At 71.5% G+C, this 56,415-nt stretch carries 51 protein-coding genes and 1 pseudogene (1 of these 52 only partly in view); 26 read left to right on the top strand and 26 right to left on the bottom strand.

Features of this window, described 5'->3' with window-relative positions:
- Window positions 1–103: the start of a zinc-dependent alcohol dehydrogenase family protein gene (locus tag ACFY6U_RS19625; RefSeq protein ID WP_390039814.1), read on the bottom strand. The gene continues 941 nt to the left of window position 1, outside the view; 103 of the gene's 1,044 nt are visible here — the first part of the coding sequence; the start codon lies at window positions 101–103; its stop codon lies off the left edge, out of view.
- Window positions 104–316: 213 nt separating this feature from the next.
- Entirely contained in the window at window positions 317–2,575 is a 2,259-nt protein-coding gene (locus ACFY6U_RS19620; RefSeq protein WP_390039812.1) for an MMPL family transporter, read from the bottom strand.
- 198 nt (window positions 2,576–2,773) lie between these two features.
- Here ACFY6U_RS19620 and ACFY6U_RS19615 point away from each other — a divergent pair, with 198 nt between their 5' ends.
- The 4 genes from ACFY6U_RS19615 (at window position 2,774) to ACFY6U_RS19600 (ending at window position 7,353) form a co-directional block, all read left to right on the top strand.
- Complete coding sequence (locus ACFY6U_RS19615; protein ID WP_390040426.1) at window positions 2,774–3,436, top strand: TetR family transcriptional regulator; 663 nt, start codon at window positions 2,774–2,776, stop codon at window positions 3,434–3,436.
- Window positions 3,437–3,642: 206 nt separating this feature from the next.
- Window positions 3,643–4,593: a PrsW family intramembrane metalloprotease gene (locus tag ACFY6U_RS19610; RefSeq protein ID WP_390039810.1), complete on the top strand. Its 951-nt coding sequence runs from the start codon at window positions 3,643–3,645 to the stop codon at window positions 4,591–4,593.
- Between the two features lie 73 nt (window positions 4,594–4,666).
- Window positions 4,667–4,906, top strand: a complete 240-nt coding sequence (locus ACFY6U_RS19605) for a heavy-metal-associated domain-containing protein (protein WP_365800941.1) — start codon at window positions 4,667–4,669, stop codon at window positions 4,904–4,906.
- A gap of 137 nt (window positions 4,907–5,043) precedes the next feature.
- On the top strand, window positions 5,044–7,353 hold the full coding sequence (locus ACFY6U_RS19600; RefSeq protein ID WP_390039808.1) for a heavy metal translocating P-type ATPase: 2,310 nt from the start codon (window positions 5,044–5,046) through the stop codon (window positions 7,351–7,353).
- A 555-nt stretch (window positions 7,354–7,908) separates the two neighbouring features.
- Here the strand turns inward: ACFY6U_RS19600 and ACFY6U_RS19595 are convergent.
- The 4 genes from ACFY6U_RS19595 to ACFY6U_RS19580 form a co-directional block, all read right to left on the bottom strand.
- Window positions 7,909–9,198, bottom strand: a complete 1,290-nt coding sequence (locus ACFY6U_RS19595; RefSeq protein WP_294002060.1) for a citrate synthase — start codon at window positions 9,196–9,198, stop codon at window positions 7,909–7,911.
- A 178-nt stretch (window positions 9,199–9,376) separates the two neighbouring features.
- Window positions 9,377–11,665 carry an ATP-dependent RecD-like DNA helicase gene (locus ACFY6U_RS19590; protein WP_390039806.1) on the bottom strand — a complete coding sequence of 763 codons (2,289 nt, stop codon included), beginning with the start codon at window positions 11,663–11,665 and terminating at the stop codon, window positions 9,377–9,379.
- A gap of 85 nt (window positions 11,666–11,750) precedes the next feature.
- On the bottom strand, window positions 11,751–11,936 hold the full coding sequence (locus tag ACFY6U_RS19585; RefSeq protein WP_390039804.1) for a DUF397 domain-containing protein: 186 nt from the start codon (window positions 11,934–11,936) through the stop codon (window positions 11,751–11,753).
- An 8-nt stretch (window positions 11,937–11,944) separates the two neighbouring features.
- Window positions 11,945–12,781 carry a helix-turn-helix domain-containing protein gene (locus ACFY6U_RS19580; RefSeq protein ID WP_390040424.1) on the bottom strand — a complete coding sequence of 279 codons (837 nt, stop codon included), beginning with the start codon at window positions 12,779–12,781 and terminating at the stop codon, window positions 11,945–11,947.
- A gap of 203 nt (window positions 12,782–12,984) precedes the next feature.
- Between ACFY6U_RS19580 and ACFY6U_RS19575 the strand changes: the two genes are divergently transcribed.
- The 5 genes from ACFY6U_RS19575 to ACFY6U_RS19555 all read left to right on the top strand — a co-directional run bounded on the left by ACFY6U_RS19575 (window position 12,985) and on the right by ACFY6U_RS19555 (window position 15,824).
- Window positions 12,985–13,389: an ATP-binding protein gene (locus ACFY6U_RS19575; protein WP_390039802.1), complete on the top strand. Its 405-nt coding sequence runs from the start codon at window positions 12,985–12,987 to the stop codon at window positions 13,387–13,389.
- Between the two features lie 70 nt (window positions 13,390–13,459).
- Window positions 13,460–13,783, top strand: a complete 324-nt coding sequence (locus ACFY6U_RS19570; protein ID WP_390040422.1) for a hypothetical protein — start codon at window positions 13,460–13,462, stop codon at window positions 13,781–13,783.
- Window positions 13,784–13,904: 121 nt separating this feature from the next.
- Window positions 13,905–14,321: a VOC family protein gene (locus ACFY6U_RS19565; RefSeq protein WP_390039800.1), complete on the top strand. Its 417-nt coding sequence runs from the start codon at window positions 13,905–13,907 to the stop codon at window positions 14,319–14,321.
- Window positions 14,322–14,636: 315 nt separating this feature from the next.
- Window positions 14,637–15,365, top strand: a complete 729-nt coding sequence (locus ACFY6U_RS19560; protein WP_390039798.1) for a VOC family protein — start codon at window positions 14,637–14,639, stop codon at window positions 15,363–15,365.
- An 81-nt stretch (window positions 15,366–15,446) separates the two neighbouring features.
- Entirely contained in the window at window positions 15,447–15,824 is a 378-nt protein-coding gene (locus tag ACFY6U_RS19555) for a nuclear transport factor 2 family protein (RefSeq protein ID WP_012895409.1), read from the top strand.
- Window positions 15,825–16,071: 247 nt separating this feature from the next.
- On the opposite strand, the pseudogene ACFY6U_RS19550 reads toward ACFY6U_RS19555, so the two are convergent.
- A pseudogene (locus ACFY6U_RS19550) lies at window positions 16,072–16,288 on the bottom strand (helix-turn-helix domain-containing protein); the annotation flags it as partial.
- A gap of 217 nt (window positions 16,289–16,505) precedes the next feature.
- On the opposite strand from ACFY6U_RS19550, the gene ACFY6U_RS19545 reads away from it, so the two are divergent.
- From ACFY6U_RS19545 to ACFY6U_RS19535, 3 genes are all read left to right on the top strand, one after another.
- Window positions 16,506–17,288, top strand: a complete 783-nt coding sequence (locus ACFY6U_RS19545; RefSeq protein WP_390039795.1) for a VOC family protein — start codon at window positions 16,506–16,508, stop codon at window positions 17,286–17,288.
- Between the two features lie 123 nt (window positions 17,289–17,411).
- Window positions 17,412–18,335: an MBL fold metallo-hydrolase gene (locus ACFY6U_RS19540; protein ID WP_390039793.1), complete on the top strand. Its 924-nt coding sequence runs from the start codon at window positions 17,412–17,414 to the stop codon at window positions 18,333–18,335.
- Window positions 18,336–18,440: 105 nt separating this feature from the next.
- On the top strand, window positions 18,441–19,214 hold the full coding sequence (locus ACFY6U_RS19535; protein ID WP_390039791.1) for a DUF5995 family protein: 774 nt from the start codon (window positions 18,441–18,443) through the stop codon (window positions 19,212–19,214).
- Here the strand turns inward: ACFY6U_RS19535 and ACFY6U_RS19530 are convergent, their stop codons facing one another.
- Complete coding sequence (locus ACFY6U_RS19530; RefSeq protein WP_390039789.1) at window positions 19,215–19,409, bottom strand: hypothetical protein; 195 nt, start codon at window positions 19,407–19,409, stop codon at window positions 19,215–19,217.
- 169 nt (window positions 19,410–19,578) lie between these two features.
- Between ACFY6U_RS19530 and ACFY6U_RS19525 the strand changes: the two genes are divergently transcribed.
- From ACFY6U_RS19525 to rbsD, 5 genes are all read left to right on the top strand, one after another.
- Window positions 19,579–20,640 (top strand): LacI family DNA-binding transcriptional regulator, encoded by a 1,062-nt coding sequence (locus ACFY6U_RS19525; RefSeq protein WP_390039787.1) that lies wholly within the window; start codon window positions 19,579–19,581, stop codon window positions 20,638–20,640.
- Window positions 20,637–22,181 (top strand): sugar ABC transporter ATP-binding protein, encoded by a 1,545-nt coding sequence (locus ACFY6U_RS19520; protein WP_390039785.1) that lies wholly within the window; start codon window positions 20,637–20,639, stop codon window positions 22,179–22,181. The genes ACFY6U_RS19525 and ACFY6U_RS19520 overlap by 4 nt, the downstream gene beginning before the upstream one ends.
- Window positions 22,171–24,117 (top strand): substrate-binding domain-containing protein, encoded by a 1,947-nt coding sequence (locus ACFY6U_RS19515; protein ID WP_390039783.1) that lies wholly within the window; start codon window positions 22,171–22,173, stop codon window positions 24,115–24,117. Before ACFY6U_RS19520 ends, ACFY6U_RS19515 begins: the two co-directional genes overlap by 11 nt.
- 73 nt (window positions 24,118–24,190) lie before the next feature.
- Window positions 24,191–25,093 (top strand): ribokinase, encoded by a 903-nt coding sequence (locus tag ACFY6U_RS19510; protein ID WP_390039781.1) that lies wholly within the window; start codon window positions 24,191–24,193, stop codon window positions 25,091–25,093.
- Window positions 25,090–25,479 carry a D-ribose pyranase gene (rbsD, locus tag ACFY6U_RS19505; protein WP_351494015.1) on the top strand — a complete coding sequence of 130 codons (390 nt, stop codon included), beginning with the start codon at window positions 25,090–25,092 and terminating at the stop codon, window positions 25,477–25,479. Before ACFY6U_RS19510 ends, rbsD begins: the two co-directional genes overlap by 4 nt.
- Window positions 25,480–25,493: 14 nt before the next feature.
- Here rbsD and ACFY6U_RS19500 read toward each other — a convergent pair whose 3' ends face one another.
- From ACFY6U_RS19500 to ACFY6U_RS19450, 11 genes are all read right to left on the bottom strand, one after another.
- On the bottom strand, window positions 25,494–26,384 hold the full coding sequence (locus ACFY6U_RS19500) for a hypothetical protein (protein WP_390039779.1): 891 nt from the start codon (window positions 26,382–26,384) through the stop codon (window positions 25,494–25,496).
- A 76-nt stretch (window positions 26,385–26,460) separates the two neighbouring features.
- The gene (locus ACFY6U_RS19495; RefSeq protein ID WP_390039777.1) at window positions 26,461–26,877 is read right to left on the bottom strand and encodes a hypothetical protein; all 417 of its coding nucleotides are present in this window, start codon (window positions 26,875–26,877) and stop codon (window positions 26,461–26,463) included.
- 147 nt (window positions 26,878–27,024) lie between these two features.
- Complete coding sequence (locus tag ACFY6U_RS19490) at window positions 27,025–28,035, bottom strand: helix-turn-helix domain-containing protein (protein WP_390039775.1); 1,011 nt, start codon at window positions 28,033–28,035, stop codon at window positions 27,025–27,027.
- Window positions 28,036–28,381: 346 nt separating this feature from the next.
- Window positions 28,382–28,954, bottom strand: coding sequence for a hypothetical protein (locus ACFY6U_RS19485; protein ID WP_390039773.1), 573 nt, complete (start codon window positions 28,952–28,954; stop codon window positions 28,382–28,384).
- A gap of 280 nt (window positions 28,955–29,234) precedes the next feature.
- The gene (locus tag ACFY6U_RS19480) at window positions 29,235–29,585 is read right to left on the bottom strand and encodes a hypothetical protein (RefSeq protein ID WP_390039771.1); all 351 of its coding nucleotides are present in this window, start codon (window positions 29,583–29,585) and stop codon (window positions 29,235–29,237) included.
- A gap of 235 nt (window positions 29,586–29,820) precedes the next feature.
- On the bottom strand, window positions 29,821–30,888 hold the full coding sequence (locus ACFY6U_RS19475) for a MerR family transcriptional regulator (RefSeq protein ID WP_390039769.1): 1,068 nt from the start codon (window positions 30,886–30,888) through the stop codon (window positions 29,821–29,823).
- Between the two features lie 163 nt (window positions 30,889–31,051).
- Window positions 31,052–31,444: a hypothetical protein gene (locus tag ACFY6U_RS19470; RefSeq protein WP_390039767.1), complete on the bottom strand. Its 393-nt coding sequence runs from the start codon at window positions 31,442–31,444 to the stop codon at window positions 31,052–31,054.
- Complete coding sequence (locus ACFY6U_RS19465; RefSeq protein WP_366888591.1) at window positions 31,441–31,722, bottom strand: Arc family DNA-binding protein; 282 nt, start codon at window positions 31,720–31,722, stop codon at window positions 31,441–31,443. The genes ACFY6U_RS19470 and ACFY6U_RS19465 overlap by 4 nt, the downstream gene beginning before the upstream one ends.
- Window positions 31,723–31,802: 80 nt before the next feature.
- Window positions 31,803–32,600: a sugar phosphate isomerase/epimerase family protein gene (locus ACFY6U_RS19460; protein WP_390040420.1), complete on the bottom strand. Its 798-nt coding sequence runs from the start codon at window positions 32,598–32,600 to the stop codon at window positions 31,803–31,805.
- A 32-nt stretch (window positions 32,601–32,632) separates the two neighbouring features.
- Complete coding sequence (locus tag ACFY6U_RS19455; RefSeq protein WP_390039765.1) at window positions 32,633–33,784, bottom strand: dihydrodipicolinate synthase family protein; 1,152 nt, start codon at window positions 33,782–33,784, stop codon at window positions 32,633–32,635.
- On the bottom strand, window positions 33,781–34,938 hold the full coding sequence (locus ACFY6U_RS19450) for a Gfo/Idh/MocA family protein (RefSeq protein ID WP_390039763.1): 1,158 nt from the start codon (window positions 34,936–34,938) through the stop codon (window positions 33,781–33,783). Before ACFY6U_RS19450 ends, ACFY6U_RS19455 begins: the two co-directional genes overlap by 4 nt.
- A gap of 251 nt (window positions 34,939–35,189) precedes the next feature.
- On the opposite strand from ACFY6U_RS19450, the gene ACFY6U_RS19445 reads away from it, so the two are divergent.
- Window positions 35,190–36,236: a LacI family DNA-binding transcriptional regulator gene (locus ACFY6U_RS19445; RefSeq protein ID WP_390039761.1), complete on the top strand. Its 1,047-nt coding sequence runs from the start codon at window positions 35,190–35,192 to the stop codon at window positions 36,234–36,236.
- A gap of 261 nt (window positions 36,237–36,497) precedes the next feature.
- Here ACFY6U_RS19445 and ACFY6U_RS19440 read toward each other — a convergent pair whose 3' ends face one another.
- Window positions 36,498–36,890 carry a hypothetical protein gene (locus ACFY6U_RS19440; protein ID WP_390039759.1) on the bottom strand — a complete coding sequence of 131 codons (393 nt, stop codon included), beginning with the start codon at window positions 36,888–36,890 and terminating at the stop codon, window positions 36,498–36,500.
- 372 nt (window positions 36,891–37,262) lie between these two features.
- On the opposite strand from ACFY6U_RS19440, the gene ACFY6U_RS19435 reads away from it, so the two are divergent.
- Window positions 37,263–38,198: a GNAT family N-acetyltransferase gene (locus ACFY6U_RS19435; RefSeq protein WP_390039757.1), complete on the top strand. Its 936-nt coding sequence runs from the start codon at window positions 37,263–37,265 to the stop codon at window positions 38,196–38,198.
- 17 nt (window positions 38,199–38,215) lie between these two features.
- Window positions 38,216–39,016, top strand: coding sequence for a sugar phosphate isomerase/epimerase family protein (locus tag ACFY6U_RS19430; RefSeq protein ID WP_390039755.1), 801 nt, complete (start codon window positions 38,216–38,218; stop codon window positions 39,014–39,016).
- Window positions 39,017–39,025: 9 nt separating this feature from the next.
- Here ACFY6U_RS19430 and aroA read toward each other — a convergent pair whose 3' ends face one another.
- Window positions 39,026–40,276, bottom strand: coding sequence for a 3-phosphoshikimate 1-carboxyvinyltransferase (gene aroA / locus ACFY6U_RS19425; RefSeq protein ID WP_390039753.1), 1,251 nt, complete (start codon window positions 40,274–40,276; stop codon window positions 39,026–39,028).
- Between the two features lie 450 nt (window positions 40,277–40,726).
- Between aroA and ACFY6U_RS19420 the strand changes: the two genes are divergently transcribed.
- Window positions 40,727–42,535: a glycoside hydrolase family 3 protein gene (locus tag ACFY6U_RS19420; RefSeq protein WP_390039751.1), complete on the top strand. Its 1,809-nt coding sequence runs from the start codon at window positions 40,727–40,729 to the stop codon at window positions 42,533–42,535.
- A gap of 102 nt (window positions 42,536–42,637) precedes the next feature.
- Window positions 42,638–43,255, top strand: a complete 618-nt coding sequence (locus ACFY6U_RS19415; RefSeq protein ID WP_390039749.1) for a hypothetical protein — start codon at window positions 42,638–42,640, stop codon at window positions 43,253–43,255.
- A gap of 191 nt (window positions 43,256–43,446) precedes the next feature.
- Here the strand turns inward: ACFY6U_RS19415 and ACFY6U_RS19410 are convergent, their stop codons facing one another.
- The 4 genes from ACFY6U_RS19410 to ACFY6U_RS19395 form a co-directional block, all read right to left on the bottom strand.
- Complete coding sequence (locus ACFY6U_RS19410) at window positions 43,447–43,839, bottom strand: hypothetical protein (RefSeq protein WP_390039747.1); 393 nt, start codon at window positions 43,837–43,839, stop codon at window positions 43,447–43,449.
- A 103-nt stretch (window positions 43,840–43,942) separates the two neighbouring features.
- A complete protein-coding gene (locus tag ACFY6U_RS19405; RefSeq protein ID WP_390039745.1) occupies window positions 43,943–47,692 on the bottom strand; it encodes an ABC transporter ATP-binding protein in 3,750 nt (1,249 codons plus the stop codon).
- A gap of 112 nt (window positions 47,693–47,804) precedes the next feature.
- The gene (locus tag ACFY6U_RS19400) at window positions 47,805–48,425 is read right to left on the bottom strand and encodes a hypothetical protein (RefSeq protein WP_390039743.1); all 621 of its coding nucleotides are present in this window, start codon (window positions 48,423–48,425) and stop codon (window positions 47,805–47,807) included.
- Between the two features lie 274 nt (window positions 48,426–48,699).
- Window positions 48,700–49,212, bottom strand: a complete 513-nt coding sequence (locus ACFY6U_RS19395; protein WP_390039741.1) for a hypothetical protein — start codon at window positions 49,210–49,212, stop codon at window positions 48,700–48,702.
- Between the two features lie 114 nt (window positions 49,213–49,326).
- Here ACFY6U_RS19395 and ACFY6U_RS19390 point away from each other — a divergent pair, with 114 nt between their 5' ends.
- A complete protein-coding gene (locus ACFY6U_RS19390; RefSeq protein WP_390039739.1) occupies window positions 49,327–50,172 on the top strand; it encodes a serine hydrolase in 846 nt (281 codons plus the stop codon).
- 110 nt (window positions 50,173–50,282) lie between these two features.
- The gene (locus ACFY6U_RS19385) at window positions 50,283–51,335 is read left to right on the top strand and encodes an esterase-like activity of phytase family protein (RefSeq protein WP_390039737.1); all 1,053 of its coding nucleotides are present in this window, start codon (window positions 50,283–50,285) and stop codon (window positions 51,333–51,335) included.
- Between the two features lie 66 nt (window positions 51,336–51,401).
- On the opposite strand, the gene ACFY6U_RS19380 is transcribed toward ACFY6U_RS19385, so the two are convergent.
- Window positions 51,402–52,676, bottom strand: a complete 1,275-nt coding sequence (locus ACFY6U_RS19380) for a hypothetical protein (RefSeq protein WP_390039735.1) — start codon at window positions 52,674–52,676, stop codon at window positions 51,402–51,404.
- Window positions 52,677–53,092: 416 nt separating this feature from the next.
- Between ACFY6U_RS19380 and ACFY6U_RS19375 the strand changes: the two genes are divergently transcribed.
- Both ACFY6U_RS19375 and ACFY6U_RS19370 read left to right on the top strand, forming a co-directional pair.
- Window positions 53,093–55,357 carry an ArnT family glycosyltransferase gene (locus ACFY6U_RS19375; RefSeq protein WP_390040418.1) on the top strand — a complete coding sequence of 755 codons (2,265 nt, stop codon included), beginning with the start codon at window positions 53,093–53,095 and terminating at the stop codon, window positions 55,355–55,357.
- 134 nt (window positions 55,358–55,491) lie between these two features.
- Window positions 55,492–56,298 (top strand): endonuclease, encoded by an 807-nt coding sequence (locus tag ACFY6U_RS19370; RefSeq protein ID WP_351493965.1) that lies wholly within the window; start codon window positions 55,492–55,494, stop codon window positions 56,296–56,298.
- The last annotated feature ends 117 nt before the right edge of the window (window positions 56,299–56,415 follow it).

Raw genomic sequence — 56,415 nt, 5'->3', positions numbered from 1 at the left:
TGGCCTCCACGCGCACGACCACTCCGTGGGGGGCCGGGTGGGGGTCGGGGACGTCCCGTACCTCGGCGGGGGTGGCGTAGTGGTCGAAGACGACGGCTCGCATCGCACGTGCTCCTTTCGGGGGCTGCGCGAAGGGTAAGCGCTCCGCTGGGAGTGCCGTGGTGGGCGTGTGCCGTGTGCCCACTGCGGCGCCGTCGTGGCCGGTCGCGCAGTTCCTCCCCCAGCCTTCGGCCGGGGGTGCCCCCAGCGCCCCATTGGGGCGCGTCTGGCTCAGGTGCGTCCGATCGGGGCCGCGTCCGGGCGGGGCGCGTTTGGCTCAGGTGCGTCCGATCGGGGCCGCGTCCGGGCGGGGCGCGTTTGGCTCGGGCGCGTTCGAACGGGGTGTGTCCGACGGGGGCTTCTGGGGTTCGCCCTCGCTCAGGCCGAACCGGTCGTGGAAGCGGCGCAGGGGGGCCGGGGCCCACCAGGTGGCCTTGCCCGTCAGGCGCATGATGGCCGGGACCAGGAGGCTGCGGACGACCATCGCGTCCATCAGGACCGCCAGGGCGATGCCCAGGCCGAGCATCTTGGTGTTGGTGACCCGGGAGGTGCCGATCGCCACCATCACCACCGCCAGGATGATCGCCGCCGCGGTGATCAGGCCTCCGGTGCGCTGCAGGCCGAGGCGGACCGCCCGCTCGTGGTCGCCGGTCCTGTCGTACTCCTCCTTGATGCGGGAGAGCAGAAACACTCCGTAGTCCATCGAGAGGCCGAAGGCCACGCAGAACATCAGGACCGGGAGCGTGGTCTCGATCGAGCCGGGGCTGGTGAAGCCCAGCAGGTTCGAGAGGTGGCCGTCCTGGAAGACCCAGACCACCGCGCCGAACATCGCCGTGAGGCTGAGCGCGTTGAGCAGGACCGCCTGTAGGGGGATCAGGACGCTGCCGGTGAGGAGGAAGACCAGCAGCAGGGTGACGATCGCTATGATCGCCGCCGCCCAGGGCAGGCGCTCTGCGATGGCGTGCTTGGAGTCGACCAGGACCGCCGCCGTGCCCGTCACCTTCGTGTCGAAGGGGGTGTGCAGCGCGCGCAGTTCGCGCACCAGGCGCTGGGCGCCGTCGTCCACCGACTCGCCCTTCGGCTGCACCGTGAAGTACGCCGCGTCGCCCTTGACCAGGGGGCCGGCTACCCCGGCCACCTCCGGCAGGGCCGCCACCCGCTGCTTGTACGCCGTGTACTGCGCCTGGCTCGCCCCGCCCTCGGCCAGGACTTCGAGGTCGCCGCCGGGGTTGCCCGGAAAGCCGTCCCGGATGTGCTGCTGGACGACGTGGGACTCGGCGCCGGCCGGGAGCTGGCGGTCGTCGGCGGTGCCGAACTTCACGCCCAGGAACGGCAGTCCGAGCACGATCAGGAAGGCCGTGGTGGCGATGGCGAAAAGCGGGGCGCGGCGCATCACCAGGGTGGCGGTACGGGCCCAGGCCGTGCCCTCGGCGCCCGAGGGCCGGGCTTCCCGGCCCCTGCGGAACAGCCGGCGCAGGTCCAGCGCGTTGACCCGGTCGCCCAGCAGGATCAGCGCCGCCGGGAGCAGGATCAGGGCCGCAGCCGCGGCCAGCAGGACCACCGCCATGCCGGCGTAGGCGAACGAGCGGAGGAAGTACTGGGGGAAGACGAGCATCGCCGCCAGGGAGACGGCCACCGTCAGGGCCGAGAACAGCACGGTGCGGCCCGCGGTGCGCAGTGTCGTGCCGACCGCCGTCAGCGGGTCGGCGCCCGTGGCCAGTTCCTCGCGGAAGCGGCGGACGATGAAGAGGGCGTAGTCGATGGCCAGGCCGAGGCCGAGGGCCGTGGTCAGGTTCATCGCGAAGACCGAGACGTCCGTGAAGGACGTGATGCCGCGCAGGACCGCGTTCGTGCCGAGGATGGCGACGATGCCGATGCCCAGCGGGAGCAGGGCCGCGATCGCGCTGCCGAAGACCATCACCAGCAGGACCAGGGTGACGGGCAGGGCGATCAGCTCGGCGCGGGCCAGGTCCTCCTTGATGATCGTCTGCATGTCGCTGCGGACCGCCACCATCCCGCCGACCTTGACCGTCACCGGTCCGTGCGCACCCCGGTAGTGCGGGGCGATGCGGTCCAGGGTGTCGGCCGCCGCCTTCTCGTCACCGGTGATGCGGGCCGCGATCAAGGCCTCGTGGCCGTCCTTTGCGCGCAGGGACGGCGACGTGGTCTGCCAGTACGAGCCGACGCCTATGACGCCCCTCTCGCCGGAAAGCCGGGTGGCGAGGGCCTTCGCCTCGGCCGCCACGGCCGGGCTGTCCACCGAGCCGCCCCGTGCGTCCACCAGGAGGAGCAGGTTGGGCTGGGAGTCCGGGAACTCGCGCTCCAGCGCCTTCGTCGCGTATGTCGACTCGGCGGCCGGGTCCTCCCAGCCGCCGCTGCCCAGCCGGTCGGCGACCCCGCTGCCGGCCAGCACGGCGAGCGCGGTGATCACCAGGGCGAGCAGCAGCGAGAGCCGGGGACGGGCGGTCACGAACCTGGTCCAGCCACCCGGGCGGGCCCCGCTCCCGGCCTCCGAGGGCTTGTTGACTTCGGTCATCCTGCGGTGTCCCCTTCACCGTGACCACTGCCTGCCGGTACGCATCCGCTTCGTGCACAGGGCAGCATGGGTCGGCCATTGCCTTTTAGACTGGCAAACACGAGCCGACGCTCGCGTTCCAACAGAATGCGAGCGACCGCTCGTGTTTGTCAATCGCGTTCGGAGAGCTGGGGATAACGCGTGCCCGACAAGCCCGACATGCCAGAGCAGCCCGGCGGCACGACCCCGGGCAAGGAGCAGCCGCGCCGGCGGCAGGCCCGCGGCGAGCGGCGCATCCAGCAGCTGCTCGAAGCCGCCGCCTCGGTCTTCTGCACCACGGGCTACACGGCCGCCAGCACCAACGCCATCGCCCGCGAGGCCGGCGTCTCCCCCGGCACGCTCTACCAGTTCTTCCCGAACAAGGAAGCGATCGCGATCGAGCTCGGCGACCGGCTGATGCACGACCTGCGGGACACCTACGGCGAGGCGCTCGCGCCGATCGACCCCGGCACCTCGCTGACGGACGCGGTCAGTGCCACCGTGGACCGCCTCACCGCCTTCAACACCGATCACCCCGTGTTCTTCGCGCTCATGCACGGCCCCGACGTGCCCGGCGGGATCACCGAGGCCCACGACGCGCTGCACACCAACCTGATCGGCCGCATCGAGGGCCTGCTCGCCTCGCTCCTGCCGCCGGACGCCGGCAAGGCCCACATCACGCGCACGGCGCACGTGAGCCTCGGCATCTACAAGGCGGGGCTGGAGCTGGTGCTCAGCCACGAGGGCGCCGAGCGCCAGGCCTACGTCCAGGAGATCAAGGACGTCCTCACCCGCTACCTGGAACCCCTGGTCGGCGACCGGCTCGGCCACCCCGCCGGCTGACCCGCCGACCGACCCGTCGGGCACCCCACGGCACACTCCCACCGCCGCACAGCACCGGACCGCCACCCCCTCGAACCCCCCAGACTGCGACGCGCGGCACATATGCCTAAAGTGCGGGTAAATCGCACCGATCTCGCACCGGTCTCGCGCCGATCCCGAGCCGACGAGCGCCACCCGCACCCGCAGGAGCACAAGGGGGACCCGCCGTGACCCACTCTCCGCCGCCCGGCCGCCCGCAGGCCCGGATCCCCGGTCCGCAGCAGCCGCCACCGCCGTACCCCCGTATCGGTGCCGGCCTGTGGAAGCGCTGCCTCGGCGGAGGGTTCGCCCTGTGGGCGCTGACTGCGGCGGTCACGTACGCGACGAGGAACACCACCCTGCTGCCGACCCTGATCCTGCTCGGCAGCTTTCTCGTCCCGGTCGTGTTCGTACTGTGGGCGTACGAGCGGCACGGCCGCGACCTCGGGGTCAGCGCGATCCTCGGCTGCTTCCTCACCGGCGGCACGCTCGGGGTGCTGGGCGCCTCGGCGATGGAGTCCTACCTCGTCCGCCCCTCGTGGGGGATGTTCGTCTGCGTCGGCCTGATCGAGGAGGCGGTGAAGCTCGGCGCGCTGGTGTTCGCGCTGCGCCGGCTGCCCGGGATCCGGGGCATGCGGGCCGGGCTGGTGCTCGGCGCCGCCGTCGGCTTCGGCTTCGCGGCCCTGGAGAGCGCCGGGTACGCGTTCAACGCGGCCGTCTCCACCGAGGGCATCGACCTGCGCGCCCTGATCGAGACGGAGATCCTGCGCGGAGTGCTGGCCCCCTTCGGGCACGGCCTGTGGACGGCGGCCGCCGGCGGCGTCCTGCTCTCCTTCCGCCGCCCGAACGGCCGCTTCCGCGTCACCGCCCCGCTCGTCTCCGCCTGCCTCGGGGTCGCGCTGCTGCACGCCCTGTGGGACTCCACGCACGGGATCGCGGTCTGGCTGGTGGCCCACCTGGCGGACCCCGGGCCGGCCCGGCAGCTGTTCGCCGAGGGGTACATCCCACGCCCCAGCGCGGCACAGGAGCACCTCTTCGCGGTGTTCTCCGTCGGCCTGCTGGTACTCGTCTCGCTGCTCGGCGTCGCCTGGGTGTTCTCCCTGGCACGCCGCGACACCTCTTGGAGAAATACCCCCTAGGGGTATAGTGTGACGACAGTGGGGTTCTCTCGTGGGCCCCATCGGCCCCACACGCCTCGACGAGGAGAACGACATGACCGCCCAGACCGACACCCCGGGCTCCGTGACCGCCGTCTACAAGGTGACCGGCATGAGCTGCGGACACTGTGAGGGTTCCGTCTCCGCCGAGATCTCCGGGCTGCCCGGCGTCAGCTCGGTGACGGCCGTCGCGGCCAGCGGCGAGGTCACGGTCGTCTCCGCGGCCCCGCTCGACGAGGAGGCGGTCCGCGCCGCCGTCGACGAGGCGGGCTTCGAGCTCGTCGGCCGCGTCTGAGAGCCCGAACGGCAAGCACCCCCAGCAGTACGAGCAGTACGAGCAGCACGTACGACGGAAACGTATCTCTCCGCCGGGCCGTGCCGACCAGCTGATACTGGCTCCGCGCGGTCCGGTCCGTTGTCTGGAGTCCGGACATGACGACCAGCACCACCACCAGCACCGCACAGACACCGATAGCCCCGCCGCGCCCGGCCGGCGAGTCCGAGGTCGAGCTGCTCATCGGCGGCATGACCTGCGCCTCCTGCGCCGCCCGCGTCGAGAAGAAGCTCAACCGCATGGACGGCGTCACCGCCACCGTGAACTACGCGACCGAGAAGGCGAAGGTCACATACCCCCAGGGGGTTCAGGTCGCCGACCTGATCGCCACGGTCGTGAAGACGGGGTACACCGCCGAGGAGCCCGCACCCCCGAAGCCCGAACAGGAGCAGGAGGCCGAGGCCGAGCGGGATCCCGAGCTAGCCGCCCTGCGCCGGCGCCTCCTGGTCTCCGCCCTGCTCGCCGCCCCGGTGGTGCTGCTCGCGATGGTCCCGGCGCTGCAGTTCGACAACTGGCAGTGGCTGTCGCTGACCCTCGCGGCCCCGGTCGTCGTCTGGGGCGGCCTGCAGTTCCACCGCGCCGCCTGGACCAACGCCCGGCACGGCGCCGCCACCATGGACACCCTGGTCTCGGTGGGCACACTGGCCGCGTTCGGCTGGTCGCTGTGGGCGCTGTTCTTCGGCGACGCGGGCATGCCGGGCATGCACGACGAGTTCCGGTTCACCGTCTCCCGGATGGACAGCGCGTCCACGATCTACCTGGAGGTCGCCTCCGGGGTCGTCGCGCTGATCCTGCTCGGCCGCTACCTGGAGGCACGCTCCAAGCGGCGCGCGGGCGCGGCCCTGCGGGCGCTGATGGAGCTGGGCGCCAGGGACGTGGCGGTGCTGCGGGACGGGCGTGAGGTACGGGTCCCGGTGGCGTCGCTGGCGGTCGGCGACCGGTTCGTCGTACGGCCCGGGGAGAAGGTCGCCACCGACGGGACCGTGGTCGAGGGGGCGTCCGCGGTGGACGCGTCGATGCTGACCGGCGAGTCCGTGCCGGTGGACGTGACCGTCGGCGACGCCGTCACGGGCGCGACCGTCAACGCGGGCGGGCGGCTGGTCGTCGCGGCGACCCGGGTCGGCGCCGACACGCAGCTCGCGCGGATGGCGCGGCTGGTGGAGGACGCGCAGAACGGCAAGGCCGAGGTGCAGCGGCTCGCCGACCGGATCTCCGCCGTCTTCGTCCCGGTCGTCATCCTGATCGCGCTCGGCACCTTCGGGGTCTGGCTGGGCGTCACCGGGGACACGGCCGCCGCGTTCACGGCCGCCGTCGCCGTCCTGATCATCGCCTGCCCGTGCGCCCTGGGCCTGGCCACGCCGACCGCGCTGATGGTCGGCACCGGGCGGGGTGCGCAGCTCGGCATCCTCATCAAGGGCCCGGAGGTCCTGGAGTCCACGCGCCGGGTCGACACCGTCGTCCTCGACAAGACCGGGACGGTGACCACCGGGCGCATGAGCCTCCAGGCGGTGTACGTCGCCGAGGACGGCGGGGAGGACGCGGACGAGGTGCTGCGGCTCGCGGGCGCCCTCGAACACGCCTCCGAGCATCCGGTCGCCAGGGCGATCGCCGCGGGGGCGGCCGAGCGAAGCGAGATGGGGGTCCCCCCGGCCGAAGGCTGGGGGAGGGTCGGGGCGCTGCCTGCGGTCGAGCACTTCGAGAACGTCCCCGGGCGGGGCGTACGTGGGCGCGTGGACGGCCGCGAGGTGGCCGTGGGGCGCCTCTTCGACGCCGTACCGGAGGAGTTGGCCCTGGCCCGCTCCCGGGCCGAACAGGAGGGCCGTACGGCGGTCCTGGTCGGCTGGGACGGGCGGGCGCGGGGTGTCCTCGCCGTCGCCGACGCGGTCAAGGAGACCAGCGCCGAGGCGGTCCGTGAGCTGCGCGCGCTCGGGCTGACGCCGGTGCTGCTGACCGGGGACAACCGGGCGGTGGCCGAATCGGTCGCGCAGGCGGTCGGGATCACCGAGGTCGTCGCCGAGGTGCTGCCCGAGGACAAGGTGGACGTCGTACGACGGCTGCAGCGCGAGGGGCGGACGGTCGCCATGGTCGGCGACGGCGTCAACGACGCGGCGGCGCTGGCCACCGCCGATCTGGGGCTGGCGATGGGCACCGGGACGGACGCGGCGATCGAGGCCGGAGACCTGACCCTGGTGCGCGGGGACCTGCGGGTGGCGGCGGACGCGATCCGGCTGTCCCGGCGGACCCTCGCCACCATCAAGGGCAACCTCGTGTGGGCCTTCGGCTACAACGTGGCCGCGCTCCCACTGGCCGCCGCCGGCCTCCTCAACCCCATGATCGCGGGGGCCGCGATGGCCTTCTCGTCGGTGTTCGTGGTGACCAACAGCCTGCGGCTGCGCACCTTCCGCTGAAGTTACCGGCGGTTCGACACGGTGGATGTCGGACTCCCCCTAGAGTCCAACGCGCACCTCACATAAGCTCTTCACAAGGCTCGCGCATCATCCTTACGCTTGAGCTCCGATCAACATATCGGGGCTCTTGCGCATCTATCGGACAGATGCAAGAGACGCAGATCACAGTGATGTGAACGTAACCATCGAAGGGGTTCGAAGGTCTAAGTTGGCGATGTCAGAGATGCGTCTTGGGGGGCGCTGACCTGGCATCTGGGGATGTCTTGGGGGACTTCCTCAGAGATGCGTTGCCGGGGCACGTACGACGGGAAGCTTTGAGCGGCCCTCCCGCGCCGTACGGGTCCCGGCAGATCGCACCGCATCACTGGATGCAGTACGGCGAGTTCTGCTCGTTGTGCTCAAAGCAGCGATTCAGGCGCTGCCGTACCGAGCGCCCGGCCGGATCCCGTGGGGGGAATCCGCACCGGGACACGGGAAGGCGCCCTGGTCGCCGGCCCGTGGGGGGACCGGCGCTCCAGGGCGCCTTCTGCTACGCCCGTACGCCCGCTAGCGCGTTCAGCGCTCCTCGACCGGCACGAAGTCGCGCTCGACGACGCCCGTGTAGATCTGGCGCGGGCGGCCGATGCGGGAGCCCGGCTCCTTGATCATTTCCTGCCACTGGGCGATCCAGCCGGGCAGCCGGCCGAGGGCGAACAGGACCGTGAACATCTCGGTCGGGAAGCCCATGGCGCGGTAGATCAGGCCGGTGTAGAAGTCCACGTTCGGGTAGAGGTTGCGCGAGACGAAGTAGTCGTCGGAGAGCGCGTGCTCCTCCAGCTTCAGCGCGATGTCCAGCAGCTCGTCGGACTTGCCGAGGGCCGAGAGGACGTCGTGCGCCGCGGACTTGATGATCTTGGCGCGCGGATCGAAGGACTTGTACACCCGGTGGCCGAAGCCCATCAGGCGGACGCCGTCCTCCTTGTTCTTCACCTTGGTGATGAAGGAGTCGACGTCGCCGCCGTTGGCCTGGATGCCCTCCAGCATCTCCAGCACGGACTGGTTGGCGCCACCGTGCAGCGGGCCCCACAGCGCGGAGATGCCGGCGGAGATCGACGCGAACATGTTCGCCTGCGACGAGCCGACCAGACGGACCGTCGACGTCGAACAGTTCTGCTCGTGGTCCGCGTGCAGGATCAGCAGCTTGTCCAGGGCCGAGACCACGACCGGGTCCAGCTCGTAGTCCTGCGCCGGCACCGAGAACGTCATGCGCAGGAAGTTCTCCACGTAGGAGAGGTCGTTGCGCGGGTAGACGAACGGGTGGCCGACCGACTTCTTGTACGCGTACGCGGCGATCGTCGGAAGCTTGGCGAGCAGGCGGATGGTGGAGAGGTCGCGCTGCTTCGCGTCGAACGGGTTGTGGCTGTCCTGGTAGAACGTGGACAGCGCCGAGACCACCGACGACAGCATGGCCATCGGGTGGGCGTCACGCGGGAAGCCGCGGTAGAAGTTCTTGACGTCCTCGTGCAGCAGCGTGTGCCGCGTGATCTCGTTCTTGAACGTGGTGAGCTCGTCCACGGTCGGCAGCTCACCGTTGATCAGCAGGTAGGCCACCTCAAGGAAGGTGGAGCGCTCCGCCAGCTGCTCGATCGGGTAGCCGCGGTAGCGGAGGATGCCCGCCTCGCCGTCGAGGTAGGTGATGGCGGATTTATAGGCAGCGGTGTTGCCGTAGCCGCTGTCCAGGGTCACGAGACCGGTCTGGGCGCGGAGCTTCCCGATGTCGAAGCCCTTGTCGCCGACGGTGCTGTCGACCACCGGGTAGGTGTACTCGCCGTCGCCGTACCGCAGTACTACAGAGTTGTCGCTCACGTCTTCCCTCACCGACGTAGTGCCTCATCTTCGAGGTGCCCTGACTGTCTCTACCATCCCCCATTTGGCTCAGGAGAGTGCACTCGGGGTCGACCGTTGGGCCTATCGGCGGCACTCAGTGCCGCCAACCTGCTCATCCTGCCCCCTTGTCCCGCCATCTGGAAGGGCTCTGTGACCTTCACGACTCATTTGATCGATCATTTTTCCGGAGATCGCTCCGCCCGAGCCGGAAGTCCAGTGCCGTACAGCGCCGACCTGCCGACACCGTGCGTACCGCCTGGCCGATCGCCTTGCGCGAACCGACGAGGACGACCAGCTTCCTGGCCCGGGTGACCGCCGTGTAGAGCAGGTTGCGCTGCAGCATCATCCACGCTCCCGTGGTGACCGGGATCACCACCGCGGGATATTCACTCCCCTGTGAACGGTGAATGGTCACCGCATAGGCATGGGCCAGTTCGTCCAGTTCGTCGAATTCGTACGGCACCTCCTCGTCCTCGTCGGTCAGCACCGTGAGGCGCTGGTCGACCGGGTCGAGCGAGGTGACCACGCCCACGGTGCCGTTGAAGACGCCGTTCTCGCCCTTCTCGTAGTTGTTGCGGATCTGGGTGACCTTGTCGCCGACCCGGAACACCCGTCCGCCGAACCGCTTTTCGGGCAGCTCGGGACGGGCCGGGGTGATCACCTGCTGCAGCAGGCCGTTGAGCACGCCGGCGCCGGCCGGTCCGCGGTGCATGGGTGCGAGCACCTGTACGTCCCGCCGCGGGTCGAGCCCGAACTTGGCCGGAATGCGACGGGCGGCGACGTCCACGGCGAGCTTGCCCGCCTCCTCCGTCTCGTCCTCCACGAAGAGGAAGAAGTCCTTCATGCCGTCGGTGACGGGGTGCTGCCCCGCGTTGATCCGGTGCGCGTTGGTCACCACCCCCGACTGCTGGGCCTGCCGGAAGACCCGGGTGAGCCGGACGGCGGGGATCGGGCTGCCGTCGGCGAGCAGGTCCCGCAGCACCTCCCCCGCCCCGACGCTGGGCAACTGGTCCACATCCCCCACGAAGAGGAGATGCGCCCCCGGCGGCACTGCCTTGACCAGCTTGTTGGCGAGGAGCAGATCGAGCATCGACGCCTCGTCCACCACCACCAGGTCGGCGTCCAGCGGCCGGTCCCGGTCGTAGGCCGCGTCCCCGCCCGGCTTCAGCTCCAGCAGCCGGTGCACGGTCGACGCCTCGGCGCCGGTCAGCTCGGCGAGCCGCTTGGCCGCCCGGCCGGTGGGCGCGGCGAGCACCACCTTCGCCTTCTTCGCCCGCGCCAGCTCCACGATCGAGCGCACGGTGAACGACTTGCCGCAGCCGGGGCCGCCCGTGAGCACCGCGACCTTCTCCGTCAACGCCAGCCTGACGGCGGCCTCCTGCTCGGGGGCGAGCTCGACGCCGGTACGGTCCTTCAGCCAGGCGAGCGCCTTGTCCCAGGCGACGTCCTTGAACGACGGCATACGGTCCTCGTCGGTGCGGAGCAGGCGCAGGAGCTGGGAGGCGAGGGCGACTTCGGCCCGGTGGAAGGGGACGAGGTAGACGGCGGTGACGGGTTCGGCGTCCGGGGCCGGGCCGGGGAGCTTCTCCCGTACGACGCCCGGGTCCTCCCCGTCCTCGGGCGGCGCGGCCAACTCGCCGAGACAGTCGATGACGAGGCCGGTGTCGACCTGGAGGAGTTTCACGGCGTCCGCGATGAGCCGCTCCTCGGGCAGGTAGCAGTGCCCCTGGTCGGCGGACTGGGACAGCGCGTACTGCAGCCCGGCCTTGACCCGCTCCGGACTGTCGTGCGGAATCCCCACCGACTGGGCGATCTTGTCGGCGGTCAGGAACCCGATGCCCCACACGTCGGCCGCGAGCCGGTACGGCTGGTTCTTCACGACGGAGATCGACGCGTCCCCGTACTTCTTGTAGATCCGCACGGCGATCGACGTCGACACCTCGACGGTCTGGAGGAAGAGCATGACCTCCTTGATCGCCTTCTGCTCCTCCCAGGCGTCGGCGATCTTCTTCGTCCGCTTCGGCCCCAGTCCCGGCACCTCGACGAGCCGCTTCGGCTCCTCCTCGATGATCCGGAGGGTGTCCACCCCGAAGTGCTGGGTGATCCGGTCGGCGAACACCGGCCCGATCCCCTTGACGAGCCCCGACCCCAGATAGCGCCGTATCCCCTGCACCGTGGCCGGCAGCACGGTCGTGTAGTTCTCGACGGTGAACTGCTTGCCGTACTGGGGATGCGAGCCCCAGCGGCCCTCCATCCGCAGCGACTCCCCCACCTGGGCACCGAGCAGCGCGCCGACGACCGTGAGGAGATCTCCGGCACCTCTGCCGGTGTCGACCCGCGCGACCGTGTACCCGTTCTCCTCGTTCGCGTACGTGATCCGTTCGAGCACGCCTTCGACGGTGGCGAGCCGTCGTTCGCCTGTGGGGGTCCCCGCCTGGTCAGCCATGATCCGACGGTACCGGTGGGGTCTGACAAGGCGCCGGGGAACGGGGTGGCTCAGCCTCGCGATGGCCTGGCCGGGGCCTGAACGGTCAACGCCCGGGGGTTTGCTTCAAGGCACCGAGGAAGGTGGCGAAGGCGGGGGTGGGGAAGGTGAGGGTGGCCCGGGTGGGGGCTTTGGAGTCGCGGACGGCTGTGTGGGTGGGGGTGGTGGCTATCTCCACGCATTCATTGCCGTCACCCGGGCCCGAGTAGGACGACTTCCGCCAGTTGTCCATGGGTTTCCTCACAGCTCTTTCGCCAGCCGGTGGATGAAGTCGCGGGACAGGCCCGGGTCGAGTGACGCACCCTCCACTTTACGGAAACTCGTTCGGTAGGTATCGAGCTGGGCCTCGTGATCGATGAAAGCCGTGCCGTGCAGCGCGTCGCGGACCACTGTGTCCAGCTTGGGCAGGGGGCCGCCCAGATACGTCATCGTGCTCGACGCGCTGGCGAAGCCGTCCAGGTCGAAGGGGATGACGCGTACGGTGACGTGTTCGGCTTCGGAGAGTTCACAGAGACGGACGAGTTGGGCCCTTGAGGTGGCCCGGCCACTCACTCTGATCCGAAGCGCCGCTTCGTGGATCACCGCTTCGTAGGGAGTGGTGGACCGTTGGCGTGCCTTGCGGTGCTGGATACGCAGCTCAAGCTCCTCCCCGGTGAGTTCCGGGAGCCTGGACGAGAAGACAGCCCGGGAGTAGTCCTCGGTCTGCAACAGCCCCGGCACATAGAGAATCGCCACGTGACGCTGAAACCGGGCGTGGTGCTCCAACTCGGAGAGGTCCAGGAAAGAAGTGGGCAGCAAGCCCCGGTACTCCTCCCACCAGCCGCGCGTGCGATCGGTAGCCATCGCCACCAGAGCATCGATGAACTGATCATCCGTACACGCGTAGTGCGATGCGAGGCGCCGCACTCGCTGCTCACTCACACCTGACAGACCGGATTCGATCTGGGTGATCTGGACGCGATTCACACCGAGCAGCGCTGCCGCCTCGATGGCGGTAAAGCCCGCCGCCTCTCGGAGCCTGCGCAGCTCGGCACCCAGGCGCACCTGACGTGCGGTTGGTTCGCGCCTCAGGACCATCAATTGCCCCCGGTTCAACATGTCTGCGAGCGCAGCTCGTTCGGGGCCAGATTACGCGATCGACTTGCCCCGTCTTACATGAAAGCCGTACCGTCAGTGACGCACCGCACACGCAGCGGAAGTGCACCGCCCCGTCCTGCCGGGACGGCCGCGGCAACGCCACCCTGCGTGAAAGTCCCCAAAACCACCGGAGTTGATGACGCATGCCCGAAGGCTGGGAGTACACGCTCACCATCCCGAACGACCTCCGCGCCGTCACCGTCAGCCGTCACACGTTGAGACTGGTCCTCACTGCGCATGAGCTCGCCCACTTCCTCGATGTCGCCGAACTCCTCGCCACGGAGCTGGTGTCCAACGCCGTACGGCACACGAAAGGCCCCGCCGCACTGCGTATCCGCTGGTCGCCTCCCGGCACCCTCCGGATCGGCGCGTGGGACGCGGACCCCGAACCGCCCGAGCCGCCGGTGCCGTTGGAGCGGCTCGGGGAGGTGGAGGAGGGGCGGGGGCTGGCGCTGGTGCGGGCCTGTTCGGATCTGTGGGGCTGGCAGCCGCTGTCGAGGTTCGGTAATCGGGGGAAGTACGTGTGGTGCGAGTTGGCCGCGGCGTAGGCACACGAGGGCCCGTAAGGTCACCGGCATGTCTATACGTCTCCGTATGCGTCAAGCACTGCCCGAAGCGATGCGTGCCCGCGACAAGGTCGCGGTGAGTGCCCTGCGCGCGACCCTCGCCGCGCTGGACAACGCCGAGGCGGTGCCCGTGGGCGAGACGGAGCTGCGGGGCCTGGCCCTGGAGGCGTCGCCGGTCGGGGCCGGGGCCACCGAGGCGGCCCGGCGTGAACTGAGCGAGCGCGACGTGGTGGGTGTCGTACGGGCGGAGGCAGACGAACGGCTGGAGGCCGCGGCGCAGTTGACCGCGCCGGCGCACGCCGACCGGGCCGAGCGGCTGCGCGCGGAGGCCGCAGTGCTGCTTCGCTTCGTCGAGGGGACCGCACGGGACTGCTGAACGCTCGCGCAGGAACGTACGACGATCGTGTCGACGTCGATCCGCGCGGCGACCCCGGACTTGCCGGACGGGCGGCGAGGCCCCATAGGCTGAGCCCCCGTCCACGCTGTCAGGGGGAGTAATGACCAGTAGGTTCACGGAGTTGGTCGTCGACTGCCACGATCCCGAGCGGCTCGCGGCCTTCTGGTGCGCGGTCCTGCACTTCAAGGTGATCGACCGGAGCGAGGGCAAGGTCGAGATCGGCTCCTGGGTACCGACCGTCGAGGAGGTCCGGGCCCGCCAGATGCCGCCCACCCTGCTGTTCATCCGGGTGCCCGAGGGCAAGACCGTGAAGAACCGGCTCCACCTCGACGTCAGCCCGGTCGACGGCAGCACCGACGACGAGGTGGCCAGGCTGCTCGGTCTCGGCGCCGCCAAGGTGGACGTGGGCCAGGGACCGGACCGGAACTGGGTGGTCATGGCCGATCCTGAGGGCAACGAGTTCGACGTCCTGCGCACCCTGGCACCGTCGAACCAGGCCCCCGCTTCCGGATCTTGACGGCCCACCGGATGACGCTCCCTGCTCCTGTGGCTGGGAGTGCCCCGACGTTGTGCGGCTCCCCGTCTGCTACCAGGCCGAAACCGGCAGCCCCAGCGCCCAGCCTCCGGCCCTGGCCGCGCTCGGCTCGGCTCGGCTCGCTCCCCGCGATCTCGGACCAGACCGCCGGGTAGCAGGCGGCCCGGCACGCCCCCACCGGCCGCCGAGCCCACCCAGCCGGAAAACCGGATGCGGGTGACGCACGACCGCCCTACGCTGCGCCCGCGGGTGAGGCGAGACCCTGTCGACCGTCGACGGATCGGAGATGAGCAGGGTATGACCAGTCAACTGTCAGCGATCTGCTTCAACGCGACCCGGCCGTCGGACCTGGCGCGGTTCTGGTCCGGGGTCCTCGGCTGGGAACCGGCCGACGGTCCGGACGGCGATATCGCGATCCTGCCCCCTGACAACAGCGGGTTCCGCATCCGTTTCCTGCCGAGCCAGGAGCCGAAGAACGGCCAGAACCGGGCGCACTTCGACCTGACGAGCGCCTCCCCGGAGGAGCAGCGGCAGACGGTGGCGAGGGCGCTGGAGCTCGGCGGCAGACACATCGACGTGGGGCAGCTCCCGGAAGAGGAGCATGTCGTCCTCGCCGATCCGGACGGCAACGAGTTCTGCGTCATCGAGGCGGGCAACAAGTTCCTCGCCGACACCGGATTCATCGGAGCGCTGGCCTGCGACGGCACGCAGGAGGTCGGCTATTTCTGGAGCGAGGCGCTGCGGTGGCCGCTGGTCTGGGACCAGGACCAGGAGACCGCGATCCAGTCACCGGACGGCGGTACGAAGATCACGTGGGGTGGTCCGCCGGTGCTGCCGAAGACGGGTCCGAACAGGCTCTTCTTCGAGCTGGGGATCCCCGCAGGTGCCGACGGGGAGGCGGAGATCGGCCGCCTGGTCTCGCTGGGCGCGACACGCACGGACAGCGGCGCGGGCGACGGCGACCGCGACGGCGTCCTGATGCTCGACCCCGACGGCAACGAGTTCCGTGTGCGGAGCACTCGCTAGTGCTGTGACCGGGATGGTTCACCGTGACCGGAAGGCGGCTCGGGGGACGAGCGCACGCGAAACGGCTGGTATTACTGGGGCATGCAGGAAGAGACCGCACGCTCCGCGATCGACACGTTCATCTCCGCGTTCAACGCCTCGGACGACAGCTATGTGACTGCCCTGCTCTCCCAGGCCCTGACCTCAGACGTGGTCTTCTGGGGACCCTTGGGTCGCAGCGAAGGAATCGCGGCGGTCGAGCGGTTCGTGCTGGACATCCGGCGCCACCCGGCGGGGACCGGCACGATGGTGCGCTGCTCAGCGGTGGACATGCCTGACGAATGGGCCCGGTACCAGTGGGTCTTCACCACTCCTGACGGAGGCCCCCGCCTGACGGGCACGGACGTCGTCCATCTGCGACGGAGCCTCATCGACCAGGTCATCGTCTTCGCGGGGGAGATCGAGCCGTCCGCCTCCTGAGTCATCCTTCTGTCGCTGTCCTTCTCCTGAACTCGCCCCGTCGGCGTTCGGGGGCTGCTGTTCGGGGTTGGTCAGGCTGTGGTGTTGAGGGGCGTCCGCCCCAGCCGATGCCCTTCTCGCTGCGGATGCGGGCGCGTTCCTCGCGTGGGGCGGCGAGTACGTCGGGGTGGCGGGCGTTGGTGTTGCGCAGGCGCAGGTAGCGGTGCAGTGCCTGGGTTTGCGCGGGGTGGCTGCGGTGGTGGGAGTTGGCCAGGCCGATCTCGTCGAAGCGGTGGATCACATCGCGCACGGTGTCCTCGTCCGCCTGCACCAGCTGGGCGATCACCGGCACCCGGTTCCCACCCGCCGCGGCGAGCAGCATCATCGCGCGCCGGTAGCGCACCGAACTCCTGCTGCCCCCGGCGAAAGCTCAGCTTCTGCCCCTCCTGGCCGGTCAGTCTGCGGACGCGGACAGGCTCAGCCACCGCGCCTCCAGCGATCGGACCGGACGTCACCGCACATCCAATCGTCGCGACCACCAACCCGGCGGACCTTCCCGGTCAGAGCACCCAGCGGAACTCGGGCCGCCGGCCGCCCGCAGGTGAGCCCTACGTAAAACCCCGGCCGTTCCGGTGGCGGGAAATCGTCGATACGGTGATGGTGGGCGGCGGGGAAATCCTTCGTGCGCAGGGAGAGCTTCAGATGCCCGAGATCACTACTCCGTACCCGACCGGCACCCCGTGCTGGGTCGATCTGATGGCGCAGGACCAGCAGGCCGCGCTGGACTTCTACCGTGACCTGTTCGGCTGGCAGGGCGAGGTCGGCGGGGCCGACTTCGGCGGGTACGCGGTCTGCACGCTGCACGGCAAGCCGGTGGCCGGCATCGGCTCGACCATGGCGCCCGAGGGGCAGCCGGAGCCGCCGACCGTCTGGACCACCTACCTGGCCAGCACCGACGCACAGGCCACCCAGGACACGATCGTCTCGGCGGGCGGCACCCTGATCGCCCCGGTGATGGACGTCGGCGACATCGGCCGGATGCTGATCGCCGCCGATCCGCAGGGCGCGGTGTTCGGGGTGTGGCAGCCGGGCGACTTCCACGGCGCGGGGGTGGTCAACGAGCCGGGCGCGCTGATCTGGAACGAGCTGAACACGAGCGACGTACCCGGCGCCACCGGCTTCTACGGCGAGGCCTTCGGGATCGAGATCCAGCCGATGGAGGGCGCCGCCGGTAACTACTGGTCCCTGAACGTCGGCGGCCGGGGCGTCGGCGGCGCCGCACAGCTCGGCGACGACCGCCCCGGCGTCCCGCCGCACTGGCTCACCTACTTCGCGGTCGACGACGTCGACTCCACCGTGGACGCCCTGGTCAAGCGCAACGGCACGGTGTTCCAACCGCCGTTCGAGATGATGGCCGGCCGCATGGCCGTGGTCGCCGACCCGCAGGGCGCGACCTTCGCGGTGTTCAAGCCGAAGCCGATGTGATCCGTGGACGGCAGAGCAGCCCTTTGCCGTGAGCACCAGGTCTTGGCCCCCTTCCGCTTTCCGTGACGCCCGGGATACCCCTGGGATGACCGGCGGTACGGAGAGCGGAAGGGGCTCGTGGTCATGGGTACAAAAGAGGCCGGGCACGGCTGGTGGGTGGACGGGCGCTGCACGAACTGCGACGTGGCGCGGCAGCTCGCCCCGGGGCTGGTCGGGGAGGTGGCGGGGCGCTCGGCCGTGCTGCGGCAGCCGCGCGACGCGGCGGAGGCGGCGCGGTTACAGGCGGCGGCGCACGCCTGCCCCACCCGGTCCGTCCGGCCGCCGGGCGGGCGGCTGGACCCGGCCCGGGACCCGTTCCCGATGCCCCTGGACGACGACACCGGCACCAGCACCGGGGCAGGTACCGGCACCGTGCTGCTGTGCGGGCACAACTCGCCGCACACCGCGGGCGCCAACTCCTACCTCCTGCGCCGCCCCGACGGCACGTCGATGATGGTCGACACCCCGCGCTGGAGCCCGGCGCTCGCCGCCCGCTACGAGGCCCGGGGGCCCGTCACCGACGTACTCCTCACCCACCGCGACCACGCCGCGCACGGCCGCCGGTACGCCGACCGGTTCAGCGCCCGGCTCTGGATCCACGAGGGCGACCGCGAGGCCGCCCCGGACGCCGACCGGGTGCTGCGCGGCACCGAGCCGACCGTGATCGCCGACGGCGTCCTCGCCCTCCCCTTCCCCGGGCACACCCGGGGCAGCGTGCTCTACCTGGCCGACGACCGTTACTGCTTCAGCGGCGACAGCTTCTACTGGTCGCGTACGACGGCGGACATCGAGGTGGCCGACAGCGTCACCTGGTACTCGATCCGGGAGCTGGCCGCCTCGCTGAGCCGGGCCGCCACCGACCGGCTGCGCTTCGAATGGCTGCTGCCGGGCCACGGCGACCGCCGTCACCTCCCCCATGAGGAGATGAGCGCGCGACTGCGCGACTTGGCGTCCCGAGCTCGTGAACTCCGTCCCCGTCCGGTGGACTTCGCCGCAGTGCGCTGGTGAGTGAGTCTCCGCTCGCCCCAACCCCCCTGTCGCGTCCGGTGCCGTTCCCTGGCCGGCAGTGGTAGGACATGGCTGCAACGAGGCTACGGCGATGGGGAGTTGGGCATGACGGCACAGAACATCGACGATGTCGTGGACGGACTTGCCGGAATCGTGCGGGAGGCCGAGCGCACCGGTGACCGGATCGGGTACTTCGCCGCGCTGTACCGGCAGGTGACCGTCGAGATCCGCGCCGCCATCCACGCCGGGCAGTTCGACGACGGCCCCCGCATGGACCGTTTCGACACGATCTTCGGCAACCGCTACTTCGACGCGTACGACGCCTGGCGCCGTGACCGGAGCGGGCCGCGCTGCTGGCGCGAGACGTTCGGGCTGCTGGACGACGCCGACACCGTCATCGTCCAGCACCTGGTCCTGGGCGTGAACGCGCACATCAACCTCGACCTGGCGGTCGCCGCCGCGCGGACCGTCCCGGGCGAGGACATCCACGTCCTGCACCACGACTTCCTGCTGATCAACGACATCCTCGCGCGGGTGGTGCTGGCGGTGCAGGACTCCGTCGACGCCGTCTCGCCCCTCCTGTCGCTGCTGGACAAGGTCGGCGGCCGCACCGACGAGCGGATCCTCGACTTCAGCGTCCGCGAGTCCCGCGCGGAGGCATGGCACAACGCCGTCCTGCTGTCCGGCCGGAACAAGCAGGAGCAGGCGGCCACCATCGAACGGCTCGACACCCGGGCCACCGTCCTCGCCCGGCTCATAGCACGGCCCGCCGGCCTCGTCCGCCCGGCCCTGGAACTGATCCGGCACACCGAGAGCGACGACGTCCCGGCCGTGATCAGCCACCTGGACGGCGCGGTGCAGGGAGCCGCCGCCCGGTGATCAGTCCGCGCCGTCGGCGGCCCCAGGCCGACGGCGGCGCACCAGGCCCCCGACCCAGGCCAGCAGGAACACCAGGTAGGCGACGGCGACGCCGAGCGCCCAGGCCACCGAGAGCCCGCCGCCCGCGATCAGGGCCACCTCCAGCACGGCGACGAACAGCAGCAGCGCGCCGTCGCGTATCTCCGTCCGGGTCATGCCGGGAATTCCACAGGTCAGGCAGCGAGTGAGCCAGTCCCGGCGGCGCCCCCTTCGGTCACGATTGGATTTCGGCCACCTCCGACCCCTTGCCCGACCGCCGTGTAATCGATTCCAATCCTCCCTACACGCAGTCGTGTAATCGATTCCACGAGGAGGTGGAGCGGCGATGGCGAGCATCAAGGACGTGGCCGCCGAGGCGGGGGTCTCCGTCGCCACGGTGTCGCGGGTCCTGAACGACCATCCGTCGGTCAGCGACGACGCCCGTACGCGGGTGCTGGCGGCCGTCGCCGTGCTGGGCTACCGCCCGAACGCCGTCGCCCGCTCCCTGCGCACCGACCAGACCCGCACCCTCGGCCTGGTCATCAGCGACGTGATGAACCCCTACTTCACCGAGCTGGCCCGCTCGGTCGAGGAGGCGGCCCGCGCCCTCGGCTACAGCGTCATCATCGGCAACGCCGACGAGCGGCCGGAGCTGCAGGACCACCACGTACGGACGCTGCTCGACCGGCGGATAGACGGGCTGCTCGTCTCCCCCACCGACGGCGGCTCGCCGCTGATGCTGGAGGCGGCGCGGGCCGGGACGCCCATGGTCTTCGTCGACCGGTGGATCCCGGGGGTGGACGTCCCGGTGGTACGGGCGGACGGGCGGGCCGCGATCCGTGACCTCGTCGCGCACCTGTGCGGGCTCGGGCACCGGCGGGTCGCGATCATCGCGGGGCCGGCGGCCACCACCACCGGCAGCGAGCGCGTCCAGGCCTTCCGGGAGGCGCTCGCCGAGCACGGCGTCCCCCTCCCCGACGCCTACATCGGCCAGGGCGACTTCCAGGCCGAGAGCGGGCGGCGGGTCACCGAGGGGTTCCTCGACCTGCCCGAGCCGCCCGAGGCCGTGTTCGCCGCGGACAACCTGATGGCGCTGGGAGCGCTGGACGCGGTACGGGCGCGAGGGCTGCGGGTGCCATGTGACATAGCACTGGCGGCCTTCGACGACATCCCGTGGTTCGTGCACACCGACCCCCCCGTCACCGCCATCGCCCAGCCGACCCGCGAGCTCGGCCGCGCCGCCGTGCGCGCGCTGATCGACCGCATCGAGGGACGGCCCCCGAAGTCCGTCACCCTCCCCGCCCGGCTCGTCGTCCGCCGCTCGTGCGGCGAGAACGCCGCCGACAACGCCGACGGCAACGCCGACGGCAACGAGAACCAGACCCCTGTGCAAAGGAGCACGTCGTGAGCAACCCGGACGAGTTGCTGCGCATCGAGGGCATACGGAAGTCCTTCCCCGGCGTGGTCGCGCTCGACGGCGTCGACTTCGACCTGCGCCGGGGCGAGGTGCACGTACTCCTCGGTGAGAACGGCGCGGGCAAGAGCACCCTCATCAAGATGCTCTCCGGCGCCTACACCCCCGACGCCGGGCGGATCCTGGCCGGCGGCGAGGAGGTGCGCATCCATGGTGCGCAGGACTCCGAGCGGCTCGGGATCGCCACCATCTACCAGGAGTTCAACCTGGTACCCGACCTCACGGTCGCGGAGAACATCTTCCTGGGCCGGCAGCCGCGCCGCTTCGGGATGATCGACCGGAAGCGGATGGAGGCCGACGCCGAGGTCCTGCTGAAGCGGGTCGGCGTGAACGTGTCGCCACGCGCGCGTGTCCGTGAACTCGGGATCGCCCGCCTCCAGATGGTCGAGATCGCCAAGGCACTCAGCCTGGACGCGCGCGTGCTCATCATGGACGAGCCGACCGCCGTGCTCACCTCGGAGGAGGTGGAGAAGCTCTTCGCGATCGTGCGGCAGCTGCGCGCGGACGGGGTCGGGATCGTCTTCATCACGCATCACCTGGAGGAGATCGCCGCCCTGGGCGACCGGGTCACCGTCATCCGCGACGGGAAGAGCGTGGGCCAGGTGCCCGCCACCACGCCCGAGGACGAGCTCGTCCGGCTCATGGTCGGGCGCTCCATCGAGCAGCAGTACCCGAGGGAGCGGGGCGAGGCCGGGGCGGCACTGCTGTCCGTGGAGGGGCTGACCCGGGACGGCGTCTTCCACGACGTGAGCTTCGAGGTGCACGCCGGGGAGGTCGTCGGGATCGCGGGGCTCGTGGGTGCGGGCCGCACCGAGGTGGTCCGGGCCGTGTTCGGGGCCGATCCGTACGACAAGGGGGCCGTGAAGGTCTCCGGTACGGCGCTCAGGCGGTACGACGTCAACGCGGCCATGTCCGCCGGGATCGGCCTCGTCCCGGAGGACCGCAAGGGGCAGGGGCTGGTGCTGGACGCCTCCGTCGAGGAGAACCTCGGGCTGGTGACGCTGCGGAAGGCGACCCGGGCCGGGATCGTCGACCTCAGGGGGCAGCATGCCGCCGCCGAGCGGATCGCCGGGCAGCTGGGCGTGCGGATGGCCGGGCTCGGGCAGCACGTGCGGACGCTCTCCGGCGGCAACCAGCAGAAGGTCGTCATCGGCAAGTGGCTGCTCGCCGACACCAAGGTGCTGATCCTCGACGAGCCGACGCGCGGCATCGACGTCGGCGCCAAGGTCGAGATCTACCAGCTGATCAACGAACTCACGGCCGCCGGGGCCGCCGTGCTGATGATCTCCAGCGATCTGCCGGAGGTCCTCGGGATGAGCGACCGGGTGCTGGTGATGGCCCAGGGGCGGATCGCGGGCGAGCTCTCCGCCGGCGAGGCCACCCAGGACGCCGTCATGTCCCTCGCCGTGAGCGCCCCCACGAGCACCCCCGCCACCCCCACCACAACCGACAAGGAGGCCGGACGTGGCCACTGACACGCTCAAGAACCAGAACGCGGGCGCCGGTGGCGTCTCCGGCGTGCGCCGGCTGCTCCTCGACAACGGCGCGCTCACCGCGCTGATCGTTCTCGTCATCGCCATGTCGGCGCTGTCCGGGGACTTCCTCACCACCGACAACCTGCTCAACGTCGGCGTCCAGGCGGCCGTGACGGCCATCCTGGCGTTCGGTGCGACCTTCGTGATCGTCGCGGCCGGCATCGACCTGTCGGTCGGCTCGGTGGCGGCCCTGTCGGCCACGGTGCTGGCGTGGAGCGCCACGTCGCACGGGGTGCCGGTGTTCCTGGCCGTCGTCCTCGCCGTCGCCACCGGCATCGCGGCCGGTCTCGTCAACGGTTTCCTCATCGCGTACGGCAAGCTGCCGCCGTTCATCGCGACGCTCGCGATGCTGTCGGTGGGGCGCGGTCTGGCGCTGGTGATCTCCGGGGGCTCCCCCATCGCCTTCCCCGACTCGGTCTCGCACCTCGGTAACACCCTCGGCGGCTGGCTGCCGGTGCCGGTGCTGGTCATGGTCCTCATGGGGCTGATCGCGGCCTTCGTCCTCGGCCGGACCTACATCGGGCGCTCGATGTACGCCATCGGCGGCAACGAGGAGGCCGCCCGGCTGTCCGGACTGCGGGTGAACAAGCAGAAGCTCGCCATCTACGCCCTGTCCGGGCTGTTCGCGGCCGTCGCCGGCATCGTGCTGGCCGCCCGGCTGTCCTCCGCGCAGCCGCAGGCCGCCAACGGCTACGAACTGGACGCCATCGCGGCCGTCGTGATCGGCGGTGCCTCGCTGGCCGGCGGCACCGGCAAGGCGTCGGGCACGCTGATCGGCGCGCTGATCCTCGCGGTGCTGCGCAACGGCCTCAACCTGCTCAACGTGTCGGCGTTCTGGCAGCAGGTCGTCATCGGCGTCGTCATCGCGCTGGCCGTCCTCCTGGACACCGTGCGCCGCAAGGCAGGGGCGACCCCGCTCGCCGCCGGCACCGGGGGCAACAAGGGCAGGCAGGCCGGGACGTACGCCCTGGCCGCGGTCGTCACCGTGGCCCTGGTGGCCGCGACCTCCCTCCTGCACACCGGCTCCTCCTCCGCCACCCCGAAGATCGGCCTGTCCCTGTCCACCCTCAACAACCCCTTCTTCGTGCAGATCCGGGCCGGTGCCCAGGCCGAGGCGCGGAAGCAGGGCGTGGACCTGACCGTCACCGACGCCCAGAACGACGCCTCTCAGCAGGCCAACCAGCTGCAGAACTTCACCAGTTCGGGCCTGGGCGCGATCATCGTCAACCCGGTCGACTCGGACGCGGCGAGCAACTCCGTGAAGGCCGCCGGCAAGGCGGACATCCCGGTGATCGCCGTCGACCGCGGCGTGAACAACGCGAAGACCGCGACGCTGGTCGCCTCCGACAACGTCGCCGGCGGCGAGCTGGCCGCGAAGACGATCGCGGAGAAGCTCGGCGGCCAGGGCAAGATCGTGATCCTGCAGGGCCAGGCCGGCACCTCCGCCGCCCGGGAGCGGGCGCAGGGCTTCGCCGACGGGCTCAAGGCCTACCCCGGTATCCAGGTGGTGGCCCAGCAGCCCGCCGACTTCGACCGCACCAAGGGCCTCGACGTGATGTCGAACCTGCTCCAGGCCCACCCGGACGTCCAGGGCGTCATCGCCGCCAACGACGAGATGGCCCTCGGCGCGATCAAGGCGCTGGGTTCAAAGGCCGGTTCGTCGGTCTCGGTGGTCGGCTTCGACGGCACCCCGGACGGCCTGACCGCCGTCAAGAACGGCACGCTGTACGCGTCGGTGGCCCAGCAGCCCAGCCAGCTCGGGAAGATCGCCGTGGACAACGCCCTCAAGGCCGTCAAGGACCAGAAGATCCCGTCGGCGATCAAGGTCCCGGTGAAGGTGGTCACGAAGGACAACGTGGCCGGTTTCACGGGCTGAGACACCAGGGAGGCGGCCGGGCGCTTGAATGGAGCCCCGGCCGCCTCGCCCCATCCGCAGAGGGAGTCATCTGATGTACGACTACGACCTCCTGGTCGTGGGATCGGCCAACGCCGACCTGGTGATCCGTGTCGAGCGGCGGCCGGGAGCGGGTGAGACCGTGCTCGGCGGCGATCTCGCCACGCATCCCGGCGGCAAGGGCGCCAACCAGGCGGTCGCGGCCGCCCGGCTCGGTGCCCGTACCGCCCTGCTGGCCCGGGTCGGCGACGACGCGCACGGCAGGCTGCTGCTCGACTCGCAGCGGGCGGCGGGCGTGGACACGGTGGGCGTGCTGGTGGGCGGGGCGCCGACGGGGGTCGCCCTCATCACCGTGGATCCTTCCGGCGACAACAGCATCGTCGTCTCCCCGGGTGCGAACGGCCGTCTGACGCCGGCGGACGTGCAGGCCGCGGTCAGCCTCTTCCACGCCTCCCGGGTGGTCTCCACGCAGTTGGAGATCCCGCTGGAGACGGTGCTGGAGGTCGTACGGAACCTCGCCCCCGGCAGCCGTTTCGTCCTCAACCCCTCCCCGCCGCAGCCCCTCCCCGGTGAGGTCCTGGCGGCCTGCGACCCGCTGATCGTCAACGAGCACGAGGCGCGGGTGATCCTCGGCGAGGCGTGCGTGAGCGAGGAACCGGCCGACTGGGCGCGGCTCCTGCTCGCCAAGGGCCCGAAGTCGGTGGTGGTGACGCTGGGCGCGGACGGTGCGCTGGTGGCCGACGGCGACGGGGTCGAGCACGTCTCCTCCGTGAAGGTGGACGCGGTGGACACGACCGGCGCCGGGGACGCGTTCACGGCGGCCCTCGCGGTACGGCTCGGAGCGGGCGGGTCGCTCGCCCGGGCGGCGGCGTACGCGGCCCGGGTCGGGGCGGCGGCGGTGACGAGGCGGGGCGCGCAGGAGTCGTACCCGACGGCGGCGGAGGTCGACGCGCTGTGAAGCGGGCGGGGATCCTCAACCGTCATCTCTCCGGCGCGCTCGCCGAGCTGGGGCACGGGCACGAGGTGCTGGTGTGCGACGCCGGGATGCCGATCCCGAAGGGGCCGCGGGTCGTGGACCTCGCGTTCCGGGCCGGGGTGCCGTCCTTCGCGGAGGTGCTGGAGGGGCTGCTGGCGGAGCTGGTCGTGGAGGGCGCGACGGCGGCCTCCGAGGTGCGCGAGGCCAATCCGGCCGCCGCCGCGCTGCTGGACGGGCACTTCGGCGACCTGGCCCTGGTCCCGCACGAGCGGCTGAAGGAGCTGTCGGCCCAGGCGCGGCTGGTCGTACGGACCGGGGAGGCCCGGCCGTACGCGAACGTGCTGCTGCGGTGCGGGGTGTTCTTCTAGGGCCGGTACGGGCGCTACGGCTCCGGGAACACCAGGGGCACGCCGTACCGCTTCTCGGCGGCGCGCAGGGCCGGGACGAGCGTGGTACGCAGCGCGCGGACGGCGGCGGCGTGTCCGGGGGCCGCGAGGAAACGGGCGCGCAGCTTGGCGCGGGCGGGTTCGCGCACCGCCTCGACCGGGCGCAGACAGGCGGCGTACGCCTGGCCCAACTCACGTTCCCGCACCGGAAGTCCGCTCGCGTCGGCGGTCTGCATCAGCTGGTCGGCGAGGGCGAAGTAGGCGTTCTCGTCGCGGGCCTTGATGCCGTAGCGGGCGAAGCAGCCCGGCAGGGTGCGCAGGGCGCGGAGGGTGGCGGGGTCCCGGCGCAGTGAGGTGAGCGTGTCGAACCACTGCCCCTGCACTTCGGCGTAGCGGTCACGCAGGGTCTCGGCTGCCGCCGTCCCCCGGGTGAGGCAGGCGCGTACCTCGGCCGTGGCTCCGGTCCGGGCCGGGGCGGGGCTCGCCGACGGCGTGGGCACGGTGGCGCTCTCGCTGGTGCCGTGGCGGGCGATGAAGTCCAGGTCGGGGAGTTCGGAGTAGCGGATGAAGGCGATCGGCGGCTGGGCGGGCGGAGTGAAACCGCGGTCGCGGGCGCAGGAGGCCGCCCCGGCCCGCTGCACCTGCTGTACGAACACGTCCAGCCCCTGCGTCCAGCGGGACTCCGCGCCGGTCGCGGGCAGGACCATGCGCACCGGGTCGGCCGGCAGGGTGTCGCCGAGCCGGGCCGGGGTCACGGTGGCCGCGCGGGGGCCGGCGTCGGGCTGCGCGGCCTGGCCGGCCGTGCAGGCGGTGACGGTGGTGGCGGTGGTGGCGAGCAGGGCGAGGGTGGCGAGGGCCGGGCGGGCCGAACGGAGTATCCGGATCATGGGGTCCTGCCTACGGGTGGAGGCGGGTGCCGCGGACCGCTCGGGCCCGTGGCACCCCTGGAACTCTTGAACCGGGTCAGTGCGTGATGTGGACGGTGTCGCCACCGTCGATCTTGCTCGCCACCGTGAACTTCGTGTTGTCGCTCACCGTGGTGCACAGCGCGTAGGTGGAGTCGCTGACGCTGTGGCTGCCGTCGTGGGCCCAGATGTACCCCTTGTTGCAGGTCACCCAGGAGCTGCTGGAGGTGTGGTAGAGGCGGCCGGCGTAGTAGTCGCCGATCGTGGACGTGGAGTCGTCGGAGTAGGTCAGGTTGAGGTCGTTGCAGCTGCTGGACGCCGACTTGTTCGCCGTGCCGCCGACGCCTTCGTAGGCTCCGGTCGTCAGCGTGACGGTCACGCAGGCGTCCGGGGCGGCGGACGCGGCGGGCGCGAACACCAGACAGCCGGCGGCGGAGACGAGCGCGAACGCGCCCGCGGCGATGGCCTTCCTCATGGTTCCCCCTTGTGGTGATCGGGTGTGAGTGGCTCGGTCACCCGAAACGCTGGCAGAGCACGTGCACCACGGGCCACGCCTTTCGACTGGGCTCTAAAGTCCCTCGCCGGGCGGCGGAGTTCGCAGCTCCGGCGACGCCCGGGACGCTCACGTGGATCGTGGGGCGAGATCTGGGGGCGCCTGATGCGGATTCGCCCTGAGCATCGCGGCGCCCAGCGGGGTGAGGGTGTGCAGCACGGTGTTGTGGTGGCGCTGGCTGACGACCAGGCCGGCGTCGCGCAGCACGGTGGTGTGGTGGGTGGCCGTGGGCGCCGACACCCCCAGGAACCGGGCCAGTTCGGAGGTGGTCGCGCCGAGTGCGAGGGACCGCAGCGCGGCCGCCCGGGTACGTCCGAGCAGTGCCGCGAGCGAGGCGTCGGGCGGGTGTTCGGGGGTGGGCGCGCGCAGGCCGTGCACGGGGTAGACCAGCAGCGGCTGGAGGGTGTCGTCGGCCATCGAGACCGGTGACTGCCAGCAGAAGTAGGAGGGGACCAGGCGCAGTCCGCGGCCGGCCAGGCGCAGGTCGCGGTCCTCGACGTAGTCGACGTGCAGGACCGGCGGGCGCCAGCGGATCGCGGGTGACAGGCCGGCGAGGAGTCCGTCGACCCCGGCCGCGAGGGCGTCCCGGCCGCGCAGGGCGCGCTCCGCGGCGACCGTGGCGAGGATACGGCTCTCATGGGGCGCGACGACCGCTTCGTGGTAGGCGCGCAGGAGTCCGGCCAGGTCCTCGCGGGCCTCGCGGTCCAGCAGCCGGGGCGCCCAGTCGGGTGCGCCGCTGGACCGGTCCAGCAGTCGTATCTCGTGGGCGACCCGCTCGGGCGGCGTGTCGACGATCGCCGCGAGCCCCCGGTCCAGGCCGTCGGCGGCCTCGTGCGGGGTGAGGAAGTCGGGGAGGTAGCGGGCCCGGGGCAGCACGGGGACCAGGAGCCGTCGTACGGCCGCGCCGAGCTGGGTGCCGGCGAGAGTGGTCCGGGTCTCGCGGTACCAGTCGGCGTACGCCCAGCGGCCTCGCGAGGTCTGTAACCGGTGCAGGCTGCAGGCGATCTCCCAGAGCGGGTCGGGGGCGCTCGCTACCTGGATGCGGGTCAGGTCCTGAGGCGTGAAGTGGATGCGCAGCACGAGAAACGCCCCCCGAGTCGAACAGTCGTCCGGTCAGGAGCAGCCTGGGGCACACGGCTCCCGGGAACAACGCGGGAACCGGCCGCGACGGCACCGGGACACGCCCGCACATGTTTCGAGGGGGCCCGGCCCGTCGACCGAACCCCCTCGGCTTTCCCCTCCGTATCAGAACCCCCGCGATCCCCCCGGATCCCCCTCCGAAAGCCCTGACGCCAAGTAGACCGGCGGGGTGGGGGGAGGGTTGTACGCGGTTCCAAGATTTTTCCGCGGCCGTCGTACGGGGTGGTCATGCCGACGTGGAGACCGCCACCGAGTGTGGCGAGATCACCGTCGGGAATGAGCCGGTTCACCCCGAGATCCGGGCTGCTCTCCTTGAAGGCCGGAGCCAGTCCGCTGTCCGGAGCACGGCGGTCGCGACGGCCGTGACGGAGTCCTCGGTGGCGTCGACGGTGAAGTCCTCGACTGCGGCACGATCGAGGATTCGGTCGAGTTCGCCCGCGCGGTTCAGATGCCGGCGCAGTCCGTCGTGGTCGTCGCCGTGGCGATGGGCAAGGCGCTGGTGCACTGCGGGCAGGTGGGCTCGTAGACGGCACACCGAGAGACCGATGCCGATCGCTTCCTCGTAGTGGTCGCGTTCGGTTCGGCTTTCGGCCACCCCGGCGAGGACGAGCCGGGTCACGCCGGCGTCCAGGTAGTGGCCCGCGACACAACGCAGGTTCCGCAGCAGCATGCCCACGTTGAAGCGGTCGGCCGGGGGCGTAGGCCAGGACTGGCACAGCCGGTCGAGATCCATGACCGCGTTGGGGATCTCCGCCTCGGCGAGCAGCTCGCCCATGGCCTCGGCCACCGAGGTCTTGCCGACGCCCACCGTGCCGGTGATCAGCAGAGCACGGGGAATCGGGCGGGCGTCAGGCGGCATACGGCAGATCCTAGAGCCCGGCCCCCATGAGGCCGGCAGCTGTCCCGATGGCCGGCCGGTTCCGGCGCTACGGCCAACGACAAAACCGCGTTCTGGGCGCATTAACGGCAATCCAAGACGGCCGCAAAGACAGGCAGCCCCTAGGATCCACAGGATTCGGCGCACGCGCAGGCGCCCCACGACACCTGCCCCACCCCGGATCGGACGGGGTGGGGCAGGATCTCAGGGGAGTCGGTCAGGGGAAACCGACGTATTCAGCCTCGGCTTGCCGCGGACGGATTCAGCGGACCGTGACGGACACGTTCTTGGAGACGGTGCCGCCGTCCTTGACGCGCAGGACCTCGACGCCCTTCTTGCCGAACTTGTCGGTGAGCTTGTAGGACGCCTTGGCGACCTTCGCCGTCGCGGGCAGCGAGACCCACTTCTTGCCGTCCTTGACCTGGAGGGTCACCTTGCTGCCCTCCTTGATGCCGTCGACCTTGCCGGTGAAGGTGACGACATCGCCCAGCCTGACGGTGGTGGCGCTCGCCCTGACGGAGATCGAGGGAGCCGGGGCCGGGGCGGCGACGGCGGCGGTGGCACCGGCGGCGACGAGCGCGGCGGAGGCCACGGCGACGGTGGCGATACGCATGTCCACAGAGAACTCCTTGGTTATCCAATTCCTTTTCCAACCGCAATCCCGGGCCATTTGCTCGCCCTTGCGGCCGACTCGAATCCTATAGACACGAGCAGGCAGGGAACGGTTCCAGCCGAATGAAAAAAGCCTGAACTGACAGGTGAAACACAGCAAATCGAAAAGATCCGCCGCCCATGAGCAGGGAATATAAAAAGGACCTGTGCGAAGAAGTCTCCGCACACAGGTTCCGTCAGCTCTCCAGCCGGACCGGCATCAGAAGCGAGAAGGCACCCTCGTCGTCGGACCGACGGATCGCGATGGGCGCCGTGGGCGCGCCGAGCTCCAGAACCAGTCGGTCACGGGCCCCGGCGGCCAGCGCGGCCAGCAGGAACTCACGGTTGACGGCGACACGGTTCGGGTCTTCGTCGGCATCCGCACAGAGGGTCACCGTGCCGCCGTCCTCCACCCTGAGCACGCTCAGATCGGGCGCCCCGGCCTCCCCGGAGCGGACAGGACCGGTCTCCAGAGCCTGCCGGAAGGCCGCCACCTCGACGACGGCACGGCGTCCGCCGGCCCGGGGCAGGAGACGGCGGTAGTCGGGGAAGTCGTGGCCGGGACACCGGCCGGCCACCTGCCGGTCCCCGGCCTCCAGCGTCACCCGGTCACCGTCGACGGAGAGCCCCACGGCTCCCTCGCCGTCCAACAGCGGCCGCATCGCGTCGGCGAGCGGGGCGGGCACGACGACCTGCACCCGGCTCCCGCCGTACCCGCCGGCACCGGCCCTCGCGACCGCCATCCGGTACCGGTCGGTGGCCACGGCGTGCAGGCTCCCGCCCTCGATGTCGAACAGAACCCCGCCGAGCATCGGCAGCTCGGGGTCGGTGCTCGCCGCGAAGCGAACCGCGTCCAGCGCGGCCGCCAGCTCCGGCGCGGCGACGGACAGACGGACGGAGGCGGTACGGAGCGAGGTCATGACGTTCTCCCGGTGATCGAGTAGCGCTCGGATCGTGGAGAACTCACCGCGGGCATCGGACAACCCCTGTTCCAGACGGCGCAGGTGTGCCGTGAGCAGCTTCCGGACCAGACCGGTGTCCGGCCCGGACCAGCCGGCCAGCACCAGCCGGATGTCCGCCAGCGGCATCCCGGCCCGGCGCAGGCGGGCCAGCAACCGGGCCTCTTCCACCTGCCCGGGCTCGTACCAGCGGTAGCCGCTCACCGGATCCACCCAGGCGGGGACCAGCACACCGGCACGGTCGTAGAACCGCAGGGCGCTCACGCCCAGCCCACTGTCGCGGGCCATCTCCCCGATGCTGCGCATGTCGTTCTCCACACCCGGCACCCTGGGCCCTGCACAAGGTCGAGGGTCAACCCGACCGCGCACTCCTGCTGCCGGCGACGCGCTTCACGTCCCGCAACGACAGGCGCCCGCTCATGCGAGCGGACGAGCGGGCTGTCCTCGCCGCGCAAGGCCGGGCGGCCCCTCAGCGGTTCAGGTCCATGACCCCGACGCCGAGTCCTTCGTACAGCTCCGGTTCCACGGAGGCGATCAGGCCGCCCGTGGGGAGCGTCTGGTTCGGGCGCGCGGTGTGCACGGCGGCGGAAACACCGAAGTCGACGCCGGCGCGGCACAGTTCGGCGATGGTGACCGCCATGGAGTAGTCGTCGTCGACGATATGGAGTACGCCCGCCAGCACGCCCACGTGGTCGACGATCCCGGCACGTCGACGCTCGGCCTCCAGGAGACACAGGACCGGCACCCACAGGCGCATGTCGTCACTGGCGGCAGCGGCATGGATCAGGCCGGAGACCTGCTTGTCGCCTCCCATCGCCAGGAGGGTGGGGGTGTCGAGGACGTAGTGCTCGGTCCAGCTCAAGGGTTCGGCTCCGGCTCGGCCGAGGCGGCCCGGTGTGCGGCGGCGGCCTCCCGCATCTTGCGCCGCATCTCGGCGGACTCCTCGTCCGAAACGTAGTGACCGAAGCGCTCGGCAAGCAGCGCGCGCGTGCGGTCGGCCCGTTCCCTGATCTGCTCGGGGGTCAGCGTCTGAGCGGCTATGTCCTGCATGAGGGCACGGAGGCTGGTGCCTCGCGCCTCGGCCACGGCGGCCAGTTGGTCACGGACTTCGGCGGGCACACGGATCATGACGTCGGACATGCGTCGAGTATACGGCACGTATACACGACCGGGCGGCGGCGGCCGGAGAACTGGTCCGCTTCTTCGGCCGCCTCACTGAACTACGCCGTGTGGGTCAGGAAGCGTTCCGCCGTCTCCGCGAGCACCTCCCGCCCGTCCCGCGCCCACAGCCCGTCGTTGAAGAGCTCCACCTCGATGGAGCCGGTGTAGCCGGCCGCCTCCACGTAGCCCTGCCACTCGCGCATGTCGATCGCGCCGTCGCCGATCTGGCCGCGGCCGTTGAGGACGCCCTCCGGCAGCGGGGTGGTCCAGTCGGCGAGCTGGAAGGTGTGGATACGGCCGCCCGCGCCGGCCCGGGCGATCTGTGCGGGCGCCTGGTCGTCCCACCAGATGTGGTACGTGTCGACGGTGACGCCGACCTGGTGGGCCGGGAAGCGTTCCGCGAGGTCCAGGGCCTGGGTGAGGGTGGAGACCACGCAGCGGTCGGAGGCGAACATGGGGTGCAGGGGCTCGATGGCCAGGCGGACGCCGTGCTGTTCGGCGTAGGGGCCGAGTTCCGCCAGGGCGTCGGCGATGCGTTCGCGGGCGCCGTGCAGGTCCTTGGACCCGGCCGGCAGGCCGCCGGAGACCAGGACCAGGGTGTCCGTGCCGAGGGTCGCGGCCTCCTCGACCGCCCGCCGGTTGTCGGCGAGCGCGGCGGCGCGCTCGTCCGGGTCGATGGCCGTGAAGAAGCCGCCGCGGCACAGGGTGGTGACGGTCAGGCCGGCCTCGCGGACCAGCTTGGCGGTCGCGTCGACGCCGTAGGACTGGACCGGCTCGCGCCACAGGCCGACGGCCGGTACGCCCAGGTGCACGCAGGCGTCGGCGAGTTCGGGCAGCGACAGCTGCCTGACGGTCATCTGGTTGATGGAGAAACGGGACAGGTCGCCGGTCACTGGTTGACTCCGTACAGGGCGAGGAGGGTCTTCATACGGTCCTCGGCCAGCTTGGGGTCCGGGAACAGGCCCAGCCCGTCGGCGAGTTCGTAGGCGCGCGCGAAGTGCGGCAGCGAGCGCGCCGACTGGAAGCCGCCGACCATCGTGAAGTGGGACTGGTGGCCGGCCAGCCAGGCCAGGAAGACCACGCCCGTCTTGTAGAACCGGGTGGGGGTCTGGAAGAGGTGCCGGGAGAGCTCCACGGTGGGGTCCAGGAGGCCGCGGAAGCCCGCCGTGTCCCCGGTGTCCAGGATCCGCACCGCCTCGGCCGCCAGCGGCCCCAGCGGGTCGAAGATGCCGAGCAGCGCGTGGCTGAAGCCCTGCTCGTCGCCCGCGATCAGCTCGGGGTAGTTGAAGTCGTCGCCGGTGTAGCAGCGGACGCCCTGCGGCAGGCGGCGGCGCAGGTCGACCTCGCGCTGCGCGTCGAGCAGGGAGACCTTGATGCCGTCGACCTTGTCGGGGTGGGCGGCGATGACCTCCAGGAAGGTGTCGGTGGCCGCGTCCAGGTCGGACGAGCCCCAGTAGCCCTCCAGCGCCGGGTCGAACATCGGGCCGAGCCAGTGCAGGACCACCGGTTCGGCGGCCTGGCGCAGGAGATGGCCGTAGACGTCGAGGTAGTCCTCGGGGCCGGTGGCGGCCGCCGCGAGCGCCCGGGAGGCCATCAGGATGGCCTGGGCGCCGGACTCCTCGACGAGCGCGAGCTGCTCCTCGTACGCGGCCCGGATCTCGGCGAGCGTGCCGCCGGTGATCTGGTCGGTGCCGACCCCGCAGGCGATCCGGCCGTCGACGGCACGGGCCTCGGCGGCGCTGCGCCGGATCAGCTCGGCCGCGCCCGCCCAGTCCAGGCCCATACCGCGCTGGGCGGTGTCCATCGCCTCGGCGACACCCAGACCGTGCGACCACAGGTGGCGGCGGAAGGCGAGGGTGGCGTCCCAGTCGACGGCGGCGGGCGCGTCGGGGTTCGTGTCCGCGAACGGGTCGGCGACGACGTGCGCCGCCGAGAAGACCGTACGGGAGGTGAAGGGGGTGCCGGGGGTGACGGCGAGCGGCTCGGTGCGCGGCTCGTAGGCCCGCAACGACCCGTCCGGGGAGGGGAGGTGGATGGTCACAGCTCGATCTCCGGTACGTCGATGCGGCGGCCCTCCGCCGACGACCTCAGGCCCAGCTCGGCGAGCTGCACGCCGCGGGCGCCGGCCAGCAGGTCCCAGTGGTAGGGGGCGTCGGCGTAGACGTGGCGGAGGAAGAGCTCCCACTGGGCCTTGAAGCCGTTGTCGAAGTCGGTGTTGTCGGGGATCTCCTGCCACTGCTCGCGGAAGGCGTAGGTGGCGGGTATGTCCGGGTTCCAGACCGGCTTGGGGGTGGCGCTGCGGTGCTGGACACGGCAGTTGCGCAGGCCGGCGACCGCTGAGCCTTCGGTGCCGTCCACCTGGAACTCGACCAGTTCGTCGCGGTTGACGCGGACCGCCCAGGAGGAGTTGATCTGGGCGACGGCGCCGCCGTCGAGCTCGAAGATGCCGTACGCGGCGTCGTCGGCCGTCGCGTCGTAGGGCTTGCCGTTCTCGTCCCAGCGCTGCGGGATGTGGGTGGCGGTGAGGGCCTGGACGGACTTCACGCGGCCGAACAGCTCGTGCAGGACGTACTCCCAGTGCGGGAACATGTCGACGACGATGCCGCCGCCGTCCTCCGCGCGGTAGTTCCAGGAGGGGCGCTGGGCCTCCTGCCAGTCGCCCTCGAAGACCCAGTAGCCGAACTCGCCGCGGACGGAGAGGATCCGGCCGAAGAAGCCGCCGTCGATGAGCCGCTTCAGCTTCAGCAGGCCGGGCAGGAAGATCTTGTCCTGGACGACGCCGGACTTGACGCCCTTGGCGTTCGCGAGCCGGGCCAGCTCCAGGGCTCCCTCCAGGCCGGTGGCCGTGGGCTTCTCGGTGTAGATGTGCTTGCCGGCGGCGATGGCCTGCTTGATGGCCTCCTCGCGGGCGGAGGTGACCTGGGCGTCGAAGTAGATGTCGATGGCCGGGTCGGCGAGAACGGACTCCAGGTCGGTGGAGATGTGCTCGTCCGACAGGCCGTGGCGGTCGGCGATCTCGCGGAGCGCGTGCTCGCGGCGGCCGACGAGGACCGGTTCCGGCCACAGCACCGTGCCGTCGCCGAGGTCGAGTCCGCCCTGCTCGCGCAGGGCGAGGATCGAGCGGACGAGGTGCTGGCGGTAGCCCATGCGCCCGGTGACGCCGTTCATGGCGATACGCACCGTCTTGCGGTTCACGTGTTTCCCTTCGTCCGCGTACGTCTCAGCAACGCAGCAAGCGCTTTCTATATGGTCTGAAGTTAGCCTTTGACCCCTGGTCTGTACAAGACCGTGATGGGGTCGAGTTGTTCGAGGGGGCGAACGGCAGGAGTGAATGGCCTTATGGTCTGCACGGCAAGGGGGCTTCCTATGAGCAAGCTGTTGATCGGGCTGCCGATCAGGCTGCGTACGACGACGTACGACGAGACGCGTGACCGGAGGACGACGAGATGACGGTGACCCTGGCGGACGTGGCGGCCCGCGCCCAGGTCTCGCCCGCGACGGTGTCGCGCGTACTGAACGGCAACTACCCCGTGGCGGCGTCCACGCGGGAGCGGGTGCTGCGGGCGGTGGACGAGCTGGACTACGTCCTCAACGGGCCGGCGAGCGCGCTCGCGGCGGCCACCTCCGACCTGGTCGGCATCCTGGTCAACGACATCGCCGACCCGTTCTTCGGGATCATGGCGAGCGCGATCCAGTCCGAGATCGGCGGTCCGGGCGGGCGCGCGGGCGGCGAACGGCTGGCGGTGACCTGCAACACCGGGGGGTCGCCGGAGCGGGAGCTGACGTACCTGACCCTGCTGCAACGGCAGCGGGCGGCGGCGGTGATCCTGACCGGCGGGGCCGTGGAGGACGCGCCGCACGCGGCGGCGGTGGCGGCGAAGCTGCGCAAGCTGGCGGACGCCGGGACCAAGGTGGTGCTGTGCGGGCGGCCGCCGGCGCCGGACACCGACGCGGTGGCGCTGACCTTCGACAACCGCGGCGGCGGCAAGCAGCTGACCGAGCACCTCATCGGGCTGGGCCACCGGCGCCTCGGCTACATCGCGGGCCCGGAGGAGCGGACGACCACCCGGCACCGCCTGGAGGGCCACCGGGCGGCGCTGGCCGAGGCGGGAATCGAGGAGGACCCGCGCTGGACCGTGCACGGGCGGTACGACCGGCGGGCGGGGTACGAGGCGACGCTGGAGCTGCTGCGCCGGGACCCGTCGCTCACCGCGGTGGTGGCGGCGAACGACTCGGTCGCGCTGGGCGCGTGCGCGGCGCTGCGGGAGTCGGGGCTGCGGATCCCGGCGGACGTGTCGGTGGCCGGCTTCGACGACCTGCCGTTCAGCATCGACGCGGTGCCGTCGCTGACGACGGTCCGGCTGCCGCTCGCGGAGGCGGGGGCGCGGGCCGGGCGCATCGCCATGGGCCGCGAGGAGCCGCCGCCGGGCGGAATCGCCACGGTCCGCGGCGAGCTGATGGTCCGGGGGTCCTCGGGGGTGCCGCGCAGCTGAGCGCTCCGCCGGAAGCACCGCGAGGCGCTCCGCCGGGAGGGCCGCGATGTGGCCTCTGGCGACTGCCGGCTGCCGCGCCGTCGTGGCCGGTCGCGCAGTTCCCCGCGCCCCTTGGGGGCGCTTCACGCAGGGTGTGACACCGGGGGCACGGCTCAGATGCCCCGGACACCCCTCGCCCGACGCACGGATCCGGGTGCCCGAAAGTCGGGCACCCGGATCCGTCCTTTGTTGCCAGGGGAGCGTCAGACGCGGAGAACTGGTTCAGTCCCAGCCGCCCCAGCCGTAGTCGTCGTCGTCGCCCCAGTAGCCGTAGCCGCCGTGACCGTGGCCGCCATAGCCACCGCCGTAGCCGCCGTAGCCACCGCCGCCATAGCCGCCGTGACCGCCGTAGCCACCGCCGCCGTAGCCACCTCCGCCGTGGCCTCCGCCGCCGTAACCTCCGCCGCCATGGCCGCCACCGCCGCCGCCGTGGCCACCGCCACCGCCGCCGCCGTGGCCTCCGCCGCCACCGCCGTTGTCCTGGTAGGAGACGACGTGGTCGGGCGCCGCGTGGGTGGCCGCACTGGCGACTCCGGCTCCGGCGGCGAGCGCCAGGATGGGTGCCGAAATCGCAGCGATGGCGACCCTCTTCATACGTGTGGTGTGCGCGCGCATGGTTCGCCCCTCTCCGAGGGTGTGGTTGTGTAACGACGGCCGCCGTGTCGGAAGGGCCGGCCGCCCTGCGTGCGCTCCAGAGCCTGCGCGCAGCCCTGAGCGCGTCCGCCGCCCGTGATGCCGGTTCTCCGCACCCGTCCGAGCTCTCCGGCGGACCACGTCACATCCTTGTTGAAACGGACATAAGTGACGTTCGTGTATAAACCTACGGCGCGGACGCGACGAAGTCAAAAGCAGGACCTCGACCAGGCAAAAAGAACAAGTAAAGCCCGCGGGGCCGCCGTTCGGGTCGATGCCTTCCGGCCGGGCGGGGTGGCGGGATAGCCTCGGAGCCGCGATATCTCTGACTCAGTCAACCATCGGGGTCCAGCCATGACCGTCCAGGACATCCGTGCCTTCAACCGCTTCTACACCAACCTCATCGGCGCCCTCGACTACGGCCGCCACCTCTACGCCCCGTACACCCTCACCGAGGCCCGGGTGCTCTACGAGCTCGCGCACGACGCCGACACCGACGCGGCCGACCTGCGGTCCGATCTCGCGCTGGACGCCGGGTACTTGAGCCGGATCCTCAACAAATTCGAGGAGGCCGGGCTGATCGAGCGCGCGCCCTCGGAGAAGGACCCGCGGCGGCGGCGCGTCTCCCTCACCCCGGGCGGCCGGTCCGCCGCCGAACTGCTGGACGAGCGGGCCCGGGAGTCGGTCGGCTCCCTGCTGGGCGCCGTCGACCCGGGCGAGCGGTCACGCCTCGCCGAGGCGATGCGCACCATCCGCACGATCCTCGGCGACGGGCACACCCCCGAGGGCTCCGGCGAGGTCGTGCTGCGCGAGCCGCACCCCGGCGACCTGGGCTGGATCGTGCAGCGCAACGCCGCCCTGTACGCGGCCGAGTACGGCTGGAACACCGACTACGAGGGCCTCGTCGCCCGGATCGTCGCCGACTACGCCGAGGACCACGACCCGCACCTGGAGCGGACCTGGATCGCCGAGTGGGCCGGGCGGCCGGCGGGCTGCGTGATGTGCGTACGGGACGACGCCCCGGGCACCGCACGGCTGCGGCTGCTGCTCGTCGAACCGGAGGCCCGCGGGCTCGGCATCGGCGACCGGCTGGTCACCGCCGTGACCGACTTCGCGCGCGGGGTCGGCTACCGGGAGCTGGTCCTGTGGACCAACGACGTGCTGTCCGCCGCCCGCCGCATCTACCAGCGGCACGGCTTCGTCCTCACCGCCGAGAAACCGCACCGCTCCTTCGGCAAGGACCTGGTCGGCCAGGACTGGCGGCTGGACCTGCACGGAACCGGTGAGTGAGAAGTAGGTTGGTGGGCATGAAGTTTGCCTTCTCCACCCTCGGGGTTCCCGGTCTGCCGGTGCCGGACGTGCTGGCGCTGGCCACGGCCCACGGCTACCACGGCGTCGAGTTGCGCGCCCATCCGGAGGAGCCCGTGCACCCCGGCCTCGGCCCGGCCGCGCGCTCCGACGTGGCCGCCGAGTTCAAGGCGACCGGGGTGGAGGTCCTGGGCGTCGCCGGGTACGCGCGTCTCGCGGCGCCCGGCGCGGACGCCCCGGTCCTCGACGAGACGCGCGGGCTCCTCCAGCTCGCCCACGACCTGGGCGCCTCCTACGTCCGCGTCTTCCCCGGCGCCGACCCGGACCTGCCGGCCGCCGAGTCCGACGCGATCGCCGCCCGGCGGCTCGGCACGGTCGCCGAGGACGCCGCCGCGCTCGGCGTCCGGGTCCTGCTGGAGACCCACGACTCGCACCGCACCGGCGCCGCCGCGATCCGGATCCTCGGCCCGGTCGGCCACCGCATGGTCGGCTCGCTCTGGGACGTCATGCACACCTGGCTGGGCGGCGAGCAGCCCGCCGAGACCTACGCGGCGCTCGCCCCGCACCTCGGCTACGTCCAGGTCAAGGACATCGCCTCGGCCGACGACACCACCCCGCTGCCGCTCGGCGCCGGGATCCTGCCCCTCTCCGAGTGCGTGGAGGTACTCTCCCGGCACGGCTGGGACGGCTGGCTGTGCTGGGAGTACGAGAAGCGCTGGTACGAGGCGGCGGCCCCGCTGCCCGGACTGCTGGCGGCGGGCCGGGAGCACCTGGCGCGGCTGCTCAACGAGTCGGCCTGAGCCCCACGCTCACGCGCCGGCGACCGGGATCCCCCACCCCGCGGCCAGCTCCCCGAACGCCTCGTGGAAGCCGGGGAACGTCTTCTTCACGCACCCCGGGTCGTCGAAGGAGATCCCGGGCGTGCGCAGGCCGGTCACCGCGAAGGACATCACGACGCGGTGGTCGCCGTAGGTCTTGATCTCGGCCGCGGCGGGCGTGCCGGGCCGGATCTCGATCCAGTCCTCGCCCGTCGCGACGTCGATGCCCAGCCGCCGCAGGTTCTCCGCGCAGGCATCGAGCCGGTCGCACTCCTTCACCCGGGTGTTGGCCACGTCCTCGATCCGGACCGGACCGCTCGCGAAGGGGGCGATGGCCGCGAGGGTGGGCATGGTGTCGGAGATGTCCCGCATGGCGACGGTGAGGCCGTGGAGCGTGCCGGTGCCGCGCACGGTCGTCCGGTCCTCGCCGATCTCCACGTCCGCGCCCATCCGGCGCAGTACGTCCACGAAGCCCAGGTCGCCCTGGAGGGCGCCCCGCCCGAGCCCCGGCACGGTGACCTCACGGCCCGTCACGGCCGCCGCGGCGAAGAAGTAGCTGGCGGTGGAGGCGTCGGGCTCGACCGCGTAGGTGGTGGCCCGGTAGCCGCCCGACGGGACGACGAAGACCTCGCCCTCCCGCGCCACCTCCACCCCGAACGACCGCATCATCGCGATCGTGATCTCCACGTACGGAGCGGACACCAGGTCCGTCACCCGGATCCGCAGGCCCTTGCGGGTGAGCGGGCCGAGCAGGAGCAGGGCGGTGAGGTACTGCGAGGACTGGCCGGCGTCGAGCGTCACCTCGCCGCCCTCGACCCCGGCCGCCTCGATGCGCAGCGGGTGGTGGCCCTCGGCCGCCTCGTGGCGCAGGTCGACACCGAGGTCGCGCAGGGCGCGGGTGAGCGGGGCGAGGGGGCGGCGGCGCATCTGCTCGGAGGCGTCGAAGCGGTAGCTGCCGTGGCCGGCCGCGGCGAGGGTGGGCAGGAAGCGGGCGGTGGTGGCGCCGTCCCGGCAGTAGACCTCGGCCTCCGGCAGCGCGGGGCCCTGCGGGCGGCCGTCCACCTGCCAGGTGTCGGGGGTACGGCCGACGCGGTAGCCGAGCCGGGCCAGGCCCTCGGCGAAGCCCTCGGTGTCGTCGGAGCGGAGGGGGCGGACGAGGGTGGTGACTCCGTCGGCGGCGGCCGCGAGGAAGAGGGCGCGGGCGGTGACGGACTTGGAACCGGGGATGTCGACGAGGGGCATGCTGCCCATGATCGCCGCTTGGGGGTTTCAGGTGCGGGGGGTTTCCACAAGGTGGAACAGGTGGTTCGTCGGGTGCGGGCCGGTGGGGGGCTGGTCGCGCAGTTCCCCGCGCCCCTTTCAGGGGCGCTTCACCGGCGCATCTGTAATCTCATGGCCCCCGGCTTCCGGAACGCGGGAACCCCTCCCCCGTCCCGTCCGTCCAAAGCGCAGGCTGTCGGAAGAGTCTCCGTGGTGCGGTGTCGGCCCTCGCTGCTGGCTGCGATCGCTGACCTACCCTCTCCGCCGCACCACGGCCGCCGGCCCGCCGCCATCGACGTGCCCCCCTCCCAATGCGCCGATGGCGGCCCCTCTCCGGGTACCGTGCTTTCCCTTGACGGAAAGAAACTTCCCGAATAATGGTGACCCCACGGAAGTTTCCTTCAGCCGGTTTCCCCACCGGAAGGAGCGCACGTGCCCTCCAGACGCACCGTCCTCGCCGCGACCGCGGGCGTCACCGCGGGACTCGCCGTCGGCACCAGCGCGGACGCCCTCGGCTCGGACGACAAGAACTCCGACGACAAGAGGCTCCGCGCGATCGTCTCCCGGATGACGCTCGAGGAGAAGGTCGGGCAGCTGTTCGTGATGCGGGTCTACGGGCATTCGGCCACCGACCCCGACCAGGCCGACATCGACGCCAACCTCAAGGAGATCGGCGTCCGCACCGCCGCCGAGCTGATCGGGAAGTACCGGGTCGGCGGGATCATCTACTTCACCTGGACGCACAACACCCGGAACCCGCAGCAGATCGCCGAGCTGTCCAACGGGATCCAGCGCGCCTCGCTGGAGCGGCCGCGCGGCCTGCCTGTCCTCATCGCCACCGACCAGGAGCACGGCGCCGTCTGCCGGATCGGCAAGCCGGCCACGCTCTTCCCGGGTGCCATGGCCCTCGGGGCCGGCGGCTCCCGTGCCGACGCCCGCACCGTCGGCCGTATCTCCGGCGCGGAGCTGCGGGCGATGGGCGTCCGGCAGGACTACTCCCCCGACGCCGACGTGAACGTGAACCCTGCCAACCCGATCATCGGCGTACGGTCCTTCGGGGCCGGCCCGGACGCGGTCGGGGCGCTGGTCGCCGCCGAGGTGCAGGGGTACCAGGAGGCGGGCGTGGCGGCCACCGCCAAGCACTTCCCGGGGCACGGCGACACCGCCGTCGACAGCCACACCGGCTTCCCGGTGATCACGCACAGCCGGGAGCTGTGGGAGAAGCTGGACGCGGTTCCGTTCCGGGCGGCGATCGAGGCCGGCATCGACTCCGTCATGACCGCGCACATCCAGTTCCCGGCCCTGGACGGCTCCGGCGACCCGGCCACCCTCTCGCACCCGGTCCTCACCGGCATCCTGCGCGGCGAACTCGGCTACGACGGGGTCGTGGTGACCGACTCCCTGGGCATGGAGGGGGTGCGCACGAAGTACGGCGACGACCGGGTGCCCGTACTCGCCCTGAAGGCCGGAGTGGACCAGCTCCTCAACCCGCCCACCCTGGACGTCGCCTGGAACGCCGTCCTGAAGGCCGTACAGGACGGGGAGCTGACCGAGTCCCGGCTGGACGAGTCGGTCCTGCGGATCCTGCGGCTGAAGTCCCGGCTGGGGCTGCTCGACCGGCCGTACGTCAACACGAAGGACGTCGGCCGGGTCGTCGGGGCGGCGAAGCACCTCGCCGCCGCCGACCGCATCGCCGAGCGCACCACCACCCTGCTGGTCAACGAGGGCGGACTGCTCCCCCTCTCCCGCCGTACGCACAGAAAGGTGCTGGTCGTCGGTGCCGACCCGGACTCGCCGTCCGGTACGACGGGCCCGCCGACCGGCGTGCTCGCCGCCGCCCTCACCGAACTGGGCTTCACGGCAAGCGCGTTGCCCACGGGTACCGCGCCGTCCGCCACGACCGTCGACAAGGCCGTCGCGGCGGCGCAGGAGGCGGACGCGGTGGTGGTCGGGACGTACAACGTGACGGCGGGCAGCGGACAGCAGCAGCTGGTGGAACGGCTGGTCGCGACCGGCCGCCCGGTGGTGGCGGTGGCGGTGCGCAATCCGTACGATGTCGCCCGACTCCCCTCCGTCCGGGCCTGTTTGGCGGCCTACTCCTGGACCGACGTCGAACTGCGGGCCGCGGCACGGGTGATCGCGGGCAAGGTGGCCCCGCGCGGCGGTCTGCCGGTGCCGGTGCAGCGGGCGGACGATCCGGCCCGGGTGCTGTATCCGATCGGCCACGGGCTGACGTATTAGACGTACGCCACGGAACCGGGCGTAACGCACCCAACAGGCGGAAAGCCTCCCGTTCGGCTGACGCGGACCGTGATCGCGGGCCACGCTGGCAGGGGGGTCGGTATGCGGAGCAGACGTTTTGCGGGGGTCCTGGTGACGGTGGCCGTCGTGCTGCTGCCGGCCGGTTGCCGGACGTCGTCGTCCGAGGCACCGGCGGGCAGCGCGCGCTCGACGGCGAGCCCGGCGCCGTCCGGGTACGGCACGCAGTTCCTCGGGGTCGACGAGTGCAGCTCGTTCGGGACCGCCAGCTTCACCGAGGTGCCCTGCACCAGTGAACGGGCGGCGGCCCGGGTGATCGCCCGGTACGACGGCACCGTCGCCGACGGTCCGCCGTGCCCGGCCACCACCGACTTCGTGCTGCACATAGGCGCCCAGCGCGCGGGCGGCGCCGAGGACGGCGCCGGAACGATCCCGCAGGGCTACGCCTGCATGCGCAACCTGGAGCCGCCGCACCCCGGTGAGCCCGGCGGGGGCGGCGGGCCGCGCACCGTCGTCGGCGACTGCGTCTACGGCTCGGGCCGGGGCCAGGTCCGCGAGACCGCCTGCGACGGCTCGGGGAAACGGAAGCCGCAGTACCGGGTGGTACGGGCGGTCACCTCGCGGACCGCCTGCCCGGCGTCCACCGCCCTGTACGTCCAGCTGGGCGGGGAGCGCCCGGTGGGCTGCGCCCGGCGGCTGTGAACGCTCCGTGTCAGTCTCGGCCGGAGCCGTCCAACGTGGTCCGGGGCGCTTCTCCCCTCACCACGACTCGGCCTGCCGGAACAGCGCGATCGCCTCCGTGAGGCACCAGACGCAGAACAGCAGACACGCGACCCACAGCCCCCACAGGACCCAGCGGACCCCTCGTCGTATGCGCACGGGCAGGTCCTCCCTCAGCAGAGGATCCATCCCGAGCTGACCGAACTCCGCCCCACCGAGCCCCGCACCCACACGCACCGGTGTCCCGCGTGGACCGTGACCGGGCCCGCGCGGTGGGTGTACCTGCCCTTGTCGACGACCGGGCGGTTGCCGCGGGCCTGGACGCTGACGGACATCGTCCGCCTGCCGCCGGAGTCCTTGGGCAGGGTGATCGCGCAGACGTAGCCGCCCTGCCGGTAGACGTGCACGGTGCCCGTGGCGAAGGACAGGGTCCGCACCTCGCGTCCGGCGCAGTCCGCCGCCGTCACGGCCTGGGCGTCGGCCGGTGCCACGAGCGCGAGCGCCCCGGAGGCGGCCAGCACGGCCACACCTAGCGCGAGCCGCCGGCGTATCGCACCACTGTCCACAGTCGTCCCCTCCCGTACCGCAGCTGTGCACCAGCCATGACCGTACTGATGTACGGACGCCCGACGTATGTCGGATGGTTGCACGGCCGTCAGGGAGGCGAGCTCACCGGGTCGCGCCCACCGGCTCCTCCGGTTCCTCGGGCTGGCCGATGAAGGTGCGCCACAGCTCGGCGTACCGGCCGTCGCGGGCCAGCAGTTCGTCGTGGGTGCCGTCCTCGGCGACCCGGCCGTGGTCCATGACCACCACCCGATCGGCGCGGGCCGCGGTGGTCAGCCGGTGGGCGACCACGAGGGTCGTACGACGGCCCGTGAGGCGGTCGGTGGCCATGTTGACCTGGGCCTCGGTCGCCAGGTCCAGGGCCGCCGTCGCCTCGTCGAGGAGCAGCACGTCGGGGTCGACCAGCTCGGCGCGGGCGAGGGCGATGAGCTGGCGCTGGCCCGCGGACAGGTTGCGGCCGCGCTCGGCCACCTCGTGGAGGTAGCCGCCGTCGAGGGTGGCGATCATCTCGTGGGCGCCGACCGCGCGGGCCGCCGCCTCCACCTGGGCGTCGGTGGCGTCCGGGCGGCCGTAGGCGATGGCGTCCCGGACGGTCCCCGGGAAGAGGTACGCCTCCTGCGGTACGACCCCGAGCCGGTGCCGGTACGAGGTGAGGTCGAGGTCGCGCAGGTCCGTGCCGTCGACCGTCACCCGGCCGCCGGTCGGGTCGTAGAACCGCGCGACCAGCTTGACGAGGGTCGACTTGCCGGCGCCGGTCTCGCCGACGAAGGCGACGGTCTGCCCGGCGGGGATGGTCAGGTCGATGCCGCCCAGGGCTGCGTCGCCCTCGTCGGCGGCACCGTACGCGAAGTGCACGTTCTCGAAGGCGATGTCGCCGTGCAGAGAACCGACCTCGCGCGGCCTCTCCGCCGCCTGCGTGGACGTCGGCTCGCGCAGGAGTTCCTGGATGCGGCCGAGGGAGACGGTCGCCTGCTGGTAGCCGTCGAAGACCTGGGAGAGCTGCTGGACGGGGGCGAAGAACAGGTCGATGTAGAGCAGGTAGGCGACCAGCGCGCCGGTGGTGAGGGTCGCCGCCTCCACCCGGTGGGCGCCCGCCATCAGCACGCTCGCCGCGGCCACCGACGACAGCAGCTGGACGAACGGGAAGTAGACCGATATCAGCCACTGGCCCCGGATACGGGCCTTGCGGTAGCTCTCGCTGCGCTCGGTGAAGCGGCGCCCGCTGTCCCCCTCGCGCCGGAAGGCCTGCACGATCCGCAGCCCGGACACCGACTCCTGGAGGTCCGCGTTGACCACCGACACCCGCTCGCGGGCCAGTTCGTACGCCTTCACGCTCGCCCGGCGGAAGAAGAAGGTCGCGACGATCAGCGGGGGCAGCGTGGTGAAGACGACGAGCGCGAGCTGTACGTCGATCACCAGCAGGGCGACCATGATCCCGAAGAAGGTGACGACGGAGACGAACGCGGTGACCAGGCCCGTCTGGAGGAACGTGGACAGCGCGTCCACGTCCGTCGTCATCCGCGTCATGATCCGGCCGGTCAGCTCCCGCTCGTAGTAGTCGAGCCCGAGCCGCTGGAGCTGGGCGAAGATCTTCAGGCGGAGGGAGTAGAGGACCCGTTCACCGGTACGGCCGGTCATCCGGGTCTCGCCCGTCTGGGCCGCCCACTGGACGAGCACCGCGACCAGGCCGAGCAGCGAGGCCGCCCAGACCGCGCCGATCGCCATCTTGCTGACGCCCTGGTCGATGCCGTGCCGGATCAGGATCGGCAGGAGCAGGCCCATGCCGGCGTCCACGGCCACCAGCCCGAGGCTGACGAGCAGGGGCCCGCCGAAGCCGCGCAGCAGGCGGCGCAGGCCGTAGGAGTCCTCGGGGCGTACGGCGCCGGCCTCGTCGATGTCGGGGACGTCGGTCGCCGGGGGCAGCGCCTCGACCTGGGCGAGGAGTTCGGGGGTGGCCGGGGTGCCGGCGAGGGCGAGGTCCCGGGGCGTACGGTCGCCGGTCCACAGCCGCGGGGTCACCCCGCGCTCGGCGTCGAACTCGGCGTCCAGCTCGTCCCGTACGGAGGTGTCCTCGCGCGGTTCGAGGGGCAGCGCGTGCCCCGGGGAGACCCCGCCCAGCTCGTCGGGGTCGGTCAGGAGCCTGCGGTAGAGGGCGGACCGCTGCTGGAGCTCCTCGTCGGTGCCGATGTCGGCGAGCCGGCCGCCGTCGAGGACGGCGATGCGGTCGGCGAGGTTGAGGGTGGAGCGGCGGTGCGCGATGAGGAGGGTCGTGCGGCCCCGCATGACGTGCGCGAGGGCCTCGTGGATCTCGTGCTCCACGCGGGCGTCGACGGCGGAGGTGGCGTCGTCGAGGACGAGCAGGCGGGGGTCGGTGAGCAGGGCGCGGGCGAGGGCGATGCGCTGGCGCTGGCCGCCGGAGAGGGTGAGGCCCTGCTCGCCGACCTTGGTGTCGTAGCCGTCGGGCAGCTGGGCGACGAAACGGTCGGCCTGGGCGGCGCGGGCGGCGGCGAGGATCTCGTCCTCGGTCGCGTCGGGACGGCCGTACGCGATGTTGCTGCGGACCGTGTCGGAGAAGAGGAACGAGTCCTCGGGGACCAGGCCGATCGCGGCCCTGAGCGAGTCGTGGGTCAGTTCGCGGACGTCGTGGCCGCCGACCAGGACGGCGCCGTGGGTGACGTCGTAGAAGCGCGGCAGGAGGAGGGAGACCGTGGACTTGCCGGAGCCGGAGGAGCCGACGACGGCGAGGGTCTCGCCCGGCCGGATCTCGAAGCTGAGCCCCTGGAGGACCGGGCGCCCATCGTCGTAGCCGAACGCCACGTCGTCGAACTCGACGGTCGCGGGCGCGTCGGCCGGAAGGGTCTTCGTGCCCTCCGTCATGGTCGGCCGGGTGTCGATCAGCTCCAGGACGCGCTCGGTGCCGGCGCGGGCCTGCTGGCCGACGGTGAGGACCACGGCGAGCATCCGGACCGGGCCGACCAGCTGGGCGAGGTAGGAGGAGAAGGCGACGAAGGTGCCGAGGGTGATGTGACCCCGGACGGCGAGCCAGCCGCCGAGTGCCAGCATGGCGACCTGGCCGAGGGCCGGGACGGCCTGGAGGGCCGGGGTGAACCTGCTGTTCAGCCGAATCGTGCGCAGCCGCCCCGCGAAGAGCTTCCGCCCGACCTCCCTGAGCTTCCCGGTCTCCTGCTCCTCCTGCCCGAACCCCTTCACCACGCGAACGCCGCTCACCGCGCCGTCGACCACACCGGCCACGGCGGCGGCCTGGGCCTGGGCGTACCAGGTGGCCGGGTGCAGCTTGCTGCGGCTCCGCTTGGCTATCCAGTACAGGGCCGGGGCGACGGCGAGGGCGACCAGGGTGAGCGGCGGCGACAGCCACGCCATGATCGCGAGGGAGATCAGGAAGAGGAGGACGTTGCCGATGGTCATCGGCAGCATGAAGAGCAGCCCCTGGATGAGCTGGAGGTCGCTGGTGGCGCGCCCCACCACCTGGCCCGTGGACAGCTCGTCCTGCCGCCGTCCGTCGAGCCGGGTGAGCGTGTCGTACATCTCGGTCCGCAGGTCGTGCTGGACGTCGAGCGCGAGCCGTCCGCCGTAGTAGCGGCGGACGAAGGTGGCCGCGTAGACGAGGACCGCGGCACCGATCAGTGCGCCGGCCCAGGGCCCCATGCTCCGGCTGTGGGCACCGACGACATCGTCGATGATCACCTTGGTGATCAGGGGGACGACGGCCAGCACCGCCATGCCGGCCAGCGAGGATCCGAGCGCGAGCACGACGTCCCTGGGATGCCGCCACGCGTATCCCGCCAGCCTGCGCGCCCAGCCGCCCTGCCGCCGTTCCCCCTGTTGCGCTGCCACGCGGGTGCCCTTCGTTCGCCCTGGTCTTCCGCATGGCCACAACACGGAACGAAGCGGATTTCATCCCTCCGCAACAAAACAGGGGCGGGCGGGCAGGGCGCGCGGAGGGCCTCTACCCGTGGGCGCTGATCACACCGCCGGCGCTGAGCACGATGTACACGCCGTTGGCGTCGAGGCCGACGTCGTGCTGGTTCGCCTCCAGCGTGGCGTCCACCGAACCGTCGTTGCCGAGGATCCGCGCGCGGTACCGGAGCTCGCCGACCTTGGTGACCTCGGCCGTCCAGCCGCCGGCGAGCTTGAAGGTGCCCGGCCCGGTGTGCCCGCCGCCCATCCAGGAGTGCACCTCGCCGCCCAGCGTGAGCACGACGAACATGTCGTTGGCGTCGAGCCCGGCGTCCGTCCCACCGGTCTCCGTCGTGGCCAGGACCTCGCCACGGCTGACGATCTTCGCGCGGTAGCGCTCGGCTCCGAGCCGGCAGATCTCGGCCTTGCTGCCGTCCGCCAGGGTCCGGGTACGGACCGGGGCAGCCGCCTTGGCCGCGGTGGCGGCCGGTGCGGCGGTACGGGACGGGACGGGGCGAGCGTCCGGGTCCGCACGTCGGCCGCGCTCTTGCCGGTGCCGGTGCCGGTGCCGGTCGCCCCGGAGCGGCCCGCGGCGGTGGCGTGGGGGGCGGCGGCGGTGGCCTTCTGTTCCGGGCCGGCGGCGCCGTTCTTGCCACCTCCGCTCTGGCACGCGGTCAGCGAGAACGCCGCGGCGGCTGCGACGGTCACCAGGGCGGCGGAGCGGGCGGTACGGCGGGCACGGCGCGTGGTCATCGTCGGAAATCCCCAGGAGTCGTCAGGACGCTCTGTCCTACGCCCGGTGAGAGGGCGACCACGCGGGGTGTTGTTCATCGGGTTCCGTCCGCGTTCGGTAACAGGCGAACCGTCGGCCCGGTCCGGTTGCCTGACGTCCCGGGGCATCCGGACCCACCCCGGCGTCACCCGCGGACTGCGGCGGAGCGGCTCTAGGATTCCGGCTGCCCGGACACGTTCTCGTGGCCGACGGTGATCGCCCAACGGACGCCCGCCGACGCGGTCACCCGCACCGTGCCGGGAGTGTGGGGGCGCGCCGTGCCGCCGTTCATGTTCGTCGCGTTGCCGATGGTGCTGACCCGGCCGGCGACACAGGTGACCGGGAAGTCGACGCCGAGCGGTTCGACGGTGACGGTCAGCTCGCCCTTGCCCACGCAGTTCACCAGGACGAACAGGGTGCCGCTGCCGACGCCGCCCTTGATCTCCAGCTCCCGGCCCCCGGTGGCGTTCGCCGCCTGGGCGACGACCTCGCCGTCGCCGAGCACGGGCGCCTTGGTGACGGAGTCGTAGACCTCGGCGGCGGAGGACGGCGTCCCCGTGGCGGGAGCGGGCGACGAGGCCGCGGGGGCGGGAGCGGCGTGACCGGAGCCGCCGTCGCATCCGGCGGCGAACAGCACGGCCGCGGCCGCCGACACCGCCGCGGCCGGCACTCTCGGGTTCCTCATGGGCCTCATCCTCGGGCACGGGCGGGGCAGGGCGGAGGGCGGCCCAGGTGACGGTTGCTTAAAGCCCTGACCGTTCGTACAACCATTCGCGCGAATCCGTGTGTCAACGAGGGTATGACTCACAGACGAAGGAGCGGGCTGGTCGCCACCGCGCTCGGCACCGGGTTTCTCATAGCCGGCGTGGCCGTCGCCGCGCCCGCCTCGGCCGCCGCGCCCGCCGTCAGCTGCACGTCCGCCAAGGCGGCCCTCGCCACGAAGCTGAAGAAGGACATCACCGCGGCCATCGCGAACCGCAAGGGGACCATCGCCGTCGGCCTGTACGACCGTTCGACGAAGACGACCTGCACCCTGCGCTCCACCACGCACTACGACTCGGCCAGCACGGTCAAGGTGACCGTCCTCGCCACGCTGCTGTGGGACGCGAAGAAGCACAACCGGTACCTGACCACCACCGAGCAGACGCTCGCCAAGGCCATGATCACAAAGTCGGACAACGACGCGACCACCAAGCTGTGGAAGCAGCTCGGCCTGACGAAGATCAAGGGCTTCCTGAGCGCCGCCGGGATGACGCAGACCACCCCGGGTGCCAACGGCTACTGGGGCCTGACCCAGATCGACGTGCACGACGAGCAGAAGCTGCTCGCGCTCGTCACCGCCAAGAACACCGTGCTCAGCGACAATTCGCGGGCCTACATCCTGAAGCTGATGGGGCAGGTCATCTCGTCCCAGCGGTGGGGCACGCCGTACGGCGCCCCGTCCGGCGTCTCCGTGCACGTCAAGAACGGCTGGCTGCAGCGCGCCACGCACGGCTGGCGGGTGCACAGCCTCGGCACGTTCACCGGCGGCGGCCACGACTACCAGATGTCCGTGCTGACCCAGGACAACAGCACCATGAGCTACGGCATCAACACCATCCAGGCCGTCGCCAAGGTCGTCCACAAGGACCTCGCGGCCTCCTGAGGCGGGGCGGCGGCCCGCGTACCGAAGTGCGGCCCGGGCGGCCGGAGATCGACCCTTTCCTTCACGGGGCGGTCTTCACCCCGTCACCGGTCCCCCCTACGGTGACCGCCATGCGCCTGCGAACCGTACTCGCCACCGTCACCGCCGGCCTGGCGGCGGCCACCTGTCTGTCCGCCGCCGGGTCCGCCAACGCCGTCGCGACCGGCACCGACGCGACCAACACCGCCTCCGCCCACACGTGTTCGTCCTCGGTCTCCCTCGACGGCTTCTCGGACGCCCTCGACAAGACGACGTTCGGCGGCTATTTCGTCGGCAACCTCTCCGCGCTCGCCGTGGACAAGGACGGCTCCCTGGCCGCCCTCGCCGACCGGTCCTACCTCTTCGACCTGGACCCGAAGACCCTCGCGCCGAAGAAGGTCGTCGGGCTCGCCGACGAGAACGGCGCCGCGCTCGACTCCGAGGGCCTGGTCGTGGACCGGGACGGCACCCGCCTGATCACCTCCGAGACCGAGCCGTCGATCCGCCGCTACTCGGCGGACGGCAGGATCCTGGACCGGCTCCCCGTGCCGTCTTCGCTGCTCGTGTCGCCGGCCGGACGGGCCACCTCCAACCAGACCTTCGAGGGGCTGACGCTCCTCAACGGCGGCCGCACCCTGCTGGCCTCCATGGAGTACGCCGTCTCCGGCGACACCGCCGGCTTCGTCCGCTTCCAGACCTGGCAGCGCACCAAGGGCGACCACTTCAGGCTGTCGGCCCAGTACGCCTACCGCACCGACGACCCGATCCTCGGCGTCCCCGAGGTGCAGGCGCTCCCCGACGGCCGGCTCCTCGTCCTGGAGCGCGGCTTCACCTCCGGCGTCGGCAACACCGTCCGCCTCTTCCTCGCCGACCCGCGGCACGCCACGGACACCAGCGGCATCGAGAACCTCACCGGCCAGACCGGCGTACGGCTGATCAGGAAGACCCTGCTCACGGACATCGCCACCTGCCCGTCGCTCGGCGCCACGGCCAAGCAGCCGCAGCCCAACCCGCTCCTCGACAACATCGAGGGCATGGTCGTCACCGGCCGCACCAAGGGCGCGTACAAGGTCCTCCTGGTCAGCGACGACAACCAGAACGCGGTGCAGACGACGCGGTTCTACCGGCTGCGGGTCCGCGTCTGACAGCTGCTGCCGCGCAGGCCGCACGGCGCGGGTCCGCCGAGGTCGGGACCCGCGCCGACGCGGTCGTCAGACGCGGGCGGTCCCGGTGAGGTTGTCCACCAGGATGGCCTTCACCAGGCGGAGTTTGGCGAGCTGGGCGTGACGCACTCCCCTTTCCCGGGCCACCCTGGCGACACGTTCGGTGAACTCCTTCTGGGCCGCCGGGGCCGGCACGGGTACGTCCACGTCGAGCAGCCTCGCCGGACTCACGAGGCGCAGGTCGCCGTAGGAACGTGCCACCGTGTACACGCTTTCCTGGGCTTCGGGCAGCATCAGCCACGCGACCAGGTAGTCCGGGGACAGACGACCGGCGTCGGGTCTGATGCAGAGGACGCCAGGACTGTATGTCGCCTGCCCGGCTCCGCCTCGCCACACAGCGGCGCGGAAGGTCCGTCCCGTCGCATCCGCGGGAGCGAACAGGACGTCTCCTGGACGCAGTCCCGCCGGCAGCCTCTGCTGACGCGGTGACAGTCCGGTTTCGGCGGTCTGCCGGGCGGGCGGTACGAGAACGCGCTCGATCAGGTCCGCCGGGCGGAGAACCGGTATCCCGAGTCGGTCCCCCGCGCCGGTGGCGACGACGGGCCGTACCAGTTCGGCCACCTCACGCAGCGGCACCCGCCGCGCCTGGCCCACCTCGTCGGAGTCGAGGGCGGTGAGCAGCGCGAGCAGTTCCTCGACATCCAGTTTGGCGAGTTCCCCCTCGACATCCTTCTCGGCCTCGATCAGGGAGTGCACCCCATCGGCGACCACGGTCCGGTCGGAGAGGAGGTGCGCGCCGTCGGCGATGACCTCCCACGCGCTCCGCCGGGACCAGGGGTAGGTCGGGGCCGGACCGGTTCCCGTCGTCCCCTTCAGCTGCTGCTCGATCTCCCGGAAGGACAGTCCGTACTTCTCCCACCAGTTCTCATAGGCACGGACCAGCTCCTGGCGCCGGCTCCGCAGAAGGCCGTCGAGCTTGCGCCGCAGCCCCTGGCGAAGGATGCCGAGAACCGTCCGGCGTTCTTGGCCACTGGCGGCCAAGGCGGCCCGGACACCTGTGAGCCGCTCCTGCGCGCCGTCTTCAAGGCGACGGACCACGGCCGAGGCCTGCGCGCACTCACGCCTCACCTGAGCCAGTTCCGCCCGCTGCTCCTCGTCCGGGGCAGCCGCCTCCGCCGCCGAGGATTCGCCGCCGCTCCCACCGTCCTCCCGGTCGGCTTCGTTCGGCCGGGTCCTGAGCTCCTTCCAACGCTCGTCGAGTTCGGCCTTCCGAACGTCCGCCGCCGTCAGCGCCGCCAGGAAGTCGGGGGCGACGGCGGCCACGAGTTTGTGCTGGTACGCCGCACGTCGCTCCCCCGCCGTCGGTCGGCGCAGCCCACCGGTCCGCGGGTCGAGTTCGGGCGCGAGCTGTGTCTCGACGTCCGCGACCCAGCCGTCGAGTACCCCCGCGAACCCTCTCTCGGCGAGCGCCAGCAGGTCGTACCTGGTCTCGCGCCACCACGGATCGCCTGTTCGCCGCCGCCCCGGAACAGCGCACCGTGCGGCACGACCGTGACGACCATGCCGCCCCGGCCTTCCGCGTGGCCGAACGAGTGATCGCGGTGCGCGGGGGCGGCCGTTCGCGGCCGGTACCGGTCGCCGCCCGCACCGGCCGCCCTCTTACCCACATCTCACCCACCCACAGCCTGCGCCCAGGATCGGCACAGCCCGCGCCCATCGGCCGCGCGCAGGGTGGGATGGTGACATCTGCCACCGATCCCGTCCCCCACACGCCCGTGTCCCCCGACTGGGGCCCGCCCACGGCGGCCTCCACGGCACCCCCCACGGCCACCCCCGCGGCTGCCCAGCCGGACCGGGCACCGCGCTGGTCGCTGCCCGCGTTGCTCGCGATCCTGGTCCTGGCGGCGGTGCTCTACTCCTGGAACCTCTCCGGTTCCGACATGAACACCTTCTACAGCGGCGCCATCTGGGCCGGCACGAAGAGCTGGAAGGCCTGGTTCTTCGGCTCGCTGGACCCGGGCAACTTCATGACCGTCGACAAACCGCCGTTCGCGACCATGGTCATGAGCCTGTCGTGCCGGATCTTCGGCTTCGGCACCTGGCAGATGATGGCGCCGCAGATCGCTGCGGCACTCGGCGCGATCTGGATCCTGCACTCGTCCGTGAAGCGGGTGTGGGGTCACGGCGCGGCGACCGTCGCCGCGCTGGTGCTGGCGCTGACCCCGATCACCGTAGCCATCAACCGCGACAACAACCCCGACACCATCCTGGTGTTCCTGATGGTGGCGGGCGCCGCGCTCGCGCTGCGGGCCACCCGTGACGAGAAGCTGCTGCCGCTGCTCGGCTCGGCGGCCTGCTTCGGCCTGGCCTTCAACACCAAGCTGCTGGCGGGCTGGATCGCTCTCCCGGCCGTCTTCGCGCTCTACCTGTACGCGTCGAAGGCGCCGTGGGTGAAGCGCATCGCCAACCTGCTGCTGGCCGCGGTGGTCCTGGCCGTCTTCAGCTTCTGGTGGGCGCTGGCCGTGGCGCTGGTCCCAGCCTCCGACCGCCCCTACATCGGCGGCTCCACGGACGGCACCGCCTGGAACCTGATCATGGGCTACGACGGCCTCGGCCGGATCTTCGGCGGCACCGGCAACGGCGGTGGGGGCGGAGGCGGGGGCAGCTTCTCCGGCACCGCGGGCCTGGGCCGGATGTTCAACGACATCCTCGGCGGCCAGATCTCCTGGCTGATCCCGTTCGCGGCGATCGCCCTGATCGGCGGCCTGGTGCTGCGCGGGCGCGCACCGCGCACCGACCTCAAGCGGATGGGCCTGGTCCTGTGGGGCAGCTGGACCCTCCTGCACTACGTGATCTTCGCGACCGCCCAGGGCACCATGCACCCGTACTACACGACCGCGCTCGCCCCGGGCATCGCGGCGCTGTGCGGCGGCGGTGGCGTGATGCTGCTTGAGGCGTTCCGTGCCGACAAGCGCTGGGCATGGGTCCTGCCGGCCGCCTTCGGCGTCACCGGCATCTGGGCGATCGTGCTGCTGCGCCGGGCGTCCGGCTGGAACACCTGGCTGTGGCCGGTCATCGCCGTGGTCATGGTGCTCGCGATCGCGGGCCTGCTCGTCTTCCGGTCCGGCAACAGGGCGCGGCTGCTCACCGCGTCCGTCGCCGCGGCGCTCGTGGCGGCCCTCGCGGGCCCGACGGCGTACGCCGCCTCGCCGGCGTTCGGTTCCTCGACCGGCGGCGGCATGGGCGGCTCGAACCCGACGGCGGGCCCCTCGACGGGCGGCGGCTTCGGCGGCGGTCCCGGCGGCGGCAACCGGGGCGGCTTCCCCGGCGGCGGTGAGGGCGGTCCGGGCGGCACCCAGCAGGGCGGCCAGAGCAGCCAGGCCGGCGGCGAGAACGCCGGCGGCTTCCCGGGCGGTGCGAACGGCGAGGCGCCGAGCGGCGGCATGAACGGCCAGGCGCCCGGCGGTACCGGCGAACTGCCCGACGGTACCGGCGAGCTGCCCGGTGGGGACACCGGCACCGGCGGCACGCGCGGCGGCTTCGGCGGCGGTGGCGGCATGGGCGGCGGCGCGTCCAGCGAGCTCATCGCGTACCTGAAGAAGCACCAGGACGGCGCCAAGTGGCTGCTCGCGGTGTCCAACTCGCAGACCTCCGCGCAGATCGAGCTGAGCGCCCAGGAATCGGTCATATCCATGTGGGGCTTCACCGGCACCGACAACGGGATGACGGTCGCCAAGCTCAAGGAGATCGTGAAGAAGGGCGAGCTGCACTACATCCAGATCAGCAGCGGCGGCACGGGCGGCCCCGGCGGCGGCAGCAGCCTCAGCACCGAGGTGGCGAACTGGGTGAAGGCGCACGGTACGGCGGTGCCGGAGAGCGCGTACAGCAAGAGCACGACCTCGTCGGCGTCCACTTCGACGTCCTCTTCGTCGTCGTCCTCATCGACGTCGTCCTCGTCCAGCACCGCTTCGATCTACCGACTGGACCCGTCGGACGTCAGCTGACGCACCGGCAGCACCGAGGCCCCCGACCGCACGGTCGGGGGCCTCTTTTTACGTACCGTTCACCTCCACGTCCTCATGTTCATGTCACCCTCCTTCTTGCCGCCTCGTCAACCCGCGTAGATGGGAAACTCTTTATGCTGGCGACACACATCCGGCGCTGGAAGTCGGTGGCCCTGGCGACCGCCGCCGTCCTGGTGGGCCTCACCGCCCCCGCGCTGACGGCGACCCCGGCCGCCGCCACGACCACCGCGTACGACTCGACGTACTACAAGAACGCGATCGGCAAGACGGGCACGAGCCTCAAGTCGTCCCTGCACACGATCATCAGCGCGAACGTCACGAAGCTGTCGTACTCGGCCCTGTGGGACGCCCTGAAGAAGACCGACCAGGACCCGAACAACAGCAGCAACGTGATCCTGCTGTACTCGGGCATCTCGCGCAGCAAGTCCCTCAACGGCGGGGACAGCGGCGACTGGAACCGCGAGCACGTGTGGGCGATCTCGCACGGCGACCTCACCACGTCCACCGGCCCCGGCACGGACCTGCACCACATCCGTCCCGAGGACGTGGCGGTCAACGGCAAGCGCGGCAACCTCGACTTCGACGAGGGCGGCTCCACCTTCACCAACAGCGGTGGCAGCAAGGTCGACTCGGACTCCTTCGAGCCGCGCGACGCGGTCAAGGGCGACGTGGCCCGCATGATCCTCTACATGGCCGTCCGCTACGAGGGCGACGACGGGTTCGCGAACCTGGAGCCCGACGACAAGGTCAACAACGGCTCCACCCCGTACATCGGCAAGCTGTCCGTCCTCAAGCAGTGGAACGACGAGGACCCGCCGGACTCCTTCGAGGAGAACCGCAACGACGTCATCTACACCACCTACCAGCACAACCGGAACCCGTTCATCGACCACCCGGAGTGGGTCGACGCGATCTGGTAGGCGCCGTCCGAGCCGGTCCTACTAGGGTCCGTCTTCAAACGGATCTTGCCCAGAGCAGGAATGAGGCGAGAGAGACCGCTGCTTCGTAGGAGGTGGCGGTCTTGTCATACCGGGTAG

Origin of the sequence: Streptomyces sp. NPDC013157, from assembly GCF_042899865.1 — a bacterium.
Lineage (GTDB): Bacteria > Actinomycetota > Actinomycetes > Streptomycetales > Streptomycetaceae > Streptomyces.
Note: the sequence above shows the minus strand (reverse complement) of the source record. Positions and strands in the feature narration are given on the sequence as shown.

What these genes read in the sequence shown, in the direction of transcription:
- ACFY6U_RS19620 (WP_390039812.1), bottom strand. Translation starts at nt 2,575, where the DNA reads ATGACCGAAGTCAACAAGCCCTCGGAGGCCGGGAGCGGGGCCCGCCCG.
- ACFY6U_RS19615 (WP_390040426.1), top strand. Translation starts at nt 2,774, where the DNA reads ATGCCAGAGCAGCCCGGCGGCACGACCCCGGGCAAGGAGCAGCCGCGC.
- ACFY6U_RS19605 (WP_365800941.1), top strand. Translation starts at nt 4,667, where the DNA reads ATGACCGCCCAGACCGACACCCCGGGCTCCGTGACCGCCGTCTACAAG.
- ACFY6U_RS19600 (WP_390039808.1), top strand. Translation starts at nt 5,044, where the DNA reads ATGACGACCAGCACCACCACCAGCACCGCACAGACACCGATAGCCCCG.
- ACFY6U_RS19590 (WP_390039806.1), bottom strand. Translation starts at nt 11,665, where the DNA reads ATGGCTGACCAGGCGGGGACCCCCACAGGCGAACGACGGCTCGCCACC.
- ACFY6U_RS19585 (WP_390039804.1), bottom strand. Translation starts at nt 11,936, where the DNA reads ATGGACAACTGGCGGAAGTCGTCCTACTCGGGCCCGGGTGACGGCAAT.
- ACFY6U_RS19580 (WP_390040424.1), bottom strand. Translation starts at nt 12,781, where the DNA reads ATGGTCCTGAGGCGCGAACCAACCGCACGTCAGGTGCGCCTGGGTGCC.
- ACFY6U_RS19575 (WP_390039802.1), top strand. Translation starts at nt 12,985, where the DNA reads ATGCCCGAAGGCTGGGAGTACACGCTCACCATCCCGAACGACCTCCGC.
- ACFY6U_RS19570 (WP_390040422.1), top strand. Translation starts at nt 13,460, where the DNA reads ATGCGTGCCCGCGACAAGGTCGCGGTGAGTGCCCTGCGCGCGACCCTC.
- ACFY6U_RS19565 (WP_390039800.1), top strand. Translation starts at nt 13,905, where the DNA reads ATGACCAGTAGGTTCACGGAGTTGGTCGTCGACTGCCACGATCCCGAG.
- ACFY6U_RS19560 (WP_390039798.1), top strand. Translation starts at nt 14,637, where the DNA reads ATGACCAGTCAACTGTCAGCGATCTGCTTCAACGCGACCCGGCCGTCG.
- ACFY6U_RS19555 (WP_012895409.1), top strand. Translation starts at nt 15,447, where the DNA reads ATGCAGGAAGAGACCGCACGCTCCGCGATCGACACGTTCATCTCCGCG.
- ACFY6U_RS19545 (WP_390039795.1), top strand. Translation starts at nt 16,506, where the DNA reads ATGCCCGAGATCACTACTCCGTACCCGACCGGCACCCCGTGCTGGGTC.
- ACFY6U_RS19540 (WP_390039793.1), top strand. Translation starts at nt 17,412, where the DNA reads ATGGGTACAAAAGAGGCCGGGCACGGCTGGTGGGTGGACGGGCGCTGC.
- ACFY6U_RS19535 (WP_390039791.1), top strand. Translation starts at nt 18,441, where the DNA reads ATGACGGCACAGAACATCGACGATGTCGTGGACGGACTTGCCGGAATC.
- ACFY6U_RS19530 (WP_390039789.1), bottom strand. Translation starts at nt 19,409, where the DNA reads ATGACCCGGACGGAGATACGCGACGGCGCGCTGCTGCTGTTCGTCGCC.
- ACFY6U_RS19525 (WP_390039787.1), top strand. Translation starts at nt 19,579, where the DNA reads ATGGCGAGCATCAAGGACGTGGCCGCCGAGGCGGGGGTCTCCGTCGCC.
- ACFY6U_RS19510 (WP_390039781.1), top strand. Translation starts at nt 24,191, where the DNA reads ATGTACGACTACGACCTCCTGGTCGTGGGATCGGCCAACGCCGACCTG.
- ACFY6U_RS19500 (WP_390039779.1), bottom strand. Translation starts at nt 26,384, where the DNA reads ATGATCCGGATACTCCGTTCGGCCCGCCCGGCCCTCGCCACCCTCGCC.
- ACFY6U_RS19495 (WP_390039777.1), bottom strand. Translation starts at nt 26,877, where the DNA reads ATGAGGAAGGCCATCGCCGCGGGCGCGTTCGCGCTCGTCTCCGCCGCC.
- ACFY6U_RS19485 (WP_390039773.1), bottom strand. Translation starts at nt 28,954, where the DNA reads ATGCCGCCTGACGCCCGCCCGATTCCCCGTGCTCTGCTGATCACCGGC.
- ACFY6U_RS19480 (WP_390039771.1), bottom strand. Translation starts at nt 29,585, where the DNA reads ATGCGTATCGCCACCGTCGCCGTGGCCTCCGCCGCGCTCGTCGCCGCC.
- ACFY6U_RS19475 (WP_390039769.1), bottom strand. Translation starts at nt 30,888, where the DNA reads ATGCGCAGCATCGGGGAGATGGCCCGCGACAGTGGGCTGGGCGTGAGC.
- ACFY6U_RS19465 (WP_366888591.1), bottom strand. Translation starts at nt 31,722, where the DNA reads ATGTCCGACGTCATGATCCGTGTGCCCGCCGAAGTCCGTGACCAACTG.
- ACFY6U_RS19460 (WP_390040420.1), bottom strand. Translation starts at nt 32,600, where the DNA reads ATGACCGTCAGGCAGCTGTCGCTGCCCGAACTCGCCGACGCCTGCGTG.
- ACFY6U_RS19445 (WP_390039761.1), top strand. Translation starts at nt 35,190, where the DNA reads ATGACGGTGACCCTGGCGGACGTGGCGGCCCGCGCCCAGGTCTCGCCC.
- ACFY6U_RS19440 (WP_390039759.1), bottom strand. Translation starts at nt 36,890, where the DNA reads ATGCGCGCGCACACCACACGTATGAAGAGGGTCGCCATCGCTGCGATT.
- ACFY6U_RS19435 (WP_390039757.1), top strand. Translation starts at nt 37,263, where the DNA reads ATGACCGTCCAGGACATCCGTGCCTTCAACCGCTTCTACACCAACCTC.
- ACFY6U_RS19430 (WP_390039755.1), top strand. Translation starts at nt 38,216, where the DNA reads ATGAAGTTTGCCTTCTCCACCCTCGGGGTTCCCGGTCTGCCGGTGCCG.
- aroA (WP_390039753.1), bottom strand. Translation starts at nt 40,276, where the DNA reads ATGCCCCTCGTCGACATCCCCGGTTCCAAGTCCGTCACCGCCCGCGCC.
- ACFY6U_RS19415 (WP_390039749.1), top strand. Translation starts at nt 42,638, where the DNA reads ATGCGGAGCAGACGTTTTGCGGGGGTCCTGGTGACGGTGGCCGTCGTG.
- ACFY6U_RS19395 (WP_390039741.1), bottom strand. Translation starts at nt 49,212, where the DNA reads ATGAGGAACCCGAGAGTGCCGGCCGCGGCGGTGTCGGCGGCCGCGGCC.
- ACFY6U_RS19390 (WP_390039739.1), top strand. Translation starts at nt 49,327, where the DNA reads ATGACTCACAGACGAAGGAGCGGGCTGGTCGCCACCGCGCTCGGCACC.
- ACFY6U_RS19385 (WP_390039737.1), top strand. Translation starts at nt 50,283, where the DNA reads ATGCGCCTGCGAACCGTACTCGCCACCGTCACCGCCGGCCTGGCGGCG.
- ACFY6U_RS19370 (WP_351493965.1), top strand. Translation starts at nt 55,492, where the DNA reads ATGCTGGCGACACACATCCGGCGCTGGAAGTCGGTGGCCCTGGCGACC.